This window comes from Dactylosporangium sp. NPDC000244 (assembly GCF_040300725.1).
Lineage (GTDB): Bacteria > Actinomycetota > Actinomycetes > Mycobacteriales > Micromonosporaceae > Dactylosporangium.
Genome location: NZ_JBEPEH010000053.1, coordinates 1 through 56,836 on the forward strand (window position 1 = coordinate 1; position 56,836 = coordinate 56,836).

Annotated in this window: 53 protein-coding genes and 3 pseudogenes (1 of these 56 cut by a window edge); 18 read left to right on the forward strand and 38 right to left on the reverse strand. The window is 69.7% G+C overall.

What is annotated here, in order from left to right; all coding sequences use genetic code 11:
• Positions 1-49: 49 nt before the first annotated feature.
• Both ABT369_RS49930 and ABT369_RS49935 read right to left on the reverse strand, forming a co-directional pair.
• Entirely contained in the window at positions 50-481 is a 432-nt protein-coding gene (locus ABT369_RS49930; RefSeq protein WP_350624340.1) for a hypothetical protein, read from the reverse strand.
• Between the two features lie 246 nt (positions 482-727).
• A complete protein-coding gene (locus ABT369_RS49935; protein WP_350624342.1) occupies positions 728-1,198 on the reverse strand; it encodes a hypothetical protein in 471 nt (156 codons plus the stop codon).
• Between the two features lie 224 nt (positions 1,199-1,422).
• On the opposite strand from ABT369_RS49935, the pseudogene ABT369_RS49940 reads away from it, so the two are divergent.
• Positions 1,423-1,929 (forward strand): annotated as a pseudogene (locus ABT369_RS49940) (MFS transporter); the annotation flags it as partial.
• Between the two features lie 263 nt (positions 1,930-2,192).
• On the forward strand, positions 2,193-3,005 hold the full coding sequence (locus tag ABT369_RS49945) for an alpha/beta hydrolase fold domain-containing protein (RefSeq protein WP_350624344.1): 813 nt from the start codon (positions 2,193-2,195) through the stop codon (positions 3,003-3,005).
• Here ABT369_RS49945 and ABT369_RS49950 read toward each other — a convergent pair.
• The 7 genes from ABT369_RS49950 to ABT369_RS49980 all read right to left on the reverse strand — a co-directional run bounded on the left by ABT369_RS49950 (position 2,989) and on the right by ABT369_RS49980 (position 14,490).
• Positions 2,989-4,578 (reverse strand): glycoside hydrolase family 13 protein, encoded by a 1,590-nt coding sequence (locus ABT369_RS49950; RefSeq protein ID WP_502891928.1) that lies wholly within the window; start codon positions 4,576-4,578, stop codon positions 2,989-2,991. The genes ABT369_RS49945 and ABT369_RS49950 overlap by 17 nt on opposite strands.
• Before the next feature lie 27 nt (positions 4,579-4,605).
• Positions 4,606-7,263, reverse strand: coding sequence for a GH116 family glycosyl hydrolase (locus ABT369_RS49955; protein ID WP_350624346.1), 2,658 nt, complete (start codon positions 7,261-7,263; stop codon positions 4,606-4,608).
• The gene (locus tag ABT369_RS58075) at positions 7,260-7,544 is read right to left on the reverse strand and encodes a hypothetical protein (protein ID WP_502891929.1); all 285 of its coding nucleotides are present in this window, start codon (positions 7,542-7,544) and stop codon (positions 7,260-7,262) included. The genes ABT369_RS49955 and ABT369_RS58075 overlap by 4 nt, the downstream gene beginning before the upstream one ends.
• A gap of 17 nt (positions 7,545-7,561) precedes the next feature.
• The gene (locus tag ABT369_RS49965; RefSeq protein ID WP_350624506.1) at positions 7,562-10,237 is read right to left on the reverse strand and encodes a right-handed parallel beta-helix repeat-containing protein; all 2,676 of its coding nucleotides are present in this window, start codon (positions 10,235-10,237) and stop codon (positions 7,562-7,564) included.
• Between the two features lie 32 nt (positions 10,238-10,269).
• Positions 10,270-12,972, reverse strand: coding sequence for a glycosyl hydrolase family 28-related protein (locus tag ABT369_RS49970; RefSeq protein WP_350624348.1), 2,703 nt, complete (start codon positions 12,970-12,972; stop codon positions 10,270-10,272).
• Between the two features lie 97 nt (positions 12,973-13,069).
• Positions 13,070-13,864 carry an NAD-dependent epimerase/dehydratase family protein gene (locus ABT369_RS49975; protein WP_350624350.1) on the reverse strand — a complete coding sequence of 265 codons (795 nt, stop codon included), beginning with the start codon at positions 13,862-13,864 and terminating at the stop codon, positions 13,070-13,072.
• Positions 13,861-14,490 carry a glycoside hydrolase family 31 family protein gene (locus ABT369_RS49980; protein WP_350624352.1) on the reverse strand — a complete coding sequence of 210 codons (630 nt, stop codon included), beginning with the start codon at positions 14,488-14,490 and terminating at the stop codon, positions 13,861-13,863. The genes ABT369_RS49975 and ABT369_RS49980 overlap by 4 nt, the downstream gene beginning before the upstream one ends.
• Positions 14,491-14,862: 372 nt before the next feature.
• Between ABT369_RS49980 and ABT369_RS49985 the strand changes: the two genes are divergently transcribed.
• Positions 14,863-15,189, forward strand: coding sequence for a hypothetical protein (locus ABT369_RS49985; RefSeq protein WP_350624354.1), 327 nt, complete (start codon positions 14,863-14,865; stop codon positions 15,187-15,189).
• A gap of 146 nt (positions 15,190-15,335) precedes the next feature.
• Here the strand turns inward: ABT369_RS49985 and ABT369_RS49990 are convergent, their stop codons facing one another.
• From ABT369_RS49990 to ABT369_RS50000, 3 genes are all read right to left on the reverse strand, one after another.
• Positions 15,336-16,235, reverse strand: coding sequence for an IS3 family transposase (locus ABT369_RS49990; protein WP_350624356.1), 900 nt, complete (start codon positions 16,233-16,235; stop codon positions 15,336-15,338).
• A 37-nt stretch (positions 16,236-16,272) separates the two neighbouring features.
• Positions 16,273-17,511: an IS110 family RNA-guided transposase gene (locus ABT369_RS49995; RefSeq protein WP_350624358.1), complete on the reverse strand. Its 1,239-nt coding sequence runs from the start codon at positions 17,509-17,511 to the stop codon at positions 16,273-16,275.
• A 211-nt stretch (positions 17,512-17,722) separates the two neighbouring features.
• The gene (locus ABT369_RS50000) at positions 17,723-18,067 is read right to left on the reverse strand and encodes a transposase (RefSeq protein WP_350624360.1); all 345 of its coding nucleotides are present in this window, start codon (positions 18,065-18,067) and stop codon (positions 17,723-17,725) included.
• 1,359 nt (positions 18,068-19,426) lie between these two features.
• Between ABT369_RS50000 and ABT369_RS50005 the strand changes: the two genes are divergently transcribed.
• Together ABT369_RS50005 and ABT369_RS50010 are read left to right on the forward strand one after the other, a co-directional pair.
• Positions 19,427-20,086 (forward strand): hypothetical protein, encoded by a 660-nt coding sequence (locus ABT369_RS50005; protein WP_350624362.1) that lies wholly within the window; start codon positions 19,427-19,429, stop codon positions 20,084-20,086.
• Positions 20,079-21,053 carry a TRM11 family SAM-dependent methyltransferase gene (locus ABT369_RS50010; RefSeq protein WP_350624364.1) on the forward strand — a complete coding sequence of 325 codons (975 nt, stop codon included), beginning with the start codon at positions 20,079-20,081 and terminating at the stop codon, positions 21,051-21,053. Before ABT369_RS50005 ends, ABT369_RS50010 begins: the two co-directional genes overlap by 8 nt.
• A 434-nt stretch (positions 21,054-21,487) precedes the next feature.
• On the opposite strand, the gene ABT369_RS50015 is transcribed toward ABT369_RS50010, so the two are convergent.
• Entirely contained in the window at positions 21,488-22,063 is a 576-nt protein-coding gene (locus ABT369_RS50015) for an AfsR/SARP family transcriptional regulator (protein WP_350624366.1), read from the reverse strand.
• A gap of 113 nt (positions 22,064-22,176) precedes the next feature.
• On the opposite strand from ABT369_RS50015, the gene ABT369_RS50020 reads away from it, so the two are divergent.
• Positions 22,177-22,764, forward strand: a complete 588-nt coding sequence (locus ABT369_RS50020; protein WP_350624368.1) for a hypothetical protein — start codon at positions 22,177-22,179, stop codon at positions 22,762-22,764.
• A gap of 178 nt (positions 22,765-22,942) precedes the next feature.
• On the opposite strand, the gene ABT369_RS50025 is transcribed toward ABT369_RS50020, so the two are convergent.
• The 3 genes from ABT369_RS50025 to ABT369_RS50035 all read right to left on the reverse strand — a co-directional run bounded on the left by ABT369_RS50025 (position 22,943) and on the right by ABT369_RS50035 (position 25,992).
• A complete protein-coding gene (locus tag ABT369_RS50025) occupies positions 22,943-23,848 on the reverse strand; it encodes a hypothetical protein (protein WP_350624370.1) in 906 nt (301 codons plus the stop codon).
• Positions 23,849-24,551: 703 nt separating this feature from the next.
• Positions 24,552-25,004: a hypothetical protein gene (locus ABT369_RS50030; protein WP_350624372.1), complete on the reverse strand. Its 453-nt coding sequence runs from the start codon at positions 25,002-25,004 to the stop codon at positions 24,552-24,554.
• Entirely contained in the window at positions 24,997-25,992 is a 996-nt protein-coding gene (locus tag ABT369_RS50035; RefSeq protein ID WP_350624374.1) for a hypothetical protein, read from the reverse strand. Before ABT369_RS50035 ends, ABT369_RS50030 begins: the two co-directional genes overlap by 8 nt.
• A 199-nt stretch (positions 25,993-26,191) precedes the next feature.
• Here ABT369_RS50035 and ABT369_RS50040 point away from each other — a divergent pair, with 199 nt between their 5' ends.
• The 3 genes from ABT369_RS50040 (at position 26,192) to ABT369_RS50045 (ending at position 27,470) form a co-directional block, all read left to right on the forward strand.
• Entirely contained in the window at positions 26,192-26,425 is a 234-nt protein-coding gene (locus tag ABT369_RS50040; RefSeq protein ID WP_350624376.1) for an MFS transporter, read from the forward strand.
• On the forward strand, positions 26,422-26,850 hold the full coding sequence (locus tag ABT369_RS58080; RefSeq protein WP_502891932.1) for a NucA/NucB deoxyribonuclease domain-containing protein: 429 nt from the start codon (positions 26,422-26,424) through the stop codon (positions 26,848-26,850). Before ABT369_RS50040 ends, ABT369_RS58080 begins: the two co-directional genes overlap by 4 nt.
• 92 nt (positions 26,851-26,942) lie before the next feature.
• Positions 26,943-27,470 (forward strand): hypothetical protein, encoded by a 528-nt coding sequence (locus ABT369_RS50045; protein ID WP_350624378.1) that lies wholly within the window; start codon positions 26,943-26,945, stop codon positions 27,468-27,470.
• Between the two features lie 106 nt (positions 27,471-27,576).
• Here the strand turns inward: ABT369_RS50045 and dmpG are convergent, their stop codons facing one another.
• From dmpG to ABT369_RS50060, 3 genes are read right to left on the reverse strand one after another with little or no spacing between them, the layout of a single operon-like run.
• A complete protein-coding gene (dmpG, locus tag ABT369_RS50050; RefSeq protein ID WP_350624380.1) occupies positions 27,577-28,605 on the reverse strand; it encodes a 4-hydroxy-2-oxovalerate aldolase in 1,029 nt (342 codons plus the stop codon).
• A complete protein-coding gene (locus ABT369_RS50055; RefSeq protein WP_350624382.1) occupies positions 28,602-29,555 on the reverse strand; it encodes an acetaldehyde dehydrogenase (acetylating) in 954 nt (317 codons plus the stop codon). Before ABT369_RS50055 ends, dmpG begins: the two co-directional genes overlap by 4 nt.
• 8 nt (positions 29,556-29,563) lie before the next feature.
• Positions 29,564-30,433: a 2-keto-4-pentenoate hydratase gene (locus ABT369_RS50060; protein ID WP_502891930.1), complete on the reverse strand. Its 870-nt coding sequence runs from the start codon at positions 30,431-30,433 to the stop codon at positions 29,564-29,566.
• Positions 30,434-30,466: 33 nt separating this feature from the next.
• Here ABT369_RS50060 and ABT369_RS50065 point away from each other — a divergent pair, with 33 nt between their 5' ends.
• A complete protein-coding gene (locus ABT369_RS50065; RefSeq protein ID WP_350624384.1) occupies positions 30,467-31,222 on the forward strand; it encodes an IclR family transcriptional regulator in 756 nt (251 codons plus the stop codon).
• A gap of 114 nt (positions 31,223-31,336) precedes the next feature.
• Here ABT369_RS50065 and ABT369_RS50070 read toward each other — a convergent pair.
• The 3 genes and pseudogenes from ABT369_RS50070 to ABT369_RS50080 form a co-directional block, all read right to left on the reverse strand.
• Positions 31,337-31,607, reverse strand: a pseudogene (locus ABT369_RS50070) (hydroxymethylglutaryl-CoA lyase-like TIM-barrel protein); the annotation flags it as partial.
• Positions 31,608-31,806: 199 nt separating this feature from the next.
• Positions 31,807-32,619, reverse strand: coding sequence for an alpha/beta hydrolase (locus tag ABT369_RS50075; RefSeq protein WP_350624386.1), 813 nt, complete (start codon positions 32,617-32,619; stop codon positions 31,807-31,809).
• A 113-nt stretch (positions 32,620-32,732) separates the two neighbouring features.
• Complete coding sequence (locus ABT369_RS50080) at positions 32,733-33,611, reverse strand: alpha/beta fold hydrolase (protein WP_350624388.1); 879 nt, start codon at positions 33,609-33,611, stop codon at positions 32,733-32,735.
• A 99-nt stretch (positions 33,612-33,710) separates the two neighbouring features.
• Between ABT369_RS50080 and ABT369_RS50085 the strand changes: the two genes are divergently transcribed.
• From ABT369_RS50085 to ABT369_RS50100, 4 genes are all read left to right on the forward strand, one after another.
• On the forward strand, positions 33,711-34,922 hold the full coding sequence (locus ABT369_RS50085) for a CaiB/BaiF CoA transferase family protein (protein WP_350624390.1): 1,212 nt from the start codon (positions 33,711-33,713) through the stop codon (positions 34,920-34,922).
• The gene (locus ABT369_RS50090) at positions 34,919-35,899 is read left to right on the forward strand and encodes an NADPH:quinone oxidoreductase family protein (protein ID WP_350624392.1); all 981 of its coding nucleotides are present in this window, start codon (positions 34,919-34,921) and stop codon (positions 35,897-35,899) included. Before ABT369_RS50085 ends, ABT369_RS50090 begins: the two co-directional genes overlap by 4 nt.
• A 41-nt stretch (positions 35,900-35,940) precedes the next feature.
• Complete coding sequence (locus tag ABT369_RS50095; protein WP_350624394.1) at positions 35,941-37,305, forward strand: MFS transporter; 1,365 nt, start codon at positions 35,941-35,943, stop codon at positions 37,303-37,305.
• A gap of 74 nt (positions 37,306-37,379) precedes the next feature.
• Positions 37,380-38,108, forward strand: a complete 729-nt coding sequence (locus ABT369_RS50100) for an IclR family transcriptional regulator (protein ID WP_350624396.1) — start codon at positions 37,380-37,382, stop codon at positions 38,106-38,108.
• On the opposite strand, the gene ABT369_RS50105 is transcribed toward ABT369_RS50100, so the two are convergent.
• The 6 genes from ABT369_RS50105 to ABT369_RS50130 are packed head-to-tail and all read right to left on the reverse strand — an operon-like array spanning position 38,105 to position 44,666.
• Positions 38,105-39,130 (reverse strand): amidohydrolase family protein, encoded by a 1,026-nt coding sequence (locus tag ABT369_RS50105; protein ID WP_350624398.1) that lies wholly within the window; start codon positions 39,128-39,130, stop codon positions 38,105-38,107. The two genes, ABT369_RS50100 and ABT369_RS50105, sit on opposite strands and share 4 nt — an antisense overlap.
• A complete protein-coding gene (locus tag ABT369_RS50110) occupies positions 39,102-40,595 on the reverse strand; it encodes an AMP-binding protein (protein ID WP_350624400.1) in 1,494 nt (497 codons plus the stop codon). The genes ABT369_RS50105 and ABT369_RS50110 overlap by 29 nt, the downstream gene beginning before the upstream one ends.
• On the reverse strand, positions 40,592-41,113 hold the full coding sequence (locus ABT369_RS50115) for a 3-hydroxyanthranilate 3,4-dioxygenase (protein ID WP_350624402.1): 522 nt from the start codon (positions 41,111-41,113) through the stop codon (positions 40,592-40,594). The genes ABT369_RS50110 and ABT369_RS50115 overlap by 4 nt, the downstream gene beginning before the upstream one ends.
• Positions 41,114-41,137: 24 nt before the next feature.
• Positions 41,138-42,760, reverse strand: coding sequence for an amidohydrolase (locus ABT369_RS50120; protein ID WP_350624404.1), 1,623 nt, complete (start codon positions 42,758-42,760; stop codon positions 41,138-41,140).
• A gap of 4 nt (positions 42,761-42,764) precedes the next feature.
• Positions 42,765-43,175: a RidA family protein gene (locus ABT369_RS50125; protein WP_350624406.1), complete on the reverse strand. Its 411-nt coding sequence runs from the start codon at positions 43,173-43,175 to the stop codon at positions 42,765-42,767.
• 54 nt (positions 43,176-43,229) lie between these two features.
• Positions 43,230-44,666, reverse strand: coding sequence for an aldehyde dehydrogenase (locus ABT369_RS50130; protein ID WP_350624408.1), 1,437 nt, complete (start codon positions 44,664-44,666; stop codon positions 43,230-43,232).
• Positions 44,667-44,857: 191 nt separating this feature from the next.
• Between ABT369_RS50130 and ABT369_RS50135 the strand changes: the two genes are divergently transcribed.
• Positions 44,858-45,490, forward strand: a complete 633-nt coding sequence (locus ABT369_RS50135) for a hypothetical protein (protein ID WP_350624410.1) — start codon at positions 44,858-44,860, stop codon at positions 45,488-45,490.
• Complete coding sequence (locus ABT369_RS50140) at positions 45,487-46,272, forward strand: 2-keto-4-pentenoate hydratase (RefSeq protein WP_350624412.1); 786 nt, start codon at positions 45,487-45,489, stop codon at positions 46,270-46,272. Before ABT369_RS50135 ends, ABT369_RS50140 begins: the two co-directional genes overlap by 4 nt.
• A 22-nt stretch (positions 46,273-46,294) precedes the next feature.
• Here the strand turns inward: ABT369_RS50140 and ABT369_RS50145 are convergent, their stop codons facing one another.
• Positions 46,295-47,086: an enoyl-CoA hydratase/isomerase family protein gene (locus tag ABT369_RS50145; RefSeq protein WP_350624414.1), complete on the reverse strand. Its 792-nt coding sequence runs from the start codon at positions 47,084-47,086 to the stop codon at positions 46,295-46,297.
• Positions 47,087-47,244: 158 nt separating this feature from the next.
• Between ABT369_RS50145 and ABT369_RS50150 the strand changes: the two genes are divergently transcribed.
• On the forward strand, positions 47,245-48,012 hold the full coding sequence (locus ABT369_RS50150) for an SDR family NAD(P)-dependent oxidoreductase (protein ID WP_350624416.1): 768 nt from the start codon (positions 47,245-47,247) through the stop codon (positions 48,010-48,012).
• A gap of 7 nt (positions 48,013-48,019) precedes the next feature.
• On the opposite strand, the gene ABT369_RS50155 is transcribed toward ABT369_RS50150, so the two are convergent.
• The gene (locus ABT369_RS50155; protein WP_350624418.1) at positions 48,020-48,223 is read right to left on the reverse strand and encodes a tautomerase family protein; all 204 of its coding nucleotides are present in this window, start codon (positions 48,221-48,223) and stop codon (positions 48,020-48,022) included.
• A 694-nt stretch (positions 48,224-48,917) separates the two neighbouring features.
• Positions 48,918-49,943: pseudogene (locus ABT369_RS58085) on the reverse strand (MFS transporter); the annotation flags it as partial.
• 238 nt (positions 49,944-50,181) lie between these two features.
• Here ABT369_RS58085 and ABT369_RS50165 point away from each other — a divergent pair.
• The gene (locus tag ABT369_RS50165) at positions 50,182-51,153 is read left to right on the forward strand and encodes a phosphotransferase family protein (RefSeq protein ID WP_350624422.1); all 972 of its coding nucleotides are present in this window, start codon (positions 50,182-50,184) and stop codon (positions 51,151-51,153) included.
• 7 nt (positions 51,154-51,160) lie between these two features.
• On the opposite strand, the gene mftD is transcribed toward ABT369_RS50165, so the two are convergent.
• The 7 genes in view from mftD to mftA are tightly spaced (at most 4 nt apart) and all read right to left on the reverse strand, a layout consistent with a single transcriptional unit that may run on beyond the window.
• Positions 51,161-52,333 (reverse strand): pre-mycofactocin synthase MftD, encoded by a 1,173-nt coding sequence (gene mftD / locus ABT369_RS50170; RefSeq protein ID WP_350624424.1) that lies wholly within the window; start codon positions 52,331-52,333, stop codon positions 51,161-51,163.
• On the reverse strand, positions 52,330-53,784 hold the full coding sequence (gene mftF / locus ABT369_RS50175) for a mycofactocin biosynthesis glycosyltransferase MftF (RefSeq protein WP_350624426.1): 1,455 nt from the start codon (positions 53,782-53,784) through the stop codon (positions 52,330-52,332). Before mftF ends, mftD begins: the two co-directional genes overlap by 4 nt.
• On the reverse strand, positions 53,781-54,584 hold the full coding sequence (locus ABT369_RS50180; RefSeq protein ID WP_350624428.1) for a mycofactocin-coupled SDR family oxidoreductase: 804 nt from the start codon (positions 54,582-54,584) through the stop codon (positions 53,781-53,783). The genes mftF and ABT369_RS50180 overlap by 4 nt, the downstream gene beginning before the upstream one ends.
• On the reverse strand, positions 54,563-55,258 hold the full coding sequence (gene mftE, locus ABT369_RS50185; RefSeq protein ID WP_350624430.1) for a mycofactocin biosynthesis peptidyl-dipeptidase MftE: 696 nt from the start codon (positions 55,256-55,258) through the stop codon (positions 54,563-54,565). Before mftE ends, ABT369_RS50180 begins: the two co-directional genes overlap by 22 nt.
• Positions 55,255-56,445, reverse strand: a complete 1,191-nt coding sequence (gene mftC / locus ABT369_RS50190) for a mycofactocin radical SAM maturase (RefSeq protein ID WP_350624432.1) — start codon at positions 56,443-56,445, stop codon at positions 55,255-55,257. Before mftC ends, mftE begins: the two co-directional genes overlap by 4 nt.
• On the reverse strand, positions 56,442-56,738 hold the full coding sequence (gene mftB / locus ABT369_RS50195; protein ID WP_350624434.1) for a mycofactocin biosynthesis chaperone MftB: 297 nt from the start codon (positions 56,736-56,738) through the stop codon (positions 56,442-56,444). The genes mftC and mftB overlap by 4 nt, the downstream gene beginning before the upstream one ends.
• 4 nt (positions 56,739-56,742) lie before the next feature.
• Positions 56,743-56,836 carry the 3' portion of a mycofactocin precursor MftA gene (gene mftA, locus ABT369_RS50200; protein ID WP_350624436.1) on the reverse strand. Its footprint extends 59 nt past the window's final position, so the window shows 94 of its 153 coding nt (coding positions 60-153); its start codon lies off the right edge, out of view; it ends in the stop codon at positions 56,743-56,745.

Consider the following 56,836-nt stretch of genomic DNA (forward strand, 5'->3'; position numbering starts at 1 on the left):
TAAGACCCTCAGCAAGTCCTATCTTCCCAGCTCAGAAGGCACCCGTTCCTCATCCACCCACCATGTGGGAAGCCCTCAATGAAGGGCCGGGGCTAAGCAGACTCTTGTTCTCTGTGTCCTTCTCACCTTCCATCTGCACGAGCTTCATCAGCAGGTCGAGGACATACCGCTGCTGCTCCCATTCCAGGTCTCCGGCGAGCAGGTCTCGGAAGATCTCTCGAGTCTCCCGGCAGGCCCGATGAAACCCCTCCTGACCTTGGGTGTTGGCCGTAAGTGTGGAGAGGTGCTGCCTCTCGAGAACGTTGAGCGCGTCGGTGGCAAGCTCTCTAAAGTTGCCAATCTCCGCTACGCGACGCCGCACAACTTCGACATCGGCGGTTGAGATCGTCGACGCCATGTGCAGCACTTCGTTGCCTTCGTACCCGTCATGTCCGGATTCGAGGTTGGTCGCCTCGACGCCTTCTTCGTCCTCGTGCTCCATGCATCTACTCCGATCTCGACTTATACCGATTCCTCGGCAGATGCGCGGACAGGGCGCTTCGCGGCTGAGTGTAAGCAGAGCAAGCCAGGGCACACGACCTGAGACGCACCATAGATGCAATACCGTTGACATAATGTTGGTGACCTGGCGTCCCAGTGGCTGGGCGTGGCACCACGCAGCGTGAGGTCGTTGCGTTGAGCGCTGCGCGAGATCAGCGGCAAATGAGTATGCGATGAGTGGTAGCCATCAGTTCTCGTCAGCGGCCGGTGGATAGACGTAGTGCTTGTCGGAGCCCTTGACGAACAGTCGCCAGCATTCGATCGGCCCCGACACCGCGGGAAACACCTCGATCCGCAGTTCGTCGGCGGTGGCCAAGTAGAACGCGCCGTCGTCACGAAGGTGCGCCTCACGCACCGGCAGACCGTCGCCGAGCGCTTCCGTCAATATCTGGGCCCTTCGATCAAACTGCGTCTCGTACCGGTCAAACGCAACAGCGCGGTCCGAGTGAGCCTTGAGCGGGTACAGGTAGTCGGTCGAGCCCAGCAGAACCTTCGAGTGCCGCACAAGCCGAAATGGGCACTGCACGTGCAGCCGCACTTCGTCGTCGCCGCGCATGAAGCCGACCTCGACCATATTGAGCGTGCGCCCGACGTTCACGAACCGGGTCCTGCAGAGGTCGGCGATCGCCGCCGCCAGATCAGTCTGTGAAGCCATCACGCTCCCTCGTTCGGCCCGACCATGATCGCACCCATTCGGCTGAGCGCTGTTCCTTGCCAAGATGATCCAACATCCGCAATTCGACAGTTCAGCGCACCGGCTGACGCCGAACGCTCGTCACGCAGCGTGGAGAGTTCGCCGACCTCGCGCTCACGGTCGGCGGCATGAGCGGACGCCAAGATCGCTCAGTGCCGGCTTGTACCGGGTAGCGGGCCGTCAGGTGGCTCAGCCTGATGCTCAGCGAAGGCGTCGCCAACGACTGGAGCGTGCTGGCCATGCGCGACGTGCTCGGCGCGCCGCCCGCGACGGCCGCACTGGCCTACGGTGCGTTCGCCACCGCCATGACGTGCGGCCGCCTTCTCACCGACCGGGTCGCCGCGCGCTTCGGCCCCGTCGCGATCGTCCGCTACGGAGCGGCGCTCGCGACCGTCGCGCTGACGCTGACCGCGCCGTCACCGTCGGTGCCGCTGGCCATCGCCGGATGGGCGCTGTTCGGCATCGGACTGTCCGGCACCATTCCGCAGCTGTTCAGCGCCGCCGGCCACGCCGACAGCAACGCCGCCGGGACCAACGTCTCCCGCGTCGCAGGCCTCGGCTACCTCGGCATGCTCGCCGGGCCCGCGATCATCGGACCCATGACCCACCTCATGCCGCTCAACCTCACGTTCTTCCTCCCCGTCGCCTTCTGCGCCGTCGCAGCGCTCTCCGCGCACATTCTCCGCACCGGCGCAAGCGCCGCGCCCACAGGCACCTGAGCCGGTTGGCAGCAACCGCGCCGCCTGAGCCATGGCCGGGTGGTCGTTCTGTTACCCACCACGCTGAACGAGATGCTTGCCGAAGCCTTCACCCGACACGCCGAATCCGTCGCGCACCTGGTCGATCAGCGAATCGCGACCACCACGAACTGGGCGAGCGCGATCGGGGCCACAATCACGCCGATATCAACTGATCTCTCGGGCCCGTGCAAGGCGCTCATGGCCCATACAGTAGGTGAATGACCGAGCTCCTCCCGCCAACCAGACGCCGCCCGACGGTCACGTACGCTGACTGTGCCTACTCGGTGGTCCCGGGCTTCCGGCCGTTGTGCCTCGACGTGCACCTGCCGGAGGGTGACGGTCCGTTCCCGGTGCTCGTCTACGTTCACGGCGGCGGTTGGCGGGCGGGCAGCCGCGTGTCGCTGCCGAGTTCGATCTCGCCGCATCGGTTCCACGAGCGCTTCCTCGCACACGGGTACGCCGTGGCCGACGTCGACTACCGGCTCAGCGGTGAGGCGCAGTTCCCGGCGCAGCTCGTCGACGTACAGGCTGCCCTGCGATGGCTGCACCACCACGCGGCGCAGCTGAACCTCGACCCGGCCCGGTTCGCCGCGCTGGGCGAGTCCGCGGGCGCGCACCTTGCGTGTCTTGCCGGCCTTCTCGGCAGGGACGATGCGTCGTTGCGAGCGGTCGTGAATTGGTACGGCCCGACGGACCTGCGGCTGTACGCCGGCGCTTCACTGGAAGGGGCGCTGGCCGACCTACTCGGCGGCGAGCTTGTGGAGCGGACCGAGTTCGCCGCGTGGGCAAGCCCGATGAGCCACGTTCACCAGGAGGCGCCGCCGTTCCTCAACGTCTACGGGACGGCTGATGAGGTGGTTTTCCTCAGCGACGGCGTTGCGTTCACCAAGGCGCTGCAAGCGCAGGGCGTACGTGCGGAGCTTGTGGTGGTGGAGGGTGCCGCGCACTGCTTCAACGGACACGACGACATCGGCGGCCTTATCGAGCAGAGCGCGGACTTCCTCGACGACGTTCTCAAAGGGCGGTGCTGACCCAGACCGCGGCGTCGGGAGGCAGCACGCCGTCGATGATGGGTGTGCTCGCGATCAGTACCGTTCCCGCTGGCACGGCTACCGGCCTGGCGGAGAGGTTGACCACGCAGGTGAATCCGTGCGGACGGTCGAAGGCGAGGACGTCATCGGCGCTGTCCTGCCATTCGGACGGCCCGTCGCCGAGTCCGGGCAGGGCACGCCGCAGCCTGAGCGCGCGTCGGTACAGGTTGAGCATCGACTGGTCGTCGGCGATCTGTGTCGCTACCGTTCGCTCGGCCCAATCGTCGGGTTGCGGCAGCCAGCCGGTCCCGCCGAAGCCATAGGGCGGCGCCGAACCCGACCAGGGCAGCGGTACGCGACAGCCGTCGCGCCCTGGATCTGTTCCCGCCGACCGGAGGAAGATCGGGTCCTGGCGGTCCGCCGCCGCGATGTCTTCCACCTCGGGCAGTCCCAGCTCCTCCCCTTGGTACACGTAGACCGAGCCGGGCAGGGCGAGGGTCAACAGTGCCGCGGCCCGGGCTCTGCGTGTACCAAGTGCGAGGTCGGTGGGCAGCTGGTGGCGGGCCTGGCGCAGATCGTGCGAGAAGCCCGTGTCCGTACGACCGTAGCGGGTGACGTGCCGGGTAACGTCGTGGTTGGACAGCACCCACGTGGCTGGGGCGCCGACGGCGGCGTGTGTCGTCAGCGTCTCATCGATACACCGCCGCAGCGCCTTGGCGTCCCAGGGGCAGCCCAGGAAGTCGAAGTTGAAGGCGGTGTGCAGCTCGTCTGGGCGCAGGTACCGGACGAAGCGCTGTGGATCAGGCAGCCACACCTCGCCGATGAGCGCGCGCGACGGATGGTAGGAGTCTGCGATGCGCCGCCAGCCGCGGTAGAGCTCGTGCAGTGCTTCGCGGTCGATCCACGGATGCGGGTCGGGTGGCATCAGCGGATCGAAGTCGGGTAGCGCGGGGTCCTTCGCGACCATGGCCGCCGAGTCGATGCGGATGCCGTCTACGCCGCGGTCGAACCAGAACCGCAGGATGTCGTCGAACTCGGCGCGTACGGCCGGATGGTCCCAGTTCAAGTCGGGCTGGCCGGAGTCGAACAGATGCAGATACCACTGGTCGTCGGCCACCTGCGTCCAGGCCGGCCCGCCGAAGATGGACTCCCAGTTGTTCGGCGGCCGGCCGTCGCGTCCGGCGCGGAAGTAGAACCGGTCGCGCATGGGGCCTCCGGCGAGCGCCTCCGCGAACCACACGTGCGCGGTCGACGTGTGGTTGGGCACGATGTCAACGATCGTCCGGATTCCGACGGCATGCGCCTCGGCGATGAGGGCTTCTGCCTCGGCGAGCGTGCCGAAGACAGGGTCGATGTCACGATAGTCGGCTACGTCGTAGCCCGCGTCCGCCATGGGCGACGGGTACCACGGGCTCAACCAGATCGCGTCGACACCGAGGTCGTGCAGATATTCCAAGTGGGACCGGATGCCGGCGAGGTCGCCGATGCCGTCGCCGTTCATGTCGGCGAAACTGCGCGGGTAGATCTGGTAGATCGCAGCGTGGCGCCACCACTGAGGGTCAACTGTGGACACGTGTGCTCCTTTCATTGGTAATCGGTATCAGCTGCTCGACGGCCGATCCGATCGCTGTGCCGCGCGCTGCGGCGTCGAGGAACGCGCGGGCGATGACCCGTCTCCGGTCAGCCGCAACGTCGCACCGGCGGGGACGCATACTGTCGAGGCGAAGGTGACCGTGCAGCCCGTCTGTTCGGCGGTCACGCCCACTGTCTGCACACGTTCGTCGACGAGGGCGGTCGCCGTCGTCCAGTCCAGCCCTGGCAGTCTGAGCCGGTCGACTTTCAGGTCTCCATAGCGGCATTCGACGGTCAGGCTGCCGTGGGCGTACCGGATGGCTCCCCAGGCCGTGTCCACGATGAACGGGAAACAGGCAGTTCCGTCGCGCTCTGGCGCCAAGGCCGTCGACGGTTCGACGGTGAGGGTCCGGGTGACCGCGTCGAACTGCCGGCCGGTCAAGGCGTCCAGCACGGTCCAGCCGGCCATCGCGCGCACGTAGTGGTCGCCGCATTCGATCTCGTTGTAAGGGTTGCGCCGGCTGCCGTCGTGGCGCGCCCATGTGCCGCGCAGGATGGACATGCCCTCGTCGGTCAGGCCCTCGCGGATGCAGTGCGCGGCGACTTGGTATTCGACGCCGCTCCATACCTCGTCGGCGTACCGGGTCGGGACGTTGGGACGCCCGCCGCGCGGCCAGGTGCACAGCAACAGACCTGTGTCGTCCGCGTCGGCGAACACCCGGAACCCGTGGGCGAAGTCGCGGAGACCCTTGCGCAGGTTGTGGCGCACGATGGAGCGCAGCGCCGTGCGTACGTGGTCGGCCGGCAGGATGTAGCCGAGATCGAGCTGGTGTGCCCACCATTGTCCGATCAGCTGATCGGACAGGCAACCGCCACCCCACTGGAACGTCGTGTCCCCGGCGAGCGCCTGCTCGTAGTATTCGCCGTTCCAGAGCAACTCGTCGTATCCGGTGGCGCCGGAGTCGAAGAGCGAATGGAATTGTTCGGCGGCAGCGGAGTCCGCCATCAGGTACGCCATCTCCTCGGCCGCGCGCAGCGCCGCCAGCCACAGCGTGCCGATGAACGGGTTGGCCCCGTGCAGGTCGATGTCGTGCGTGCTCGGCTGGCGACCGGTGAGAATGCCTGTCGCGTCGGGGTCCCAAGTCGCGCGGATGTACTCCAACAGCCGCAGTACGCGCGGCCAGTAGCGGTCCAGCCAGTCCAGGCCGGCCCCGGACCGCACTTCACGATAGGTTTTGAGGACCGCGCCGAGCATCCCGTCGACCGCCGGATGGCCCGGCGCCCCGACCACGCCGTCCCACAGTTGGGGTAGGTAGGTCGGCACGATCACGCGGTGCGGGAGGTGCCCGTCTGGGGCCTGCATCACGTCGAATTCGGTCTCGCGCATGTCGCGTTCGATTGCCGGGAACAGTTGCGCGGGCGCCTGGGCGTAGTTCCAGACGTGGGTGCAGTTCATCGCGCAGGAGCCGCCGATGTCGCCGGCCCACATTCGGGTGGACGCCCCGAGGACGCCTTCGAATCCGAAGAACTTGCCGTTCGCTGCCCACAGTGTCGTGGGCGTACGCAAGGCGACCGGCTGCGCCGCAAGCCTTTCGGCCACCTCTGTGGGCAGGCTGGAGTTCAGGAGTGTGTCCGTCCACGTCCGCGAGGCCTGGCGCAGCGGCCCCCAGCGTTCGGCGATGTGCTCGGCGACGTCGATCGCGTCGGCGAACCGGGTGCTGTAGCGGGTTCCGAGGACGAACCGGTCCTGCCGTTGCGGACGCGGCGGTCCGAACTGCTGGAAGTCGGCGTACGCGTGCGGGAAATGCCAGGCGACGACCACCCGGACAGCGGCCGTCGCGCCGGGAGCGAGCGCGAAGCCGGCTGCCAGTCCCGCCGCCCATGTCGTGCCGACGGGGCTGGGCGGACAGGGCGCCGCGCGGTGGTGGCGGTCGGTGGCCGGGTGGCGGCCGCGCAGGAACGCCAGGAACTGGTCCGGGTGTGTCCACTGCAGAGCGGCCGGGGCATCCGCCGAGTCGCAGGCCAGCACCATCTGTCCAGCACCGGAGCCGGTCGCGGACGGGTTGTCGAGGACGAGCTGTGTCCATCCTGCAGTACGCCGCAGCCGGTTGACATTGCCGCCGTAGCCGGGAGCGGAACAGCCGTCGGGTGGGATCGTGCCGTCCGAGCCGACCGCGTTCTGCAGCGCGGCGCCCAGCCAGCCATGCACGGCGAGCGGACTGGGATTGGTGATGGTGAAGGTGAACATTGCGGCCGGCAGGCCGCTGGCATCGAGATCCAGTGGTACGAGCGGGGTGAACGCCTCCAGCGACACCGTCACCGGCAGCGCGGGGTCGTGATAGTCGATCTGGGCGAATGGGTAGCAGCCGCGGAAGGTCGTCGCCGTCACCCCGTCGGGCAGTTCGCGCTGCCAGGACGGGATCACGTCGTCGTTGACCAGCGGTGTCACCAGCCCGGGCACGGGTGGCGGGGGAGCCTGCAGGACCCGCAGGACGTCGACGGGCGGCTCCGTCCGCGCCACGCGAAGGGCGAAGAAGCTGTTTGGAAGCGTGCCGAGATGATTGCCGATAGTGGTGAGCTGCCATTGGCGCAGCCCGCCGTCCGCGCCGATCGCGAAGCTGCCCGTCCCGATTCCGCCGAGGGGCAGTGCGATGTGCCTTCCCTGATGGTGCGCGACCGCCCTCATCGGAGGCTGCCCGTGTCCGGCGTGGGATGACCGGCGCGGAAGGCGGCCGCGGCCTCCGAGACCCGCAGCGCCCGCCCGTGAATTCGCAGCACCTGCGCGTCCTGTACGCGAACGTCGGCGTCGGTGGAGATGTCGGACAGCTCGGAGATCGCGGTCTGCACGGTCTCCGAGCGACCCTCGACGACGGGCTCGCCCCATCCGGTGATGCCCTCATCGGTCGACACCGCGAGGAACAGCCATCGTGGCGGCAGCCGGTATGTCGCTACCTTGACGATCTTCATTGGTACGCGTGCTCCTGTTAGCCGATGGTCAGGTTGGCGATCATCGCCTGCTGGTCGGGGTAGATGAGGACGGGACTGCCGCCGACGTTCACCTGGGTGTTGCCGGTGATCGTCAGGGTGTTGAGCTGCGACAACATCTTGCCGATCGGCGATTGCCCGCCGACCCATACGCCGCTGAACGGCGTGTCGGCGATCGTGTTGCCGGTGATGGTGACGAAGCCTTCGGTCATCCCGGCGGACTCGCGGATGCTGTGGATGGAGATCGCGCCGGGGGTCACGCACAATGCTCCGGTGTTGGCAGCCGTGATGGTGTTCTGCGTGATGTCGGCGCTGTACATGGGGAACAGCGGCGAGCGGCCCCACAGGTAGACCCCGGCCTGGCAGGTGTTGCGGATCGTGTTGCCGGTGACGACGACGCTGGTGCCGCTGCTCAGTTGGATGCCCGCGCCTTCGCTGACGCCGTAAACGGTGTTGGCGTCGACCCGGACGAACTGCGCGTCCCGGAAGACCGTTCCGGCGTAGCCGATCTGGATTCCGGCGTCGCGGTTGCCGACTGCTGTGCAGCCGGTGATGCGTACCTGGCGGCTGGCCTCGACGTCGATGCCGTACATGTTCGCGTCTTCGGTGCGTACGCCCCGCACGAGCACGCCGGTCGAGGTGTCCACCAGCAGGTTGCTGCCGCTGGCCCCGGCGAGCTCGACATCGGTGACGGAGAAGTTCTTGACGCCGCTGATGTCCAGCAGTGCCCGGTTGTGCCGCAGATCGGGCCGGCGCGGCAGGGTGATGCGCAGTTTGGATACCGAGCAGCCTTCGCCGGCGATGAAACGGATGCCTTGGTGGTCGGGGCTCGACAGGACGATCTCGCTCTGGCGGCCGACTCCGGCGAGGTGGACGTTGTCGCGTTCGGCGACCGCGAAATGGTGTTCGATCCGGGTGTCGCGGAAGGCGCCGTTCGCCGCGTCCGGTCGCAGCAGGTAACGCCCGGCGGGGATGTGGATGACACCGCCGCCGGCCGGGAGGCTGTCTAGCGCGGCGCGGAATGCCGCGGTGTCATCGTGTACGCCGTCGCCGCGGGCGCCGAACTTGCGGATGTTGGCCAGCTTCAGACCGTGGACGGTCTGCTCGCCCGGTTCGTCCCACGCGGTCTCGGCCGGCTCGGCTTGCCGCGGCCCGTAGGGGTCGCGATGGGACTCGTCGGACAGGGTGAACCCGGTGAAGTCGCCGTCGATCGTGCCGCCGTCGAGGACTGGCAGCGTCGTGACCTCGTTGCCCGACGTCGCGACCTGCGTCGCCGTCCCGGCGACGGAGACGCTCGGCAGACCGCTGTCCAGCACGGTGTTGCCGGTGATCACCAGTCTGCCGACCACCGTTCCGGGCGCGAGGCGTACGCCCGCGGCCTGTGCTCCGAGCAGGTCGTTGCCCGAGATCGTGACGTTGGAACCGGCCACAGGCAGCCAGTTGTCGATGCCCACGGTGATGTCGTTGCTCTGCGATCCGCGTACTCGGTTCCCGGTGACCGCGACCGTCGCGACCTTGTTGATGAAGGCGACCGTGCCGTGGAAGCCCCCGCCGGGGCGCAGGATCCGGTTGTCCGGCCGCATCTCCATCGTCGCGCGGATGAGGTCGTTGTCGTGCACAACGGCGTTCATCAGCGTGGCCGGGTTGGCCGTGGTGGTGATGTCGCTGAAGACGCTCGGCCCCATCGTGCTCTCGATCCAGTTGTACGCGATGGTCTGTCGCGCACCGCCGAGCGTCATCCCCCGGCCGTAGCAGGCGTTGATGATCGTGTTGTGGACGTAGCGGACGTCGGCGATCGCCGTGCTGTCGGGGTAGCGGGTGCTGTCGTGCCAGTTCGCGATGCCGTCGTCGCCGATGAACTCCGCCCAGTTGTACGCGGCCACGCAGTTGTTCGCGCCGCCGTAGTTGAACGCGTCGGAGCCGCTGTTGCGGATCACGTTGCCGACCATCCAGCAGTCCCGGGCGTTGGGCAGGATGATGCCAGGCTGGCAGTGGTCGACGGTGACCCGCAGAATCTGCACCGCCTGCGGCGCGCGGATGATCAGTGCGGTGGCGGTCGCGTTGTGCCGCAACAGGTTCAGCGGCGCCCACTGGATGGCGAGGTCGCGCAGCGAGACGTCGACGGCCGTCTGGAACTGCCAGGCCGCGCCGCTGGGGTACGGCGGCGCCTCCTTGCCGTTCTGGGTCATCACCGGGCGATGGAAGAGCAGGACGCTGGATTCGCCCTCACCGACGAAGTGGACGTTGCGGATGTCGGCCTGGTACCACCAGTTGTTGCTGGGCAGGGCCGGTGCCGGAAACAGGTAGCGGCCGGGCGGGAAGTAGATGACGCCGCCGCCCTGCGCCCGCAGTGCGGCCACGGATGCGTTGAGTGCGGGGACGACGGAGGTGCGGCCGTCACCGACCGCGCCGTAATCGACGACGTTGGCCCGGGGCATGCTCGCGTAGTCGATGCGCGGCATGCCTTCTAGGCCGGGGCGCTCGTAGAAGGAGGCGGGCAGGTTCGTCACCGTCCCGCCGGGGGTCAGGTTCTCCACCGGCTCCATGGCCGCGACCGGATCGGCGAAGGCGGGGTGGCTGCCCAGGGCGGTCAGGCCGGCCAGGCTGACGGCGGTCGCGGCGGTGGCGCCGAGGAGCGTACGCCGCGAAATGTCTCGGGGTATGTCGTACTGCATGTGGTTGCTACCTTCCGCGGGGCATGGCCAGGTCAGATGATCGTGAGGTGGCTGATCTTGGCCTGCTGGTTGGCGTCGATGAGGACGGTGGTGCCGCCGAGGCCGCTGTAGGTGTTGCCGCTGATGGTCAGGGTGTCCAGTTCGGACAGGTAGCGCAGCCCGGTCGGCCACACGACCCGGGTGACGGGGCACTGGCCGCCGACCCAGATGCCGGCCCACGGCGCGGTGGTGATGGTGTTGCCGGTGATGGTGATGGTCGATCCGTCGGTCTGGCCGGACCCCTCGCGGATGCTGTGGATGGCAATCGCGCCTGGGCAGAAGTTCAGCGGTGAGGAGCACGCGTTGGTCACCGTGTTGCCGGTGATGTCGACGCTGTAGATGGGGAACGCGCCGACGCGGCCCACCAGGTAGATTCCGGCCAGCGCGGTGTTGCTGATCTGGTTGTTGCTGACCGTGACGTTGGCGCCGCTGCTGACGCTGATTCCGGCGTGCTCGGCGCTGCCGTCAACCGTGTTGTCGTGGACGCGGACGTATTGCGCCTCGCGGTAGATGACACCGTTCCATCCGATGTGGATGCCGCTGTCGCGGCTGCCGGTGACCGTGCTGCCCGACACCTCCACCTGGCGGCTGGACTCGATCTGGATGCCGTGGTTGCCGGCCGCCTGGCTGTTCATGTTGGTGATCAGAGTCCGGCGGCTGGAGTCGAGCAGGAAGTTCGAGCCGCTGGAGTCGACCAGTGTCGTGTTGGTGATCGAGCAGGTGTCGGTGCCGGAGAAGTTCAGCAGCGCCCGGACGCGGCGCAGCGCCGGCTTGCTGGCCATGCGCAGCTTCACGCGGTCGACCGAACTGTTGGTGCAGTTGACGAAGCGGATGCCGTGGTAGTCGGGGTTGGTGAAGATCAGCTCGCTGGTGTCACCCTGGCCCTTGATGAACAGTTTGTTCCGGTCGAGGATCCCGAAGTGGTGCTGGAGCTTCGTGTTCGGGTATGTCGTGTGGCCGGCGATCGGGTTGATCAGGTATTGGCCGGACGGAATCCAGAGGATGCCGCCGTTGGCCGCGCCGATCGCGTCGAGCGTGGCCTGGAAGGCGGGGCCGTCGTCGGTGACGCCGTCACCGACCGCGCCGTGGTCGCGTACGTTGAAGGATGACAGGCCGGTCGTGGACGGGACGAAAGGTTGGTCCCATGCCGTTTCGTTGCCTGCGGCGCGGATCGTGGCGTAGGTGTCCGCGAAGTCGGGCTGGGTGGCCACGACCGTGAAGCCGGTGAACTGCCCGGAGACCGAGCCCCCGGAGTCGACCACGGCCGCGTTCGTGACGGTATTGTTGCTGGTCCATACGGCTGTGGCCGAGCCGCCGATCTTGACCGCCGGGCCGCCGTTGCCCAGGATCTCGTTGCAGTGAATCTTGAGGTCGTCGATGGTGGAGGTGGGCCGCATGCGGATGCCGGTGCTGCCGGCGTGGCTGAGGACGTTGTCGCCGATGTCGATCTTCGTGGCGGCGATCGTGCTCCAGGAGTCGATGCCGAGCGTGATGTCGAACTCCTGTGAACCGAGGATGGTGTTGTTGAGGATCTTCAGGTCGTCGACGAGGTCGTGCACTGCGATGGCGCCGTGGAAGCCGCTGTTGCCGGTTCGGACCCGGTTGTCCGGGCGCATCTCGAAGTTGCAGCGCATGAGGGTGTTGCCCAGGACGCGTGCCCCGCGCAGAACGGCGTTGGGCCGGGTTGCGATGTTGGTCGTGGAGATGTCGCTGAAGATGCCTGAGGCGAGGGCGGTCTCCACCCAGTTGCCGACGACGGAGTGGTTCGTGCCGCCGAGGGTCATGCCGCGCCCGCCGGCCACGCCGATCACGGTGTTGGACTGGAACAGCACGTTGCTGAAGGCGGCGCTGTTCGGGTTCGTATCGGTGTTCATAAAATTGGCGAAGCCGTCGTCGGTGATGTTCTCGGCCCAGTTGTACGCCGCGACGCAGCCGTTGGCATCGCCGAGGTTGAAGGCGTCCGAGGCGCTGTTGCGGATGACGCTGTCAACGATGTAGCAGTTCGTGCCGTCGGGCATGATGATGCCGGGCTGGCAGTGGTCGACGCTCACCCGAAGCACCTGCACGCTGGTTGGCCGGCGCGTGAGCAACGCGGTCGCGGTGACGCAGTGGCGGGTCATGAGGAACGGCGTCCACTGGAACGCCACGTCGCGGACGGATACGTTGATTGCGTCGTCGAACTCCCAGCCCTGCCCGGAGTCGCGGGGGTTGGTGGTGGAAGCGTTGGCGGGCATGGCGTCGCGCTGGAAGACCAGGACGGAGGCGTCGCCCTCGCCCACGAAGTGGATGTTGTTCAGCTTGGCGGTGCCGCCACGGATCCACCAGCTGGTGGCGCTGCCGGCGGGTGCGGGGAACGTGTAGCGGCCCGGCGGGATGTAGACGATACCGCCGGCGGTGCCCAGCGCGGTGATGGCCGCGTTGAAGGCGGCGACGGTGTTCTGCGGGTGGCTGCTGTCGGCGTATGCGCCGTAGGCCGTCACATCTTTGACAGCCATGGTCGAGTACGGGATGTGCGGCATGTTCTCCAGGCCGGGCCGGTTGTAGAAGCTTGCCGGCAGGTCCTGGATGACGCCGCCGACGAGGTTGCCGAGCGGGGCATCGGCGAAGGCGGGACGAGATCGCGCGGCGGCGGCGATCCCGGCGGCGGCGAGACCGGCCGCGGCGAGGAACGTGCGGCGGCTGAGCCGGTGTGACATCACTGACCTCCAGAAACGAGCGGACGGCGGCACGCTCGGCGTCCGGGCGGACGTCGATCACAAAGGGAGGGCGCGGGATGTGGAAGGGGTGCGATCTCTATGCGGGACTGAAGCGGGCCGCCCAGCCGAGCAGGGCGTGGGCGCGTCCGCAGTCCACCAGGGATGGGTTGGCTCCGCGTCGCGGTATGTCCGGGAACTCGGCCGCGGCACGGATGGTACCGGCGCCGTCCCAGGGGTCGGGCGCCGCGAGGAGGAAGGCGTGGAAGCCTTCGAGATCGGCCGCCAGTGCGGCGTTGACCGCGCTGGTCACGTCACGGAGGTCGATGTATGCGAACAGGTCCGTGCGGCCGGGCCCGGCGGGACGCGTACCGTCCTTGGCACCGGGCTGGATGACGTAGCAGGGGCGCAGGCTAATGACGGTCAGCCCGTGCTGGTGGGCGTACTGGCGGCAGGCTTCCTCGGACAGATGCTTCGACATCTGGTATGCCGAGACCGGCCGGTGCGGGTGGTCGTCGTCCACCGGCAGGTACTCGGGCCGGCCGGGGCCGACGCAGCCGAGCGCGTTGATGCTCGACATGTATACGACCCGGCGTATGCCCGCCTGCACCGCGGCCTGCAGGAGCGTGCAGGTCCCGGCGACGTTGACCGAGAACGTCTCGTCTTCGTGACCGGTCCGGTCACTGGCCAGACCACCGCAGTGCACGACATCGTCGACGTCCTTCAGGGCGTCGAGCAGCCCGTGCAGGTCCCGTACGTCGCAGCGGACATGCGCGGGCAGCGGCCCGGTGGCCGTCATGTCCAGCGTGGTCACGTTGTATCCGGCCGCGGCCAGCGCAAGCGCGGTGGCGGCGCCGATCATCCCGCTGCCGCCCGTGACGAGAACCCGGCTCATGGCACGACCTCGGCGACGGCGGCAATCATCGGGGAGCCCGAGCGCAGGAAGAAGGCGGCCCGCTGCGGCGGAACGTCGATCGTGACCAACTGGCCGCCCTTGTACTTTTGGCCGGTCCACGGGTCGAGCCACGTCTCGTCGCCGGGAAGCCAGACCTCGCACGTACGCGCCTGGTAGTCCAGGATCGGCACGGCAAGGATGTCCGGGCCGAAGAGGAACTCGTCGTCGACCTCCCATGACGGGGCCTGGTCCAGGTAAGCCAGAAACAGCGGCCGCATCAGCGGAATACCCCGCGCCGTCGAGTCGGCCACCGCCATGACGCAGTACTCGGCAATCGCCTGGCCGTGATGCGTGGTGTTCGCGACAACTGCGCCGGGACGCAGGCCGGACAGATCGATTCCCTCGAACCCCGCCCCCGCAACCTGCACCAGCCGCAGGGCCGAGGCGTCGACGGCCGCGACGGCGGGTAGCTTCGAGCCGACGTAGACGTCCGCTCCGGCCAGCCCCTCGGCCAGGACGTCAGGGCGATACGAGCCGACGAAGTCCCAGGAGACGCCCTCGCCCACCGCCGTCGCGAGATCTCGCGACAGCCGAATCCGCATGGGATCGGCCACGACCAGGTGCACCTTCGCGTCCCCTTCCTGTGACCAGCTCCGTACGCTCGCGTTAAAGTCAGATTAAACTGTCTAGCGCGGAGGCGTGTCAAGGGATCAAACGCTGTCGGACTACGCCGCGAAGAGGCCGCAGTGCACTGTTTGATCAGACTATTACTGGGGAGAAGGGCGAAGCGTGCGCGACACCGATGCACCCTCCGGTGACCGGCTGTCCGCGATGGGCCTCCAGCCAAGATCGACGCTTGTGCCTTGACGAGGACCTGATCCTTGATCGGGCGCACTGATCTCGGCAGAAGCGCGCATCGACCCATCGTTGGTCATCGCGGTGGACGCCTACAGAGAGTGACTCAATGACCATGTTCTGACCTCATCACTTCCCCAGCCATGGTCAACAAGTGGTGCTCGTTCTCACGAACGAAATCACGGACGCCGTTCCTGACCCGTGCGGTGACGCGTCAGCAGGGACATCGGCAACGACGCGCCCTCGCCGCCGCGGCCGGCACCAGCTCCTCGGCGACGGCGGCGCCGACCCGGTCGAAAACCGGGGCCGCGCTCCGGCCGTTGCATCCGGGGCCGGTCGTTGCCGAGGGCATTACGTCGAACCGGCCCGCAAGGTGGCAGCCCGGCCGCATAGGCAGCGACGTCGGTGCCCGCGTCGCCGGCCTCAGCAATGATCTCGGCCAAGCGACGTGGATTCCCGACCAGCGGTGAGCGGCCAGTCAGTACGCGCAGGCCAGCGGTAGGGTCACGGGCCGGCCCGCGCGTCGATGCACAACACGCACAGGGCGCGTCGGCGTCGACGCTAACGTGTGGTACCCCAGGCGGGCTGGGCTTCCCCCCGGGATGTGGACACCGGGTTATGCCGCAATCTGTTGCAGGGTAGCGGATGTGAGAGTTCGTTCGTAGTCGGCTGGGCTGTGGTAGCCGAGGGCTGAGTGGCGTCGGCGGTGGTTGTAGAAGGCGATCCAGCGGAATACGTCGCGGCGGGCGTCGGCTTCGCGTGCCCAGGTGCGGCGATCGACGTCGAGTTCGCGTTTCAGGGTGGCGAAGAACGCCTCGGCGAGGGCGTTGTCATACGACGTGCCGGTCCGGCCGGTCGAGCGGCGCACCCCGTGCCGGTCGCAGACCGCGGCGAAGGCGGTGCTGCCGTACTGCGATCCCTTGTCCGTGTGGAAGATGACGCCGTCGACCTGGCCGCCGCGGGCGGCGACCGCGGCCTTGAGGGCGTCGATGACGAGGCTGGTGCGCATGTGGGTGTTGATTGACCAGCCGATGAGCCGGCGGGTGGCGATGTCGATGACCGTGGCCAGGAACAGCCAACCGGTCCCGACGCGCAGGTAGGTGATGTCGCCGCACCAGCGTTGATCCGGGGCGGTGGCGGTGAAGTCTCGGCGCAGCAGATCCGTGACCGGCGCTGCGGCCGGGTCCGGGATCGTCGTGCGCCGGCGGCGCCGTAGATGCTTCCCGGCGATGCCACGCTGGCGCATGACCCGCTCGACCCGCTTGCGGTTGACCCGCACGCCCTGAGCGTGCAGCTCGGCGGTGACCCGCGGCGATCCGTAGGTGCCACCGGACTCGGTGTGCACTGCGGTGATCTGGTCTGCGAGCTCGTCCTCGGCTGCGGCCCGGGCGCGGCGGTCCGGTTCGGCGGCGATCCAGCGGTAGAACCCGGACCGGGACACCGCCAAAAGCCGGCACAGCCGCTTCACGCCGTAGACGACGCGGTGTGTGGAGATGAACTGGAAGCGGCTGGTCACCGATCCATCTGACTCGAAAATATCGCCGACCACCCGCTCAGGCTGCGGCGATAGGGTCCAGGCGAACGGCGTAGCCGAGCTGGTTGAGTTGAGTGACGAGTCGCCGGGTCTGTCTCGTGGTGCCGGCACGTTCGGTGAGGTAGCCGGCGCCCAGGTCGTGGTAGGCGACGTCATGGGTGAGCATGTGCCAGATCGCGATGAGCATGGCGTGCTGCACCGCGACGATCGCGCGTTTCTTGCCGCGCCGGGCCGCCACGCGCTTGTATCGGGCTGCGAGGTAGGTGTCCTTGGTCCGGGTGACCGCCAGCGCGGCTTCGCCGAGCGCTGCTCGCAGCGAGGCGTTGCCGTGGCGGGTTTTCCCGGACAGTTGCTTGCCGGCGGACTCGTTGTTGCCCGGACACACGGCCGCCCAGGAGGCGAGATGGCCAGCAGACGGAAATACCGACATCGTGACACCGATCTCGGCGATCACCACCTCGGCGACGCGGATGCTGATTCCAGGGATCGTGGCGAGCAGGTCGGCTTGACGGCGCATCGGCATGATGTGCTCGCTGATCCGAGCCGAGATCCGCTCCGCGGTGAGGGCCGCGGCGTCGATACGGTCCAGCATCTGCCGGACCAAGAACGCGTGATGGTCGGTGAACCGTCCGGTCAACGCCTCGACCAGTTGCGCCCGTTTGGACTTCATGCGCCGCAGCGCCATGTCGGCCAGCACCTGCGGGTCGCGTTGCCCGGCGATCATCGCTTCCAGCATCGCCCGGGCCGACTTACCGAGCAGATCGGTCACCACCGCGGACAACTTGATTCCCGCGTCCTCAAGGAGTTTCTCCAAGCGTTGGACATCACGCGCCCGTTCCCGCACGACCTCGGTGCGATAGCGGGTCAGGTCCCGCAACTGCCGGATCGGCGCCGGCGGCACGAAACTCGGCCGGACCAGGCCGTGTTGCACCATCCGGCAGATCCATTCCGCGTCGATGACATCGGTCTTGCGTCCCGGCACGTTGTGCAGATGCCGGGCATTGAGCAACTGGGTGTCGAACGCGTCCTCCAACGCGTAGTACACCGGCTTCCAATACGCCCCAGTCGCCTCCATCCCGACGGTCGTGACGCTCTCAGCAGCCAGCCAGTCCCGCAGCCGCAACAGGTCCCCGGTCATCGTGGTGAAGGTGCGCACCTCGACCCGCCAACGGCCGTGCGCGTCCGGAACCCGGATACACGCCTTGACGTCACGCTTCCCAACGTCGATGCCCGCGCACCGCGCGACGATGACCTCCACCAGCACCCTCCGACTCGCGAATCATCCGAGCCGCCCAGGAGCGCCCGACAGGCCGAAGAATCTGACTCACGTGCTCGAAGCAACACTACGGGGAGCCTGTCACGCGGGCACCCAGCGTCATACTCCTTGACGGGCGCGCAGCACCACGATGGAACGACGTCGCCGGGCGGACCACCATTTTCTCCCCACGGGGAGGCGCGCAGCGCCCGGACTACTCCTTGGCGAAATAGGCGGCTGCCTTGCGCAGGATCTCCTTCTCCACCCGCAGCTCAGCGACCTCGGCACGCAGCCGGGCGATCTCGACGTCCTTGTCCGCCACCGACAATCCGGCACCCGCCGGCGCCGCCTCCGGCCGTGCTGGCTGGTCCTGCCGCCGGCCCCAGTTCCGCAACGTCTCGTGGCTCATGCCCAGTTCACGAGCGACCTCGTTGATCGGCCGGCCCGACGAGCGAACCAACTCGACCGCATCACGCCGGAACTCTTCCGTGTACTTCGATGGACGCCCCAACGGGGACACCCCTTCCTCTGGATCAACATCCAGTCTCAGGGTGTCCACACCTCAGGGGGAAGCCCAGGCGGCGGCTCAGCGGGCGTGGACATGCCGACGCCCGGTACCCCAGTCGCAACGAACGCGTGCGCCGCCCTACCCTGGCCCACCGATACGCCGCCCGGGGCAGGAGGCGGACCGCCGCCGGTATCGGTGGCCCGGGGGCTGGTACCGGCGCGGCGGGCATGCGCAACCGGTGCGATACCCGGCGGCCATCCGCAGCGGCACCGGTGGTGCCCGGTGCGGTATCGGTGACCGGTACAGGGCAGTGGATGGGCGCGCCGGCCGGTACCGGCGATCAGTGTCCGGTGCGCTACCGGCGGCCGCCGCCGTGTACCGGCCTCGGGCCGGTCGCGCCAGGCAACGCCGACACCGAGGCCTGACACGCACGGCGACCGTCGTGGTCAACGAAGCGCGGTGCTGGTGCGATGTGTCAGCCAGCTTCGGCCGCCGGTGTGCTGATGTCGGCACGCGGTGTCTGCCCTGGCTACGACGGGGCCGGGACCGCCACGGCAAGGTGACCGGTCTCGCCGGCCGTGGCGATGTGCGTGGCTGCCGCTGACCAGATGCCGCAGCCAAGACGGCGTATTCGTGACTGCCAGTGGTCGCTGTCCCGGTGCGAAGACCTCGGGTTGGCACACGGTTTGATCGCCGACCGGTCCGGTACCACCGGGCGTGACCGGGCCTGCGCCCGGCGCCGGCGGTGGGCACCGCGCGCGATACCGGACGGTGAGGGGGCCGGTCATCGGTGCCGGTTGGCGACTCCCGGCATCGGTGCGACCGGTGACGGGGTGGCGAGCGGTACCGGCGGGCACCGCACCGCTCCTGGCCTGGTACCGGTATGCCGAGGGCGCGCGTCGCCGCAATCCGCCGGGTGCTCGTTGAGGCTGACGGCCCACCGCGGGCGGGCCGACGCCTTCGACCGGACCGCCTCGGGCGCGCCCGGCCGACCGGTGGCCACCCAACTGGACCGGACGCCGTTGGGTGGGCGTCGAGCCCGGGGCTGGCTGGTTGGGTACCCAACCAGCACCCAGTTGGGCACCGGACTGCGTAGGTGGTTCGCGGTCGCCGTTCTCGCCCAACCTCGTTCGGTGTCGGCACCCCGCGTAGTTGGATGCTGCGAGGGTTAGTTGGCTGCCGGTTGGGTGCCTTTCCCGGCCGAGGGCTGCGGGCCGGTGTTCAGTTGTGCCTTGGGTGGGCGTGAACACAAGCCGCCCGGCGCGGGTCCCGCACCCGCCCATCACTGACGACGACGACCGCTTCGACCACGAAGGTCCTGACCCGAACGCCCCGCATCGCCCTGCTACCCCGCCCGGCCGTGCCCCGAATACCGGCGACGGCGCGGGCGCCGTGGGTGATCCGCTTGCGTTGTCCGAACTGATCGCGAGCGGGGACATCGAGGTTGTCCCCGGTGACCCGCCGGTACCGATCGCGGTGTGGCGCGTCGCCGACGTCGACGTCCGCTGGGGCCACCGCCGTGCCGACGCCTTGAGTCCGCGGCTGGCCGCGCTGCTGGTCGGCGTGCACACTCGCACCGGCGACACGATCGTGTCGGTTGGCCACGACCTGGCCCTGGCCGGCGCGGCCGGCGCCGGCGGGCGCAGCTACCGCAGCGTGGCCCACCCGGACCAGCTCGCCGGCCTCGACCAGGCCGCCGGCACGGTCGCGCTGATCGTGCTGCCCTGGCCCCTGGCCGACCAGCCAGGCGGGATGCGCCGGGAGAGCCTGATCGCCATGTTCGGCGCCTGCCGCCGGCTGATGAGCCCGGATGGCTGCACCATCGTCGCACTGGCCGGGCTACCGCCCGACCAGACGTTCGTCGAGCACAGCAGCGCACTCATCCCGGCGGCGCACCAGGCCGGCCTGGGCTGGCTGCAGCACATCGTCGCGATCACCGCCCCGATCGTCGGCCAGCGCATCACCTGGCGGACGGCACCGGCCGACCCGGCGATGCTGCGCACCGCCGCACACCTCACGGTCCACCTCGATCTGTTCGTGTTCGTCGCTCGGGGTGGCCGCCATGGCTGAGCGCACCGACCCGCATGTCGCAGCCCCCGCCACGACCGGTGCCGGCGTGTCGCCCTGCTACGGCAACACGCCACCACCTGGAAGCCCGTCACCGTTGCTGTCGGTGATCCTGGTCGGGCAGCGCAGCCTGGCCCGGCAGCGCCACGGCCGGTTCGTCGCCGGGTCCGGGGCACACCCGGCCCGGATGGCACCGGACCTGGCCGCCACCCTGATCCGCGACTACACCCAGCCCGGCGAACTCGTCTTCGACCCCCTCGCGGGGACCGGCACCACCCTGGTCGAGGCCATCCACGCCGGCCGCAACGCCCTCGGCATGGAGTACGAGCCCGGCTGGGCGGCCCTGGCCCAAGCCAACATCGACCTGGCCCGCCGCCAGGGCGGCACCGGCCACGGCCGGATCCTGCGCGGCGACGCTACCGGCCTGCCCCGCGGCGTGCCCGGCGAACTGCGTGGCCAGATCAGCCTGGTACTCACCTCACCGCCGTACGGCAAGACCATGCACGGACGGGTCGAGCACCGCCGCGGGCCGCTAACCCGCTTCCACAACACCTACAGCAAGTACTCCCCCGGCCTGCACCGTGACGGCAAGACCACCGCACACGAGGAGCCGGACCCGGCCAACCTGGCCCACCGTGGACGCGCCGCCCTCCTCGACGGCATCACCGCCGTCCTGGCCGGTTGCATCCCGCTACTCAAACCCGGCGGAGTCATCGCTGTGGTCGCCCGGCCCTGGCGACGCGACCACTTCCTGGTCGACCTGCCCGGCCAGACCATCCAGGCCGGTCTGGCCGCTGGCCTGGAGCTCATCGCGTGCCGCCGCGCGGTCCACGCCGCAGTCCGCGACGGCCGACTCGTCGCGCACCACTCGTTCTTCCAGCTGCACGTAGCCCGGGCCAGCCGCCGCAAAGGCTCCCCGGTTAGCCTCATCCAGCACGACGACATCGCACTGTTCAAGGCACCTTACTAACCTTCGGCGGCCGGAATGAAAGCGCCGTACCACAGCCGCCGCACCGCGGCACCGCCCGAAAAGCCACGGCGGCCCGCGCCGGTGAGAGGCATAAGCGGCACCGCTCGAAGTCGACCGCGCCACGCGAGTCGCGCTACCATCGCCGCCCGCCCGTGCCGACCGCGGACCAGCCAAGCCCCGGAAGCCATCCGGTGCTGCGGCTGACGCTGACCCAACCGGATGCCAGGCCTGAATGCCGAGCAGCAACGCCGGCAGGCGGTCCAGTCGCTGTTCGCTATGATCTTTGACGGGCTTCAGCGGCAGGCGTAGCACGGCCGACCGGCTTACCAGACGCGAGGCTCGGCCGACGAGGCTTTAGCCCCAGTCGGTTGGGTTCGTTGGGTCTGATTGGGCGTCTTTCAAGCGGTGCATACCAAGTTTGGCGCCCAGTTGGGTCATGGGTAAGCGTGAATAGAGCTCCCGATCGCGACGCCGCAACTACCGACGACGACACGACCGAACCGCGTCAGCACATCGACACTCGTAACGACAGCTCGATATCTCGCCCACGGCATCTCACGCTCATCCCCCCCAGATGAGCCGCCCGTGATCACGCCATCCGCCGCGCGCGCAATGCTCAACATCCTCAGCGCAGCACCCGACCGGGCCCCACGACCGTCGGTACATGGCGATACGTCCTCACCGCCCAATCGTCCGAAGTGCGAGGCGGATTCCTGACGCCGCCCCCACGTAAGCACCTGGCCTGGGGGCGACAACCACAACCGGACCGCGAACGTGAAGCTCGAGCACGAACGGTTTGCGATCCCCGATGGGGGGGCGATCAGCTGGTAGACCGGCACGGTCCGGTTGGCGTTGACGAGCAGGATGGCCAGCAGCGCCCGCTGCTTCGCGGCCCGGATCGGCGCCCACCGCGTCCCGTCGAAGAACTCGAGCGGCCCGAGGAACCGGATCTTGAACTGCGCCGACGCGGCCATCATGGTGTTGTAGCCCGCCGTGCCCGGCGAGCCCACTGTGCAACCGCGCCCGCAGTCGCACACGCGCCCCGGCGGGCGGGGCAGTGACGCCGGACGATCACTGCTAGGTTGGCCTGGCATCGACAGTCGCCGTCACGGGGAGCCAGCCCATGTCTCGCACGTCCCGACTCGGATTCGTCGCCGCCGCGGCAGCGCTCCTGCTCGGCCTCAGTGCCGGCCCCGCCGCCGCACAGAACGGCTGGTTCTACAACCACGTGGACATCGCCGGCGCCGGCGTCCACACCTGCGCGCAGGCCACGTGCCCGGCGCTGACGGTCAACGGGCTGGGCGAGCAGGTCTCCGACTTCTGCTGGCACGTCGGCCAGAGCCTCGGCGGCACGGTCTACTGGGACCTGGTGTACGACTGGAACACGAAGTTCGCCGGCTGGACCAACGAGCACTGGCTCACCGACGAGAGCCAGGCGGCCCGCTGCGGCGACCCGAACCACTACCAGATGGCCACGGCGGACGAGGGGGCGGGCATGCACACCTGCACCAAGCCCATCTGCGCGGTGGTCGGCATGGCCGCCACCCACCGGGTCCAGGTGTACTGCAACATCGACGGCGAGCGGATGACCAACCCGAACGGTGAGCTCAACTCCGACTGGCTCCTGGTCTACGACACCGAGACTGGCCTGGCCGGCTGGACGAACCGCGGCTGGGTGTCCTACCTGCCGCTTCTCCCCGGCCCATGCTGAGCTGTCCGTTGGACATCGACGGTTTCGTGCGCGACGGCTACGTCGTGGTCCGCGGCGCGTTCGACGCCGACACCGCGGCTGCCTGCCGCCGGGCGGCGTGGGCGGTGCTGGCCGGGCACGGCGTGCGCGAGGACGACCGAGCCGGCTCCGTCACGCTGTCGCAGCGCACTGGTGAGTTCTACCTGGGTAGCGCGATGTCGTGCACCACGACCGCAACGTTGAACGGCGACGGAAGCTGCTGCGCTTGAGCTGCGAGGTCTTCGAGCAGTCCCGTAGTGGTGTGCCGCGCAACTTTCGAGCGGTTGTCACCGGCTACCTGCTCGGGCTGGAAGCAGGCGACGAGGTACACGCCGTGGGTATGCCCGGCCGGCTCGAGGTACTGCCTGAAGAGCTGCTTGGTCAACGCGGTCGTGGTGGAGTCGTTCCAGCAGCCCTTGACCTCGATGACGACGCAGATCGTGTCGCCAGCGCTATCGGTCGCGTCCACACGGATGTCGTGCCGCTGGCCGATGCCTGCGGAGTTTCCACCGGTAAGCCACTTGTTGATCGTGTCCAAAGCCTCCAGGACGGCCGCCTGGAGGTCGGCTGCGTCGGTGATCAGGCGTCGCCGTCGGTCCTGCAGTAGTTGGTGCAGGTGGTCGAGAGCCGGCGGGGTCCATGTCTGCTGGCGGGTGACTTCGCCTGCGAAGAGGACGGCACGGTCCAGTGGCAGCTGAGGTTGACGGCGCCGCAGGTGTTCGAGTGCTGCGAGGCTGCTCTCGGTGCCGCGTTGCACCAGAGCGTGGAGCAGCTCGTCTCTCCAGAAGCCGAGCTGTTCCCGCCGTGAAACGAAGTGCGCCTCCCTGTCCGCCCGCTCAGCTCGCGGTGGGAACTGGACGGCGAGCCATTCGTAGAGCTCTTCGATGGCTCGTCGAAGCCCACGACGGTCAGTGGTCGATTCCGGAGGTGTTGGCCGAGTTCGAGCGCGACCTCTCTGCCGACCGCCGGCATGGTCGTCACCAGCCACGGTTCCATCGACGTTCTGACTATTCGTACCCACATCCTTCAGGTCCTCGAAGGCGGCGAAGAAGCATTCATGCGACACTTCCAAAAATACGGCGGCATGCGATCCGAACTGCCGGCCCCCCCCGCCGAGCCGAATAGCACCGGAGCACCGAGCGAATCACCAAACGAGTAGGTCGTAGGCTAAGCGGAAGAGAGGCTGCCAAGCCTGTTGACCGCCGCCGGACGCTGACTGCATCCATGGCATCGCACAGCCATCCGGAGCCACGCCGACGGATCGTCCCTGGTCCCATCGGCGTGGCTACCATCCGAGCAGCCCACTCACGGCGCAGAATTCGGCTGCGGAAGGTGCCATTTGAGCTATTCGGAGCGCGACCCGGGGTGACGGGTTAGCCACTTGAAGAAGCAGTCTTCTGCCGATAGGCTCAACACATGAATCCCTGTTTCGGGCAGGGATGCTATGAGTGGGGGTTGATGTCCCCCCTTCGACACCAGAATCCGGCATGCATGCCGACTTTGAGGGCCGCGTGTTCGAACGCAATCGAGCACGCGGCCGCGGTGTTTCCACCGCACATCCCTGACATGCCGGTCATGGGCCGGTGGTCGCCAGCGCCTTCGGCAAGCTGAATCGGGTGATTCGCCGGATGGCCGTGAGTAAGGCCGGCTCGCACCCTGTGCTGCCGCACGCCGCGCAGTTCATCGCAGACGTCGGCTTCTGATACGAGTACGGCATGGGCATCCACGCCACTGCGTTCTATGGGTAAGCGGGTGAGCTGCCCAAGAGCCTACAGTTGGAAGACGGTGTCAGGGTCGTCCATGGCGCGCCGCAGGTCGGCGAGGTCGCCGATCTGGGCCAGCGGCGAGACCCGGGCCACTTCGACGATCCCGCCGACGAAGGTCTGCATCGCGGCGACGTCACCGGTCTCTCTGGCTTGCCGTAGGCCGTCGAACAGCACCTGGTTCTGCTCGCGCCGTTCGACGAAGATGCGATCAAAGTAGTCGCGCAGCACCCGCTCGGATGCCTTGATCCGCTCGACTTCGGTCTCCCGGTACGCCCGGAGCCTCTCGCGTTTGGTGCGCTCGATCTCGTGGATCTCGATCACCTCGCGGCTCGCTGTGATCAACTGCCTCAGCGCACTCAACGCGTCCGCCGCGCTGATCCCCCGCGACGCGCCGCGGTCGCTTTTCGATTCGGCTGGCAGCGTGGTGCCAATGAGTACCGTCTTGTCGTCAGGCATCCGGTGTCTCCTTGCGTGCGGTGCGGTACTTGAACACGAGTTTCTCGGTCTGGGGATCAAGATCGCCGTTCCGGTCGATGATGGGAGCGCGGCGTACCTCGCCGACGGCGGCGGCTATCTTCAACGCCGCGTGCAGCCGCGTGTCGTGGGTGCCGCGGTCGAACGGTTCGGATTCGAGCAGGTCAAGCGCAACGGTCGCCTGCCCGGTCAGCCAGGTGAGAGTCTCGTCGAGTTCCTGTGCCCGCATGCCTACCCCGCGCAGGACCTCGTCGCACAGGTCAAGATCGGCGATGGCGGTAGTCACCTGGGTGTGGTGCCGGTCGGCGTCGGTGCGGGTCTGGGTAGCCTGCTTCACCGCCGCGACGCTGGCCGCGGCGACGGTCGTCCCAGCGACGATGGCGATCCGAACCTTCGCGCCGAGGTCTCGTCCGCCGCCGCCGAGACTCTTGGGTCCGCCGCCGAGGAACGCGTCCTCCGCGGATTTCTGCGCGGCCCCGTACAGCTCCGAGATCGGTCTGCCGGTGCCGGCACGGGCCAGTTGGGTGACCGCCTGGTGGACGAGGTTCTTGGTGGTGGCGCCGGCCCGAGCCGCGTTGACGAGCCCCTGTACCCAGCCCTCGACGTCCAGGTTGAGCTTCGGCTCCTCCGCGACCCTCACGGGAGGCGGATCCACCCCGTCGAGGAACCGATCGTCGTATGCCTGCGAGTTCAGGTTGATCCGCGTCAGGAAATCTCGCATCCGGTCGGTGACCTCGTGTCGTGACCGTTCCTGCGTCCGTCCGTAGGTGCGCAGGTGCTCGTTCGCTTCGGTGGCCCTGGCCAGGTGACCGTCGTAGCGCAGGTCGTAGCGGGCCCGGTCGTCACGGATCTGCGTCACCGCCCCGATGATCACCCGGCCGGCGTAGGTGAACGCCGCAGCGCCAGCGCCTCCGACGACGGCGGCACCGACGAACCCGACGACAGGTGCAGGCCGCAAGCCCATCGTCACAAACCTCCTCAGGAGACCGTCAGGCGGTACGCGACCTGCCGTTGTTTCGTGTGCGAATGGTAGTCGCCGCCATCCCCGTCGGTCACCCGCCCTGTCAGGCTCGGTCAAGGCGGTGACACCGAGCACCAGGCGGGCCGGCTGAGCGTGGTGGCGTCGGCACCACGAGCCTGGACATGCCGATGGAACGGGAGCCACGCTGTTGCAACGCGACGCCGACCCGGCCGCGGTCGGTGCCGTGCTCGGCGCGGTGATGAGTGCGACGTTCATCGCCGACGCAATCGGCTCGGGCATCGGCGGCGTGCTCGTCGACAGGCTCGGCGCGCGCCCCGTCTTCGTGATCTCTGCCGTGCTGATGGCCGTCTGCGCCCTCACCGGCCGACGCCTCGCCTCGCGCGCTCAGACTGAGTCGATGCGGATGCAGGCTCAGCCCTGAGCCGCGCGCTCCATCAGCCGCCCGATGTCGGCGACCGTGGCGCCGTCCATCAGCTCGTCGTCCAACGCGGTGGACGAGAGCGCGGCACGTTCAGGACTCGTTCACCCACCCGGAGCGCACGTTTCCGAGCTACGTCGGCGAGTCGGTGCCGAACGAGCTGCACCGGCTCGTCGACGACACCGAACAGGACCTCAACCGGGCGTCGCCCATCGCGACCGGCGCGGACGTGTGGGCATCTGGAGCGAGACGAACTGCACTGCGACGAATACCCGTTCGCGGCCACACGCGAGGGGTCGCTCACCCAGTCGGAGTACTACGGCACCACGAACCGCTACTCGGCACGCCTCACCGACGGCCCCGACAACACCACCGCCGGCGGCCGGCTCGGCGGGCAGTACCGGCCAGGCCCGTATCCTCGACGGTGACGCGTTCAAGGTCAGGATCGATCCCTGACCCCGCGGAAGGCGGCCGGTCCAGCCGCCCTTCCAACCTCACGCACACGGAGGACGACCGGCAGATGCCGATCACCGCCCGGCACAAGACGCTCACCATGGCCCGGCACAAGGTGTTCACCGTGCAGGACGGTGACCTGCCCTACGACGAGACCGCGGAGGACGCGCTCCGCCGCGCGGCGGCCACGAGCGTCGTCGCCGCGGACGCGCACCGGGTGTGCGTCGCCGCGGCGCAGACCCTCACCAAGATCGCCGTCAACGTCGAGGTCTGGGACGGCTCGCCGGCCGTCCCGCCCGGCACGTGGGACGCCGTGCACGAGGCGACCTTCGACTGCCCGTCCGGCACCGTCGTCGTCGACAACACGACCAGCGGCCCGATCGAGTTCGGCCCCGGCGGTACCAGCCGGATCGCGGTGCCACCCGGCGCCATCCACGCGACGGTGTACGTCGCCGGCCACGAAGACACCGCCGACGCGGCCATGGAGGCACTCACGGCTCCGGATGACGATCGGGCCACCCGGCTCGCCGAAGGCGCTCGCGGCCGGCACGGCGCCGAACGGCAGGACCGCGATCACCCGGCGGGCGCTGGCTAGGTCCGCGGCCTTGGCCGGCGCCGTTCGCTGGCTCAGACAACCAGGCGTCCTCCAGGCCGGATCACATGAGGCCGGTGTCCGTGGCGTGGCCGGTCGTGGCGGCTCCTCAGCCGCCGTTCGCGGCAGCAGACCCGGCGGCGAGGGTGAGCGCGATGTCGATGATCATGTCTTCCTGGCCGCCGACGAGGGTTCTGGCGCCGCATTCCATGAGGATGTCGCGGACGTCGACGCCGTACTGCCGGGAGGCGTTCTCGGCGTGGCGGAGGAAGGAGGAGTAGACGCCGGCGTAGCCGAGTGTCAGGGTTTCGCGGTCCACTCGTACCGGGCGGTCCTGCAGTGGCCGGACGATGTCGTCGGCGGCGTCCTGTAGCTTGAACAGGTCGCATCCGTGCTTGATGCCGGACAGGTTGGCGACTGCGATGAACGCCTCGATCGGACAGTTGCCCGCGCCCGCGCCGTGCCCGGCGAGGGACGCATCGACCCGGTAGACGCCGTTCTCGACGGCGACGAGCGAGTTCGCGACCGAGAGTGAGAGGTTCTCGTGGGCGTGGATGCCGATTTCTGTGGTTGGTTCGAGCACGTCGCGGTACGCGCGCACGCGCGCGGCGACGTCGTGCATGGTGAGCCTGCCGCCGGAGTCGGTGATGTAGACGCAGTGGGCGCCGTAGGACTCCATCAGTTTCGCCTGTTTGGCCAGCTCCTGCGGCGGCGCCATGTGCGACAGCATGAGGAATCCGGAGACGTCCATCCCGATCTCGCGGGCCGCTGCGATGTGCTGGGCGGAGATGTCGGCTTCGGTGCAGTGGGTGGCCACCCGCACCGAGCGGACACCGAGGTCCCATGCGGTCTTCAGCTCGTGGATGGTGCCGACGCCGGGCAGCAGCAGTGTGGTGAGGCGGGCGTTGCGCAGCACGTCGGCGGCGGCCTCGATCCAGGCCCAGTCGGTGTGGGATCCGGGTCCGTAGTTGATCGAGGAGCCGGCCAGGCCGTCTCCGTGGGCGATCTCGATGGCGTCGACGCCGGCCGCGTCGAGCGCGGTGACGATGCGTCGCACGTCGTCGGTGCCGATGCGGTGGCGTACGGCATGCATGCCATCGCGAAGGGTGACGTCCTGGATGAAGGTCGAGGTGCTCACGCGCTTGCCTCCTGGGCGCGACGGGCGGCGATCTGCTCGGCCACTTGCAGGCCGGCGGACGTCATGATGTCGAGGTTGCCGGCGTAGGCCGGGAGGTAGTGCGCGGCACCCTCGACCTCGAGGAACACCGACACCTGGTGCGTCGGCCGCCGCGCGCCGGGCTCGATGAGGGTTTCGAGCGGCATGTCGTGCGGGATCCCGGAGATCTGCACCTGCTGCTTGAGCCGGTAACCGGGCACATAGGCCGCCACGTCGGCGACCATCTTCTGGACCGAGCGCCGGATCTCGGCGTGAACCTCCTGGTCGGCGGCGTCGACCAGGGCGAAGACCGTGTCCCGCATGATCAGCGGCGGGTCGGCGGGGTTGAGAATGATGATCGCTTTCCCTCGCCGGGCCCCGCCGACCGTCATGACCGCCGCCGCGGTGGTCTCGGTGAACTCGTCGACGTTGGCCCGGGTGCCCGGACCGGCGCTCTTCGACGCGATCGAGGCGACGATCTCGGCGTACGGCACGGGGGCGACTCGGCTGATGGCCGCGACGATCGGGATCGTCGCCTGGCCGCCGCAGGTCACCATGTTGACGTTGGGCGCGTCGAGGTGCTCGGCGAGGTTGACCGCCGGAACGACGTAGGGCCCGATCGCGGCCGGTGTGAGGTCGATGAGTCGCTTACCCAGGGGCTGCAGCTTGCCGGCGTTGTACTTGTGTGCCTTGGCCGACGTCGCGTCGAAGACGATCTCGATGTCGTCGAACTCGGGGAGCTTGACGAGTCCGTCGACGCCCTCGTGTGTCGTGGCGAACCCGAACCGCCTTGCTCTCGCGAGCCCGTCGGAGTCGGGGTCGATGCCGACCATTGCGCCCATCTCGAGGTGCCGGCTGGTCCGCATCACTTTGATCATCAGGTCGGTCCCGATGTTGCCCGATCCGATGATGGCGACCTTCATCTTGCTCATGATTGTCCTCACTGGTTGCCGCGGACGCAGCCCTCATAGCCGAACGTGACCGAGACCTTGCCCAGGCCCGTGATCGTGGCGGTGACGGAGTCGCCGGGCCTGACCGGCCGCATCGGCCCCAGCGCCCCGGACAGGATGACCTGCCCACCGCGCAGCGGCTCGCCGAGCTCGCGAGCCTGACGCGCCAGCCAGACGACCGCAGTGATCGGGTCGCCCAGGCAGGCCGCGCCGTTGCCGGTGGAGACCACGTTCTCGTTGATTACCATCTGCATCTCGACCGATTTCGGCTCGACCTGATCGAGCTTCCTGCGCACCGGGCCGAGCACGAATGCCCCGGCCGAGGCGTTGTCGGCGACGGTGTCGCCGAAGGCGATGTCCCAGTCCTGGATGCGGCTGCCGCAGATCTCGAGCGCGGGTGTGGCGTAGTCGATCGCGCTGCGTACCTGAGCGGCGTCGAGCGGGCCGCCGGCCAGGTCTTCCTTGAGTACGAACGCGATCTCGGCCTCGATGCGAGGTTGCAGGACGGCGCTGTAGGGCACCGTGTCGCCGCCGTCGTAGGCCATGTCGTCGAAGAGCAGGCCGAAGTCCGGGCGGTCGACACCGAGCTGCTTCTGGACCGCTTCGGAGGTGAGCCCGATCTTGCGGCCGACGATGGTCGCGCCGGCGGCAACGCGTTCGGCCGCCAGTCTGCGTTGCACGGCGTAGGCCGCGACGATGTCATCGGATCCGATCAGGTCCCGCACAGGCAGGGTGGGCCGGCATTGCATGGCAGCCGCGCGAAGGCGGTCGGCCGCCGCGGTGACGGCGGCCGAATCGATGCGACTTGCGGGAGACTCGCTCATTTCCGCAAGAGTCAAGGGTTTTGCCGACGGGAGCAATCGGATCGTTCCACTCAGCGATACACTGGCGCCATGCCGGCAGACCTGAGCACCGTGCTGGGCAAGGCGATGGCGATCCTGCACTCGTTCACGGTGCATGACCCGGTACTGCCGCTGGCCGAGCTGGTGCGCAGGACTGGATTGCCGAAAGGCACGGTCCACCGCGTCGCCCGTGACCTTGTGGAGCATCGGCTGCTCGACAAGACCCCGGACGGCTACCGGCTCTCAGGAGGACTGTTCGAGCTCGGCATGCGGGCGTCGGTCGAGCGCAGCCTGCTGGAGGTGGCAATGCCGTTCCTGCAGGATCTCTACGAGCGCACCCACGAGACCGTCCATCTCGGCATCCGCGACGGCGCCGAGGTCGTCTACCTCGTGAAGATCGGCGGCCATCGGCAGGCCGCCTCGCCGTCTCGGACCGGCGGGCGGATGCCGTTGCACTGCACGGCGATCGGCAAGGTGCTGCTCGCCCACGGCGAGCCCGGTTTCCGCGCGGAGGTCCTGACCGGAGCGCTTGAGCGGCACACGCCGCACACCATCGTCGCTCCCGGGCTGCTGCATCGTCAGATGGGCAGGGCGCTGGAGACGGGGGTCGCGTTCGAGCGCGAGGAATCCCGCCTCGGGTTGCTGTGCGTCGCGTCAGCCGTCCTCGACGCCGACGGGACCCCGATAGCGGCCATCAGTGTCGCCGGGCCGGTGGGGCGCTTCCGGCCGGAGGCTCACGCAGTGGCCGTGAAGGCGGCGGCGGCCGGCGTCGGGAGCGTCCTGTCACGCCAGCGCGGACTGACGTGACCGCGAGGAGACCGTGGCGGACCGGCCTGCCGCTGGAGGCCCTGGAGACGGCGCCAACGAGCAGGGTTCTGTCCTATTTGGACCGTGAATAGTCCGAATAGGACAGTGGCCAACGACGCCCGCATAGCCCAGGGTCAGCGTTTCCCGGTCGACGCGTACCGGCCGGTCCTGCAGCGGCCGGACGATGTCGTCGGCCGCGTCCATGAGCGCGAAAGGATCGCAGTTGTGGTCCCAGCCGTTGAGGTCGGCGACCGCCACGAATGCCTCGATCGGGCAGTTGCCCGCGCCGGCCCCCCTGGCCGGCGAGGGACGCGTCGACCCGGTGCGCCCCCTCCTCGACCGCCACGGCCGAGTTGGCCACGCCGAGGCCCAGGTTGAGGTGGGCGCTCGCCGATGCCGCGTCGAACACGACCCGGATGTCGCCGAAGCCAGGGTGGTCGATGAGGACCCGCACCCCGGTCGACACGACCGGCACACGAACATGATCAGGCACAGCCAGCCCGTTCCAGCAGCCGACGATCAATGTCACTCAGATGTAGCGTCCCGCACAATGGCCACCACCCTACGGTTCCAGTGAATGGACATCAGACGGTGACGGCGTCGAGGATGTCGGCGAGCTGCCGCGTTCGGGACGCGAACGCCGCGTGGCCCGACTCGATGGTCTCCTGCGCGAAGCGGGTGTGAGGCGCGAGGTGGTCGGCGTCGCGGATCATCAGATCCTGCAACTCCAGCGGCAGTGCCCGGTCCAGCGTGCACCGCACGTAGGTACGCCGCAACCGGCCCCACCGCTGCGGGGTGGCACCGGCATCGGACGCCAGGAACGACACCGGCTGCTCCGGTGTCAGCGCCGCCGCGCAGGCGAGAAACTGCTCCGGCCCGAGACCCGTGAAGTATGTGGCGTGCAGCTCGTCCAGGTACGCCTCGTCGGTGGACCGCGGGTTGATGCGCACCGCGCCGGTGACCGCCGGGTCGCCCAGGTACAGTCCGGCACCGAGCGCCGACTTGGCCTCCGGCAGCGCGAGATACGCGCCGGCGGCCTTCAACCGCGTCGGCACGAAAGCCGTGACGTACACCAGGTGCTCGAACAGCTCTGGCGCCAGCTCGGCCGCCCGGGTCGCCACGGCACCGCCCATGCTGTGGGCGACCAGGACCGGCTTGCGGGGCAAGTCGCGAGCGGCGGCCACCACGGCTTGCGCCGCCGTCTCGAGCGTGACGTCCACGAGCGGCGATGGTTGCGACTGCAGGCCTGGCTGCCCGGCGGCGAAGTAGCCGACCGGGAAGCGCGCCGACATGCCGTGGCCCGGCAGGTCCAGGGCGAGGACCCGGTGGCCGCGGGCAGCGAGCAGTCGGGCCAGCGGCGCCCAATGTCCGGCCCCGTGCCATGCGCCATGGACCAACAGGTAATCTGCCACAGTTGTCCGCCTCCGGAATCGTTCGGACCCGCTCGGGAACGCGCCAGCGGCAAGCGGGGTGACGCCCAGTATGCCGAGCGCCGTTCGACGGTTCATGATCATGGCAGCTCCGCGATTGTCGTACCGATCAGCGATACCAGCTGTTCGGGCTGCTCCTCGGGGACGTAGTGCCCCGAGTCCTCAATCAGGTGACTCGATACGGCGGGTGCGGCCTCCCGCACCGAGTCCAGCCAGCCCAGGCCGATGCCGTACCGGGCGCCCACGACCGTGACCGGCATGGCCAGCGGAGCGTTGCGGCACAGCGCCCGGTTGTCCTCGATGTCCGCGGGCAGTGAACGGTAGTAGCCCATCGTGGCGCGCACGGCGCCCGGTCCGGCCAACGCGCGGGCATACACATCGAGGTCCGCATCGCCGATCGCCTCGGTGACGAACAAGCCGATCGTGTCACGGCGGAACAGATACTCCAGGTACGGGCGCTCCCGCCCGGCGAGCAGCAACTCCGGCAGGTCGTCGAGCATGTTGAAGCCGAAGTGCCACGAGCCGCCGAGCAGCGGGTTGGCCGCGCGTTCGCTGTGCCCGAGGCCGGGTATTCCGGCCTCGACGAAGATGAGGCTCGACACCGAGGCCGGGTAGCAGGCGGCGAGCGGGTAGGCGATCTGCCCGCCCACGTCGTGACCGACGACGTGGAACGTCGCGAACCCCAGGTGCGACATCAGCGCGTGCAGGATCGCGGCCACGCTCTTCTTGTCGTAGCCGCCAGGCAGTCGCGCGCTCGCGCCGAATCCGGGCAGATCCGGGACGACCACGGTGTAGTGCTGCTCGAGCAGCGGCTGGACGAAGCGCCAGGCGTACCGGGTCTGCGGCCACCCGTGCAGCAGCAGTACCGCTGGGCCGGCGCCGGTGACCGAGCAGTTGAGCACCGCGCCGGGCAACCGGTGCCGGCGCGGTTCGGCCGCGGCCGGCAGGTGTGCGTTCATGGCGCTCAGCGTGCGCCGCAGCCGGATCGGTGGGGAGAGCTGGTTTCCGCTCAACGGGAATTCGGGTTGGGTGCCGCCTCGGACCGGCTCCTACGGTGCTTGCAGCCATCCCTCGAACGGTCATCGGAGCCTTACATGATCGACGGTATGCGGGTCCTCAGCTTCTCCCACTTCGTCCAGGGGCCTTCCGCCTCGCAGTACCTGGCTGATCTCGGCGCCGACGTCGTCAAGGTCGAGCCCCCGTCCGGGTCGTGGGAACGCCGGGTCGGCAGCGCGGGAATCCGCCTCGACGGTAGGAGCGTCACGTTCCTGGCGGTCAACCGGAACAAGAGGTCCGTCGTCGTCGACCTCAAACACCCGGACGCCATGACCGTCCTGCGCCCCCTGATCGAGTGGGCCGACGTGCTCATCGAGAACTACCGCGGTGGCGCACTGGAGAAGCTGGGCCTCGGCTATGACGCGGTCAGGGCGATCAGGCCGGACATCATCTACGCGTCCGCGACCGGATGGGGGTCACGTGGTCCGATGTCCGGCCGGCCGGGTGTCGACCTGCTGGTACAGGCGCGCAGCGGCCTCATCTCGGTGACCGGGGACGCGGCAGGGACGCCGGTCGTCGACCAGCACGGGGCTGCCTTGCTCGCGATGGGCGTGCTGGCGGCCTACGCACGGAAGCTGACCACCGGAAAAGGGACGCGGGTCGAGTCGAGCCTGCTCGCCGCCGGGCTCGATCTTCAGGCGGAGTCGCTGGCGCTGTACTTCTCCGGGCGCAAGTCACAAGCTGACATCACGCGGGCGTCGGAGCTGGCGTGCTGGTCGATCGACGCGCCGTACGGTGTGTACCGGTTGAAGGACGCATGCGTCGCCATTGCCGTGAGCGGAACGATGGACGACTTTGGGGCCGCCCTGGGCTCGGAGGAACTGGCCGCCTTCGACCAGGACGAGCGGCGGCGCCGGCGCGACGAGTACGCCGGGATCCTCGGGCGGGTGCTTGCCGGTTGGACGTACCAGCAGCTCGCGGATGTCCTCGAGCCGCGCGGTTTCTGGATCGAGCGGGTGGCGACGTACGACGACGTGCGGAGCGATCCGCAGGTGCGCGACGAGCAGTTGCTGATGGAGTTGCCGGCCGGCGCGGCGCGCGCGACCGTGCTCGCCCACCCGGTCCGCTACGATGGTGAGCTGCCGGCGCTGCGTGCCGCGCCGCCGGAGCTCGGCGAGCACACGCGCGGCACGCTGTGCGAGGTCGGCTTCTCCGCCGCGGACGTCGACGCATTCGCCGCGTCCGGTGTGGTCCGTGTCGGCGAGCACCGGTGAAGGCGCTGATCTGCCCGCGGCTCGGGACCCCGGACGTCCTCGACGTGGTGGAGCTGCCGGAGCCGGTCGCGGGGCCGGGTGAGGTCCTGGTGGCCGTCAGCCATGTCGGGCTGAACTTCCATGACACCCTCGTGATCGCCGGCACGCACGTGGTCCGGCCGGAGCCCCCGTTCTCACCCGGCAGCGAGTACGCCGGCGTGGTGGTGGCGCTCGGCCCCGGTGTGGAATCGGTGGGGGTGGGCGACCGGGTCGTGGGCAACGAGGAGTACGGCTGCGCCCGGCAACTGATCGCCGTCCGCGCCGACCGGGTCACGATACTGCCCGAGCACGTGGCCGAGCGTGATGCCGCCGCCCTGCTCGTGGCTTCGGCCACGGCCTGTCATGCGCTGGTCCAGCGTGCCGGGCTGCGGGCCGGGGACACGCTGGTCGTGCTCGGCGCCGCCGGAGGTACCGGCTCCGCTGCCGTCACGATCGGACAGCTGCTGGGGGCCCGGGTGATTGCGGCCGCGTCGACGCCCGAACGGGCCGAGGCCGCGCTGGCCTACGGCGCCGAGGCAGCTTTCGCCTACGGCGACGACCGCGCTGCGGTCAAGGACGCGATCCGGTCGCTGACCGGTGGCGAGGGCGCGGACGTGATCTTCGACCCCGTCGGCGGCACAGTCGCCGAGTCCGCCGTCCGCGCGCTGCGCTGGGGCGGACGGCACCTGGTCGTTGGGTTCGCCTCCGGGGACATTCCGCGGTTGGCGTTCAACCTCCCGCTCGTCAAGGGCGCCGCCGTGGTGGGCGTCTTCCTCGGCGAGTTCGTCCGCCGGGAGCGCCCGGTCCACGAACAGAACCTGCGGCGGATCTTCGACTGGGTCGCCGAAGGGCGGCTCAAGCCGCGGCTGCACGATGTCGTACCGATCGAGGAGGGCGCACGGGCACTGGCCGTGCTCGCGTCCGGTCAGGTCGCCGGGAAACTCGTGCTGACGTGCTGAGTCGATCGCCGGTGCGGGTCAGGGTGGGATTCGCGGCGTTGATGACGGGCACGCTGCTGGCCCCACTGAACTCGTCGATGATCGTGGTGGCGCTGCCTGCGGTGCAGCAGCACTACCGGGCCTCCCTGACGACGGTGAGCTGGGTGGTCAGCGTCTTCTACCTCACCGCCTGTGTCACGCAGCCAGTGCTGGGCCGGCTCGCGGACGCGTTCGGGCCGCGCCGGGTCTTCGTCGCGGGCATGCTGACCGCGACGGTCGCGGCCGCAGTCGCCCCGTTCTGCCCGGATGTCGGTCTCCTCGTGGGGTGCCGCGCGCTGCAAGCGGTCGGTGTGTCGGCCGCGTACCCATGCGCGTTGCTTTTCCTGCGCCGGGTGGGTGCCACCGACCGGCTCGCGCACGTCGCGAGCGTGAACACCGCGAGCGGCGCCATCGGCCCGGTGCTCGGTGGCCTGCTCACCAGCACCGTCGGCTGGCCGGCCATCTTCTGGGTGAACCTGCCCCTGACCGTCGCCGCCATGGTCACCGGCCTGGCGGTACTGGGCCCCGACCAGGACCAGGCGATGCCGAACCTACGAGCAACCGTGGCAAGGATGGACGTGCCCGGCATCCTCGCCTTCGCGTTCGGTGTGGCGGCGCTGCTCGACCTGACACTCGGCCATGTCATCCGGGGCGGCATCGGGCTGGCCCTCGGCGCGATCGCATTCGTATGGCGGGAACGCCGAGCGGCCCACCCGTTCATTGACGCCGCCGCGTTGCGGGCGGTCAAGGGCCTGCCCGCGGTCCTGTTCGCCTTCCTGCTGTTCAACCTGGCGTACTACGGCGCCTTCTACGGCCTGCCGCAATGGTTCCAGGCGCGGGAGTTCAGCGCCGGCGAGGCAGGCCTGCTCATGCTGCCCATCGCCGCGACCGGAGCCCTGGCGACGGTCACGGCCTCGCGTGTGGTGATGCGGGTGAGCGCCCGGCTGACCGTGGTGTCGAGCGCGATCCTGCTCGTGGTCGGCCTTGCCGGTATCGCGGCCTTCGGGCCGGCGACGCCGGTTTGGCTGATCGCGCTCGACGGCGTCGTGCTCGGCCTGCCGTACGGTCTGGGCAACCTCGGGCTGCAGCGACTGATGTACGAGCGCTCGCCGCGGCACATGACCGGAGTCGTGGGAGGGTTGTTCCAGTCCTGCCGGTATACCGGGGCCATTCTGGCGATCGGGGTCGTCGGATCCTTGCTGGGCGCGCCGCCCGGTGCGGTCCCGGACCTGAGCGTCTTCGCGGGCGCGATGGCTGCGGTAGCGGTCGTGATGCTGGTCGTGACGGTCCGTGACCTGGGCGTTCGCCCACCCGCGGGACTTCCGGACGAAGCGGCCCGGCGCGTAAGATCACTGCCGGTGGGTCCCGTCGACCTGCCCGGGAGGTGACGACCGGCGTGTTCCAGCCGGCGACAACGACACCAAAATCCACGGCCACACCGGCACGATCAGTGTCCAGCCGGGTGTTCTCCTTGCTGAACGCGTTCACCCCGGACACGCCGTGCCTGCGGCTCGTCGACCTCGCGGCCGCGACCGGCCTTCCGGTGTCCACTGTGCACCGCATGGCAACGGAGCTCGTCGCGCTCAACGCGCTGGCCAAGGGCGCCGACGGCGGCTACCGGATCGGTCTTCGGATGTGGGAGCTCGGCGCGCTCTGTCCGCAGCCGCGCACACTTCGCGACGTCTCGCTGCCGTTCATGCACGACCTGCACGACGCCACCGGCGAGAACGTCCACCTCGCCGTCCTCGCCGGTGACGACGTGCTGTACGTGCAGCGGTTGTGGGGGCGGCGGTCGGTGGGCGTCGTGTCGCACATCGGCGGGCGGTACCCGCTGCACGCCACCGGGGTCGGCAAGGTCCTGCTCAGCCATTCGGCCCGAGAGTTCCAGGAGCGGGTCCTGCAGGCCGGCCTGAAGCGCTACACGCCGTACACGATCGTCATGCCGGGCATGCTGATGCGCTCGCTGCAGGACGTGCGCCGCACCGGCATCGCCCGGTGCGTGGAGGAGCTCAAGCTCGGCACGGTCTCGGTCGCGACACCGGTCTTCGACCACGACCAGCGGGTGGTCGCCGCGCTGTCGGTCGTGATGCACTCCAACTCTCGCTCGTCGTCGTCGATCGAACCCGCGCTGCGGATGGCGGCCCGATCAATCTCCCGCGAGCTGGCCAAGGGCTATGAGGCTGTGGGCTAGCCTCGTAGCCCCGGGATCAGCGTGGTCACGGTGGCACCCTCGATAGCGCGGCGCTGGTCGTCGTCGAGACCCAGTGCCGCGACGGTGCCTCTCGGGTCGAGGTCGGCGAGGTCGAACGGGTAGTCCGTGCCGACCAGGACATGGCTGGCGCCGAAGTCCTCGACCAGGCGCCGCAACAGCGTCGTGGAGAAGGTCGCCGTGTCGTAGTACAGCCGCCGCAGGTAGTCGCTCGGCGGCCGCGGCGTGGTCCGGGCGACCTGCTTACGGCGCCACCCGAGGTCCAGGCGGCCTTGCAATGCCGGCAGGCAGCCGCCGCCGTGCGCCAGGCACAGCGTGAGGTCGTGGCGCTCCAGGACACCGCCCAGCACGAGCCGGCTCACGGCGAGTGCGGTCTCCATCGGGAAGCCGGCCAGTTGGGGAAGCCAGTAGGCGTCCAGGCGGCTTTCGCCCGGCGTCGCGTTGGGATGCAGGAACGCGAACGTACCCCGGTGGGCCAACAGGTCCCAGAGTGGTTCGTGGACCGGATCATCCAACTCGGCGCCGAGTCCCTGTGTCCCGATCGCCAGGCCGGCACAGGACAGCTCGTCGAGGCAACGAACCGCTTCGGCGACCGCACCCGCCGTGCCGAGCGGGACGAATCCGAGCGCGGCGAAGTGGTCCTCGTGGCCGGTCAGCATCTCGACGAGGGCGTCGTTGCCGCGCCGGGCGACCTGGAGCACCTCACGCTCGTCGTTGCCGGCCGCGCAGGTGACGAACGGCGGCAGCGACACGAGTTGCCGGTCGACGCCGCTGGCCTGCAGGTCGGCGAGCCGAAGATCGACGTCGTACTGCTGCGGCGGCAGCGGAATCGGCACGCCGGCGGCGAGCCCGGACACCGCAGGAGCGATACGCACAACGCCATCGTCCAACTGGTCGAGGTCGGCGAGCCCGTTACCGGACAACCAGCGCAAGAGGGGCATCGGCATCGCATGGCTGTGCACGTCGATGACCTGGTCACTCATGCCCGCCTCCGGACCCGCCACCGGGGGCCATACGCAGGGCGGCACGGTCGACCCGGCCCATGGCATCCATGGGAAGGCGGTCCACGCCGGTGACACCGGCCATGCGGACCCGGCTACCCGCGAGGGCGTCCCGTGCCTGTCGCAGCACCGCGTCGCCCGGCGCACCCGCCACGAACACCGTCACAGCGTCCGGACCGACCTTGACCACCGCGGCGGGATGACCCACCGTGGACCGCACGAGGTCTTCCAGGTCTGCGGGGCACACCAGCTCGGCCCCGACCGTGAGCACGTCTTCGAGCCGGTTCCGGTAGTGCAGGTAACCGTCCTCGTCCATCCGGCACACGTCACCCGTGCGCAGCCATCCGTGCCGGAACGGGTCGGCGACCGCGGCGGTCGTGGCGTACCCGGTCATGAGCGTCGGTCCGCGCACGCACAGCTCGCCCGCGACGCCGCGGGCGACCGCGCGGCCTTGACCGTCCTGAATCTCCACTGACATGCCGGGATAGGGCAGTCCGAGGGAGGTGCGCCGCCGCGGGTCGGTGGACAGGTGGTCCGACGGTGTCGCCATCGCGATCGTCTTCGGCGCCTCGACCTGGCCGAAGATGCCGCATAGCACGGGCCCGAAGACGTCGTGGGCACGGTCGATCTCGTCGGGCCGGAGCACGGCTCCGCTGTAGCAGACCAGGCGAAGACTCGACCAGTCCGCTTCGCGCGCGTCGGGATGGGACAGGAGCGCGCGAAGCGACGGCGGCATCAGCAGCAGGACGTCCGGTCGCTCGCGGCGCACGACGTCGAGCAGCGCGCCGACGTCGAACCGTTCGAGCATGATGAACGTCCCGCCGCGGACCAGCGTCGGCACGACCATGTTGCCGAAACCGCCCGACACCTGCTCAGGGCACAGCACGCGTGGCGCCGGCGGCCAGTCGAGCTGGGCGAGCGTCAGGGTGGACACCGCGCACAGCGCGCCGCTCGACAGTTCCACGGGCTTGACCCCCCGGGAGGTGTAGGCCAACCGCACGACCGACTCCGCCGGGGCGCTCATCGGCACGCGCGCCTCGACCCGGCGGTCCAGCTCCGCGTGCAGGTCGCGCCAGCCGGGGACGTCGCCGTCGCACCACCATCGCACGGACGGGTCCGCGTCACGGGCCTCGGCGAGCTGCGCCGTCAGCGCGGCGCCGACGAGCACGGCCGCGGGCCGGGCTGCGCGCAGCCTGGCCGTGTCCGGCGGTAGCGAGGTGGACCGGAACCCCGCGACGAAGCAGGCGGCGGCGACCAGCCACTGCAACGGGTCGTTGCACCGGACCTGGACCACCGTGTCACCTGCGTGGACGCCGTTGTCCCGGAGCAGGCCGATGACCCGTGCGATCAGCGACTCCGCTTCGGCGTAGCTGAGCTCCTGCGACCCGCAGACGAACGCCCGCCGGTCGGGATACCTGCGCAGTGCCGTTCGGATGACGTCGCCGATCGGGCCGAAGCCCCCGGTCACAACCGCTCGTCCGGCATCACGGTGCCGCACGATGCGCAGGTACGTGCCTCGAGGTTGCCGAAGAACCGCTGGTAGGCGCCGGCGACCGGGTCGAGCCGGTAGTCGCTGATGTGGACGCTCTCCTCGTGCAGGAAGGTGTCGCATCCCGGGCAGTACCAGCGGAACCGGTCCAGCTCACCGGGCCGCCGCAGCCGCTCGAGCACCAGAACGAACGCGTCGGGCGCGAACCGCGGTGAGTGCGGGATCCCGGTCGGGGTGAAGATCGACGACCCCTCCGGGATGACGGCGACGCCCTCGGTGTGGTCCGCGTTGCGGTAGTGCAGGTTCATCGACCCGCGGATCATGAGCATGACCTCGTCGCTCGGGTTGATGTGGAACTCGCTGCGGTACTCGCGGCCGCGGGCGACGAACGCCAGCGACTCGCTCTCCTGCCACAGTACTTTGACCCGCTTGCCGCTGGCTTCGAGTTCGGCGGCCGCCGTGGCCAGGCCGACGATGGGCATCTGGCTCCCAATCATGCGCGTGCTCCCTTCCTGGGTGGTCTAGCTGAGCTCGTGGCCGACGTCGAAGACGACCCGGCCACCGGCGATCGTGACCAGCGGCCGGGTCTTGAGCAGGGCCGCGTCGTCGGCCGTCAGCGGGTCGGTGTCGAGCACGACGAGGTCGGCGAGGCGTCCCGGCGTGATCGCCCCTTTGCGTCTCTGCTCCCCGGTGTGCGCCGCACCCGACACGGTGTACAGGCGCAGCGCCTCGGATCGGCTGACCGCCTGTTCCGCGCCCGTCGATCCGCCATGGAGATCCCGGCGGGTGGTCATGGCGTACAGGTTCTGGAACGGGTTCAGGCCGTTGATCGGGTAATCTGTTCCGACCGCGACGCCATCCATGCCGAGCGCATCGACCAGGGTGCGCAACGGTACCGCGCGCTCGGCGCGCTGCCGGCCGAGGTGCCCGGCGATGACGCCGGAGTTCTTCCACAGAAACGGTGTCTGGGCCGCCACCATCACCCCGAGCGCGGCTGCCCGCTTCGCCTGATCGGGCTGGATCAGGCTGGCGTGGATCAGGACGGCCGGCTGGGCGGCGGCCGGGATCCGCTCGAACGTGTCGAGCGCCAGGTCGATGGCGGCGTCACCGACGGCGTGGACGCCGACCGGCCAGTCATGCCCGTGCGCGATGCGGACCAGGTCGGTGAACCGCCGCGGATCCGCGATCAGCTCGCCGCGGTAGTCCGGCCGGCCGTCGTAGGCCTCGCGCGTGGCGGCCGTCCCGAGGGTCATGCCACCGTCGAGTTGCAGCTTGACCCCGCGCTCGATCAGCCAGTCCGACGCCGAGGCGCGCTTGCGCCCGTGCAACAGGGCAGACCACTCGTCGAGGTCGACCGACGGGTTCAGCTCGCCGGTCGGCATCAGCATGGCCGCGACGCGCACCGACGACCGGCCGTGTCGGGCCAGTTCCGCCAACAGGTCGACGTCGCGTGGCGTCATCGCGCCGCCGACCACCGACGTGATGCCCCAGGAGTTGAGCACGGCCATGGCGTCGAGAAGCTGGCGCGACCGCTGCTCGTCCGTCCAGGGCGGCACGACCCGCGCCACAAGCGCCACGCCGTCCTCGATCAGCAGGCCACTGGGGTGTCCCGACGGCTCCCGCGCGACGATGTCCTCGCCGTGCCGGCTGTGCTCGTCGAGCCCGGCGCGCGCCAGTGCCGCGGTGCTCACGGCGGCGCTGTGTCCCATCGGCAGGAAGACCGGCCGGCCCGAGGCGGCGACATCGAGCTCCTGCCGGGTCGGCGCGCGCCGCTCGGCGAGCTGCAGTACCGGGTTCCAGATCTGGCCGCGGACCCAGGCGCCGGGCCCGAGCGCGCTTGCCTTGGCCGCGATGCGGCGCAGCGCCTCGGCCATCGTCGTGACACCGTCGAAGGGGACGGTGTCACGGTCCGTCCCGGCGTCCTCGAAGTGGCAGTGCGAGTCGATGAGGCCGGGGATCACCGTCCGGCCGGCGAGGTCGACGATCCGGGTGGCCGGGCCGGCGAGCGCCGCGAGGTCCTCGCTCGACCCGACCGCCCGGATCGTGGCACCGCTGACCGCCACGGCCTGCGCGACCGTGCCGGCCCGGTCGAGCGTGACCACGCGGCCGCCGGTCAGCAGCAGGTCAGCCGGCTGGTTGCTCACGCCGTCACCGTTCCACCGCAGCGATGCACTCAACCTCGACCAGGACACCGGCGCGGTGCGGGCTGGCGATCACCGTGGTACGGGCGGGAAAGTGCGGATTGTCCGCGAAGAACTGCCGGTAGGCGGCGTTGAACGACTCGAAGTGCTCGACGTGGCGCAGGTAGCAGGTGCATTTCAGGATGCTCGCCCTGGTCCCGCCGGCGGCCTCGACGACCGCCACCAGGTTGGTCAGCGTCTGCGCGACCTGCTCTGCGAAGTCGTCGGAGACGATCGTTCGGGTCTCGGGGTCCAGCGGTCCGGTGCCGGAGCAGTAGATGGTGTCGCCGTGCACCACCGCCTGCGACAGTGGCGCCGCGGTCGTCGCCGAGAAGCCCACGGTCGGCGCCTTGCGGGTCTGCACCGCACGGATGGTCATATCGTCTCCTGATCCGTTCCTGGCTGGCTGGAACTGCTCGAACGTAATCTTGGCTCAGGCGTCGGCGATCTCCATGACGACCGCCTTCGGCTCGGTGAAGAAGTCGCGGCTGAAGACGCCGCCCTCGCGGCCGACACCGGAGTTCTTCGCGCCGCCGAACGGTGCCCGCAGGTCGCGCACGAAGAAGCAGTTGGTCCACACCGTTCCGACCCGCAGGGCCCGGGAGACCCGGTGGGCCCGGGACAGGTCCCGCGTGAACAGCATCGCGTTCAGGCCGTACGGCGTGTCGTTGGCGGCGGCGACCGCCTCCTGCTCGTCGTCGAAGGGCAGGACGACGACCACCGGCCCGAACACCTCCTCCTGGGTGATGCGGGCGCGCTGGCCTGCGCCGACCACGATCGTCGGGCGGATCGTCCAGCCGTCACCGACGCCGCCGGTGTGCACCCGGGCTCCGTCGGCGGCGGCGATGTCGAGGTAGCCGGCGACCTTCCGGAAGTGCTCTTCCGACGACAAGGGGCCGAGCTCGGTCGAGCGCTCCTTGGGGTTGCCGATCACCAGGCGTTGCGCTGCTTCGGTGAAGCGCCGCAGGAAGGTGTCCAGCACGCCACGCTGCACGTAGAGCCGGCTACCGGCGAGGCACACCTGGCCGCTGTTGCTGAAGATCGCTCTGATCGACCAGTGCACCGCACGGTCGATATCGCAGTCGTCGAACACGATGTTCGCACCCTTGCCGCCGAGCTCCAGGCTGACCGGAGTCAGGTTCTCGGCGGCGGCACGGGAGATGGCGCGCCCGGTAGTGGTCTCGCCGGTGAACGTGATCCGGTCGACCTGGGGCGACTCGGTGAGGGCCTGACCGACCGACCCGGGACCGTAGCCGTGGACGACATTGAGCACGCCCGGCGGCAGCCCGGCGGCGAGGGCCAGCCGGGCCAGCAGGGTCGCTGAGGCCGGCGACTGCTCGGCCGGCTTGAGCACCACGGTGTTGCCCCACGCGAGCGCCGGCGCGACCTTCCACGTCGCCATCATGAGTGGAAAGTTCCACGGCACGATCGCCGCCACGACACCGGCCGGGTCGTACTGCGTGTAGGCATGATGACCGGTGGCCATCGGGAAGCTCTCAGCGGCCGTCACCGTCGAGTGGTCCGCGAAGAATCTGAGGTTCTGCGCGGCACGCGGAACGTCATGGCCGAGCGTCTCCCTGATCGGCTTGCCCATGTCCGTCGTGTCGGCCGTGGCCAGCTCGACCGCGTTCGCCTCGACCAGATCGGCGAGCCGATGCAGGATCCGCCCGCGCTCGGCGAGGCTCAGCCGAGGCCACGGCCCGTTGTCGAACGCCGCACGCGCCGCGGCGACCGCACGGTCCGCGTCCGCCGGGGAGCCGAGCGCCACCGTGGCCCATCCGGTCCGCTCCCACGGATCGACCGACTCGAACGTCGCGCCGTCCCGCGACTCGACCTCCTCGCCGCCGATGACATGGCCAAACGACTCCATGGTCGTGTCTCCTCCGTTGACAGCTCGCCTCGTTGAATGACGCAACCTTCGGCGACCCGTCGGCGCCGCAGCAACCGTCGGCTTCCATTGACCGGAAACGGGCAGAGGTTCCCGGTCAGTGGAAGCCAGGCGTAGCCGAGCGGCGGAGCAGGACCGCAGCATGCGACCATGCGTCGCTCAGGAAGCCAACGATGAACGAAGCCCTCGATCAGGTGCCGGTCCGCTCCGCGGCGGGCTATCTCGTCGACGGTAGGACCGTGCCGAGCCGCCTCGCCGGGTCCGCGTTCCACCCGGAATGGTCCCAGGTGAGTGTCGACGGGTACGGCACGCCAACAGTCGCACCGTACCTCGCCCTGGTGCTGGGTCGGCGTCTGGCCGGTCCGGACACCCACGTCGCCGACGTCGCCGCCGCGGTCGCCTTCGGGCTGCCTGCGCTCGTGGTGCTCGACGCCCGGCCCGCCACGGCCGGCCCGGCCGCGGACGGCGGCCCCGCGGTGGTTCTCGGTTCGCGCCTGGTGCCGCTGCGCTCCTGGGACACCCGGCTGGAAGGCGCCGTGATGTATCTGGGCGGGCGTCTCACCGGCACGGGCGTGGCGGCGGCCGTCGGCCCGCCGCTGGCACTGGTCGCCCAGCTCGCCCGCGAGCTGAGCCGCGGGGGCGGTGCGCTCGAACCCGGCGTGGTCGCACTGGTCGGTCCCCTGACGCCGCCTGCGGCCGTCGCCGGCCGTGCCACGGTGACCGCGTCGTTCACCACGCTGGGCAGTCTTACGACGACGTTGACCAGCCGGGTGGGTACCCGCAACAGAGCGGAAGGATCAGCATGACCGTCAGGTGGACCGTGCCCAGCGCGGCACAGGCCCTCATCGACGCCGAGAACCGGCGCGAGGAGCTCGACCGCTTCAGCAAGGTGTGGCCGGAGCTGGACCTCGAGATCGCCTATCAGGTCCAGGACAAGACGCTGGCGATCCGTCAGATGCGTGGCGAGCACATCTGCGGCATCAAGCTGGGTCTCACCTCGAAGGCCAAGCAGGAACGGATGGGCGTGCGTTCACCCCTCACCGCCTGGCTCACCGATGCCATGGCGCTGCCGCAGGACACCCCGGTCGTCCTCGGCGACATGATCCACCCCAGGGTCGAGCCGGAGATCGTCTTCATCCTGGACTCGGCGGTCGAAGCGCCGGGCGCCACGGCCGCGACCGCGCTCGCGGCGGTCCGCTCGGTCCACGCCGGCATCGAGGTGATCGACAGCCGCTTCCGGAACTTCGACTTCCGCCTCGGCGACGTCGTGGCGGACAACGCGTCGTCCGGAAGGCTCGTCACCGGCGCGCTCGGCATCCCGCCGTCGGCGCTCGACCTCGCCGTAGAGCCGTGCGTCCTGCACGTCAACGGAGAGATCGTGCATACCGCCACCGGCGCCGCCGTACAGGGCCACCCGGCCGAGGCGCTCGCGTTCGCCGCCAACGCCTTGGCCGAGCGTGGCATCGCGCTGCAGCCGGGCTGGCTGGTCTACACCGGTGGTCTCACCGACGCCGTCGAGTTGCACGCCGGCGACCACGTGGTGGCCGAGTTCGGCCGGCTGGGATCGGTCACCCTCACCGCCGCCTGACCGGATCGCCTGATTCGCCTGGTCACCGGCGGCGGATCTGCTCGGACCAGGCGCGCCACCGGCGGTCGAACTCCTCGTGGCGGAGGGCGAGGATCTGCTCGTCGATCTCGAGGTCGATAGCCTCGTCCAGGCTGCGGCCCCGGGCTGCGCGGATGAGCCGCTTGGTCGCCCTGCAAACGTGCGGCGGGGCGGCCGCGAGCAGCTCGCCCTTCGCGACCGCGGCGGCCACGGGGTCGTCGACGATCGAATCGAGCAGTCCGATGCGCAGCGCCTCCGCGGCGAGGATCGTCCGTCCGGTCAGGGCGATCTCGGCCGCGCGCCCGGCGCCCACCGCCTGCGCCAGCAACCACGAGACCCCGAAGTCGGGGACGAGCGCCATCTTGACGAAGGGGCTGGAGAAGCGGGTGGTCCCGCTGCCCAGCCGCACGTCACAGGCCAGGGCGAGGCCCATCCCGGCGCCCACCGCGGCACCCTCGATCGCGGCGATCGTCGGCTTGTCCGACGACGCGAGCACGCTCGTCGAGGAGAACTCACGCGCCATGCGCTGCCTGGCCTGCTGTGGTGACTCCCCGACCAGGTCGCCGATGACGTCCAGGTCGCCGCCCGCACAGAACGAGCCTCCCGCGCCGGTGAGCACGATCACCCGGACCTCGTCGTCGGCGTCCAGCCGGCGCAGTACGAGTGGCAGCCCGTCGAGCATCGCGCGGTCCAGGGCGTTGCGGCGCGCCGGCCGGTCCAGCTCGATCATCGCCACGCCCGCCGCCGGAACCGACACGCGCAGGCCTGCCACTCCGGGGTCGATGGACCGGTCCATGCTGGTTCCTCCCTCATCGGTCACGCCTCACCGTGCCACCGTCGTCCGGGGTGCGACCATCGCTCGTTCTCGGACAATGGGAACCGATCCTGTCCTCTTGGTCACCGCGGCCGCATGCTGCGTTCGTGCACACTGCACTCGCAGCGATGGGAGCAACCATGAGCAGTCAGCAACTTGCGGGCAAGACGGCGATCGTGACCGGGGCCGCCTCCGGTATCGGCCGGGAGACCGCGTTGGTGTTCGCCGCCCGCGGCGCCGCTGTGCTCGCCGTCGACCTCGACGGTGCCGGGCTGGCGTCGTTGCGCGCCGAGGCGGGATCGCGCGACCTGGACATCCGGGTGTTCGCGCAGGACCTGACCGTCTCGGGTGCGGCGGAGCGGGTGTTCGCGCACTGCGCCGGCGAGCTCGGGACGCCCAGCGTGCTCGCCAACGTCGCCGGCAAGGCCGGTGACGCGTCGGCGACCGCGACCACCGACGACGACTTCGAGTTCTTCCTGCGGATGAACCTGACGACGACGTTCACGATGAGCCGGCAGGCGATGTCGGTGTTCGGCGACGCGGGCGGCTCGATCGTCAACACCTCCTCGACATTCGCTCTGGTCGGCGTGCGGGGCTCGGCGCCGTACTCGGCGGCGAAGGGTGCCGTGAGCAGTCTGACCCGGCAGATGGCGGCGGACGGCGGCCGGCACAACGTCAGGGTGAACGCGGTGGCGCCGGGCCTGATCGCCACACCGGCGACCCAGGGCAAGATCACCGACGGTCTCTTCGACGATCTGGTGACGAGGTCGCGACCACTGCCACGCGTTGGTGTGCCCGCCGACGTGGCGCATGTGATCGCGTTCCTCGCCTCCGACGACGCCGCGTTCGTCACCGGCGTCACGATCCCGGTCTGCGGCGGCTGGAGCACCACGCGGTTCCGGGACTGAGCCCCGGTCACTGACCTGGGTTCGCCCGCCGCTCGGCGATGGTCGTACCGCCGGATCCCCACATCCGCGGGTCGACCTCGCGCACCAGGATGCGGACCGACTCGGGCGGGACCGCCAGCGTGTCCACGACCGCGTCGTGCAGTGCTTGGATGAGCTGCCGAAGCTGCGCGTCCGAGCGGCCGCGCAGCAACGACACGTCGATGATCGGCACCGGACCCCCGTCAGTGCCGGGTTACCGGTACGTTGCCGGCCCGATCGGGCTCGTCCAGCTTGACCTCGCTGAGCGCGACACCCTTGGTCTCGGGCAGCGTGAACAGCAGGATCACCAGGCCGATGCCCATGGCGACCACCGGGTACCACAGCGCGGTGGTGAGACTGCCGGACTGCGAGCCGATCGCCACCATCGTCGCCGGCAGCAGGCCGCCGAAGACACCGACGCCGAGCTGGTACGGGACCGCCAGAGCGGTTGCGCGAATCCGGGTCGGGAACACCTCGGCCATCGCGACGGACGCGGGTCCCTGCGCCAACTGCGCACAGGCGACCAGGACCAGCAGCAGGAGGGACACCTTGACCACGGGCCAGCTGAAGTAGTCGAGCACGCTGCTGACCTTGATCGTGGTGGCCGAACCGTCGATCGGATAGCCGGCCGCGCCGATCGCCTTGACGAGGTCTTTCTCCAGCGTCGGGCCGCCCGCCACCTCGGTCTGGTCGACGAGCACGCTGGTCGGCCCGTCGACGTCGGCGCGGCTGAACTCCACCGAGTACGCCTGCAGCACCTTGCGGGCGCGGTCGCAGTCGCTGGTGAACTTCGTCGTGCCGGTCGGGTCGAACTGGAACGAGCAGTCCTGCGGGTTGGCGTGGATCACGACCGTGACGTTGCTCCGGGCGTGCTCGAGCGCCGGGTTGGTGGCACCGGTGATCGCGCTGGTGATGGGGAACACCGTCAGCGCGGCCAGGCCGAGCCCCGCGAACAGGACGGGGCGGCGGCCGACCCGGTCAGACAGCCAGCTGGCAAACACGCAGAGGAAGAAGCCGAACAGCATGGCGCCCATGAAGATGCAGTTCACTGTGAACGAGTCGACCTTCAGGTTGACCTTCATCGTGGTGAGCAGGTACACCGTCGAGAGGTAGCCGATGAATGACTGGGCCGACGCCATCACGAACACGATCGCGATCATCCGGACCCGTTGCCATGAGCCGAAGGCCTCGCGCAGGGGCGCCTTGGAGCGCGTGCCGTCCGCCTTCATCTGCATGAACAACGGGCTCTCGTCCAACTTCGAGCGGATCCACACCGACAGCGCCAGCGGGACGACGGAGATGAGGAACGGCACCCGCCAGCCCCATTCGCTGTACGCCGCGGAGCCGACGATCGCCTCGACGCCGATCTGCACCGCGAGAGACAAGCTCAAGGCCAGCGCGGTCGTCCCGGTCAGCCAGCCGACGAAGAACCCACGCTGGTTCCTCGGCGCGTACTCCGATACGTAGGTGACAGCCGCGCCGAACTCGCCACTGACGGCGAGGCCCTGCAGGATCCGGCACGTCAGCAGCAGGATCGGCGCGAGGACGCCGATCTGCTCCGACGTGGGCAGCAGGCCGACCAGCAGCGTCGACACTCCCATCAGTACGAGCGTGATCATGAAGACGACCTTGCGGCCGATGAGGTCGGTGAGCCGGGCGAAGATGAGCGCGCCAACAGGTCGGAAGACAAACCCGACGGCGAACGTTAGCAGCGCGAACACGGTCTGCGCCGCGGTGCCGTACTGCCCGAAGAACTTCGCACCGATGATCGGTACGAGTGCCCCGTACAAGAAGAAGTCGTACCACTCGAAGGCCGTGCCGACGGCCGAGGCGCCGAGAATCTTGAGTTCTTGTCGCTTCACGTTGGGCTCTCCACTTCTCCAGGACCGCGCCCCCCAAAGCCGGTCGATCATGCGTCTCGAGCGGGGCCCGTCCGAGATGCCTGTGGCAGACGGTAGGCCCGGCTGTGAGGGAAGCCACGCAACGATTCCCGCTCGGTGGAAACGGCAGGGCAGGCCGTGCCAGCAGGACCAATTCGGCTCTGACGCAAAGACGGTGGCTGGTCGGTGGGATCGAAGTTCGCCGATTGTGATGCGACAGGGTGTCGCCGGTGCGGATCGATCTGATCAAAACCGAAGTAGTGTTATCCGTGTGCAGGTCCCGTGGTTGCAGGCTGCCGACGCGGAGGCGATCCTGCGGCCGGTCCTGCCGGGCTGCCGCGTGGCCGAGGTGGTGGCGCGGCCCGGCGGGGAGGTGATCCGGGTCTTCGAGGTGCGCCTGGACGGGCAGGTCCGCCCGGTCATCGTCAAGGTCTACGCGGAGCGGTGGCGGTGGAAGCTCGCCAAGGAGGTGTACGTCTACCGGCAGCTGGCCCGGCGCGGCGTCACCGGCATTCCCCGGGTGCTGCATGCGGAACCGGCCGGCGTCCCGGCGCTGCCGATGCCGTTCGTCGTGCTGACCCTGCTCGACGGTGAGCCGCTCTCCGCGGTTGCCGGGCGGCTGTCTGGGGCCGCCATCGGCCGTGTCTACGAGCAGATGGGTGCGCTGCTGGCGGTCCTGCACCGGGTCCGGTGCGGCCGTTGGGGGTACATCGTGACCGGCATTTACGATCCGAAGCCGACGAATGTCGCCTACGTGGAGGCCGAGTTCGCCGAGAAGCTGCAGCGTTTCGCCGACCTCGGCGGTGATCCTGCGCTGCGCGAGGCGGTCGCCGCGTATGCGCTGCGGCATGTGGACGTGCTGGCGGCGTGCCGAGCTCCGGTGTTGTGTCATAACGATTTCCACGAGGGCAACGTGCTCGTGTCGGCAGTGGGCGGTCGGTGCACGCTCACGGGCTGCATCGACGTGGAGAATGCGGTCGCCGCGGACCCGCTGCTCGATCTTGCGAAGACCGAGTACTACGCGGTCCGCGACGACGACAGCCGTCGCGACGCACTACTGCGCGGCTACGGGCCGTTGCCGGCCGGTTGGGCCGAGCGCGTCGCGGTGTACCGCATCCTGCACGCCGTCGACTTCTGGAACCACTGCTCGGCGTCGGGCCGCCGGGGCCAACTATCGGCCGTGGCCGCCGACATCGACAGGATGCTGCGCGGCGAGCCCCTCGGTCCGTGGCCGTCGGGTTAGCCTGCGATCAGGCGCCGAGCGTCCGCGTGAAGTCCGGCGGGATGACGAGGTCCTCGGGCCGTAGCTCGCTGATCGAGGCGCGGCCGAGGCCCATCAGGCCGGAGTCGAGGCCGCTGCGCAGGATGTCCAGGACGTTCTGCACGCCTTTCTGGCCGTTGGCGGCCAGGCCCCACAGGTAGGCGCGGCCGATCATCACCGCACGGGCGCCAAGGGCTAGGGCCTTGAGCACGTCGCTGCCGCGGCGTATGCCGCCGTCGAGCAGGATCTCGATCTGGTCGCCGACGGCGGCGGCGATCGAGGGAAGGACGCGGATCGTCGCCGGTGTGCCGTCGAGGTTGTTGCCGCCGTGGTTGGACACCGAGATCGCGGTGACGCCGGCGTCGACGGCGCGCCGGGCGTCGTCGACGCGGGTGACGCCCTTGAGCATGAACGGGCCGCCCCACTGTTCCCGCAGCCAGGCCACGTCCTCCCAGCTCGGCGGCGCGGACTGCATCCACTCGAAGTACGCGCCGAAGAAGGTCGGTGGCTGCTTGCCCTCGTCGGCCATGTTCGGCACGCGCAGGTCCGGGACGTGTCCGGTCTTGACGAATGCGGCGAGCCACCGGGGGTGGGTCAGCGCCTCAGGCGCGAAGCGTAGTGCCTCGCGGAAGGTGAGCTGCTCCGGGATGTGCGGGCTCCCCCAGTCGCGGCCGTTGGAGAAGGACCAGTCGAGCGTGGCGATGAGGCCGACCGCGCCGGCCCGTCGCGCCCGGTCCATGCGCGCGGCCATCTGCTCGCGGGTGCCGACCCAGTACATCTGGAAGAACGTCTGCGGGTTGGCTTTGACGACCTCCTCGATCGGCTTGCTCGCGAACGAGCTGAGGCCGATCGCGGTGCCGCGCGCGGCGGCGGCGCGGGCCACGGCGACCTCGCCGTCGGGGTGCACGGCCTGGACACCGGTGGGCGAGATAATCACGGGAAGGGAGATCGACTGGCCCATGACGGTGGTGGCGAGGTCGCGCTTGGCGGGCAGGCCGGCGACATGGGGTGCGAGGCCCAGCGCGTCGAACGCGGTCTGGTTGTCCTCCAGTGTCAGGCCCTTCTCGGAGCCGGCGACCAGCGCGTCATACACCGACTTTGGCAGGTGCTTGCGGGCCCGGCGCTGAGCGACGGCCACCGTCTCGAACCATCCGCTGCTCATGTTGTACTCCGATCGGAAGGACGGCCGCCCACAATGACCGGACGGATTGCGGAAAGCGTGCGGTGGCGAACGGAGCCGAACCACACGCCGCTGCCGTAAGCGATGTCGTCGGCGATCGACGCCGCCGTGAAGCGGGCCGGGTCCAGCCGGGGACGGTGCCGGCACCAGCCGGCGAGGCCGGGGCCGAGCAGCAGCGAGGCGGCGGCGAGCCGTCGGGTCCACGGGCGCCGCTCGTGGGGGACCGCGGGCGCGAGGACCGCTGCAAGCAGTAGCGGCGAGGCGAACTGCACGCTGTAGCGGCCGAGGTTGAGCCAGGTCCGATAGGTGGCGCCGAGCATGGCGGGCACGGCGTCGCGGACCGGATCGCCGGGCACGTGAGCCCGGTGCAGTGTCCGAGCAGCCGAGGCGACCGTGGCGGTGAACGCGGCGCCGGCGGCCAGCGGCCGGCGGGCGAGCAGAGCGGCGACGGTCGCCGCCGGCAGCGGCGACACGATCAGCGGTGGCATCTCGGCGGGGTGCCGCTGGGCCAGGTGCGGGGCGGAGGTGCCGTATCGGAATCGCCGGGATAGCAGTGCCGGCCAGGTCTTTGGCTCGTCGTGCTGCACCTGTACCGCGGGGTCGTACCGGACCCGCCAGCCCGCGTGGTGCAGCCGCCAGATCAGGTCGACGTCCTCGCCGACGGGCATCGCCGGGTCGAACACGTCGCCGCCGCGGGCCACGTGGAGCAGCGCGGCCCGCCGCACCACCAGCGCGGCCGTCGGGACGTAGGCGACCCGGGTCAGCGGCACAACCCGGGCCTCGCGCTCGCCGAGGTCCAGGCTGCCGCACGCCCGGTTATATCGGCCGATGGCAGTCGCCGGCGCGGCGGTGGGCAGCGGGACGATGCGCGGCGCGGCGACCGCGACCAGCGGGTCGGCGAGGTGCGCGGCGAGCCGCTCGATCCAGCCGGGCACGGGGATGCAGTCGCTGTCAACCATGACAACGATTTCGGTGCTGACGTGCCGCACGCCGGTGTTGCGGGCGGCACCCGCGCCGCCGTTGTGCGGCCTGTGTACGACCGTGGCGCCGTGCCGGGCGGCGACCGCGGCGACCGCGCGTGGGTCCCGGGAGCCGTCGTCGACGACGATCACCGGGTAGTCGCGGCCGAGCCCGGCGAGGCAACGGTCAAGCTGTGGCACACGGTCGCGGACCGGGATGACCACGGTCGCGTCGGGCCGCTCGCGCAGCGCCGGCGGCCGCGGATGCAGCAGGCCGGCGTCGGTGAGCTTGCGGGCGAGGGCGCCGCCGACGGCAGTGCTAACCGGACCGCACTGCAGCTCGCGTAGGGCGCGGCGCCCGGCCGGTGCCAGCCGCAGGATGCGCGGCGGCGCACCGCCCGACAGCGTCGCATCGTCCAGCAGCCGTGCGCCGGCATCGAATCCCACCCCGAACCCGATTGGCAGCGGTGTCACAATGCCAGCCCTCCGTCGACCGGGACGACCGCGCCGGTCATGCCGCTGCCGCCCGGGCCGGCGAGGAACGCCAGCACGGCGGCGACCTCAGCCGGGTCGAGCAGGCGGCGCATCGGCTGCTGCGCGGCGAACATTTCGGCGTCGGCGAGGCCGTAGAGTCGGGCGCTCTCGTCGAGGATCGGCGTCGCGGTGGAGCCGGGGCTCACCGCGTTGGCCGTCACCCCGGTGTCGCCGAGCTCGACGGCAAGCGCGCGGATCAGTCCGGTGACGCCGGCCTTCGCGGCGCAGTACGCGGCGAGCATCGGCAGGCCGCGGGTCGCGGCGGCGGAGGCGACCGCGAGGAACCGGCCGGACCGGGGCTCGGGCCGACGCAACAGCGCGGGCACGGCGGCGCGGGCCAGCGACACGACACCGCCGAGGTCGACGTCCAGGACCGCCCGCTGGTGGGCCGCCGGCACCTGCCACAGCGGCGCGCCGCCGGCGATCACCCCAGCGACCGCGAGCGCGGCGTCCAGGCCGCCCCAGATGCGTTCTGCCGCGAGTACCGCCGCATCCACCGCCGCCGGATCACGCACGTCCGCGACGAACGCGCGGACCCGGCCCGCGCTTCCGGCCCGCCGGTTGCCCTCGGCGACCACCGCCTCCAGCTCGTCCCGCGTGCCCATCGGGTACGGCAGGTCGGGGTTGTCCGCCGCGACGTCCACCGCGAGCACCGACCAGCCGTCGTCGGCCAGTGCCAGCACTGTGGCCGCGCCGATCCCGCGGGCGGCGCCGGTTACTAGCGCCACCCGGCCCGCCATGCCGCCACCTCCTCGATCAGGCTCGATGCGAGCGTGTCGAGCAGCCGCGATCCCTCCGCCGAGGTCGCGCCGGCGGGATCGCCGAGGACCCCGACCGGGCTGACCGACCGGACGCCGCCGGCCCGCAGCAGCGGCATGAGTTCGCCGATCGGTCGCGTGTCCCCGGCCACCGCGTCGGCCATCGACACGCGTTGCGGTGTCAGGGACAGCAGCATGGCCGTCTCGGTGCGCCCGGCATGGGGTTCGCCTTCCCAATGTGGCATGTGTACCAGCACGTCGTGCGACTCCGCGCGCAGCCGGTCGACCGCACGCGTTACCGCCTCGGCGTTGCCCCCATGGGCGGAGACGAGCAGGACCCGGCCGAACGTCTCGCAGGCGGAGCGGACGAGCCGGGTCACCAGACGTTCCAGCACGTTCTGCCCAATTGAGAGCGTTCCGGCGAAACCGGCGTGCTCGTCGCTGGCGCCGTACGGCACGGGCGGTGCGATCAGGATGTCGTCGCGGGCCGCGGCGAGCCGGCGGCACAGTGCGACGGCGACGTCGGTGTCGGTGGACAGCGGCAGGTGCGGGCCGTGCTGCTCGGTCGAGCCGAGCGGGACGGCGAGGATCGCCCCGGCGGCGGCACGCTCCCGCACGACCGGCCACGGCAGGTCGGCCACCCAGACCTCGCTCACGGTGCCGCCGAGGCAAATCCCGCCAGCGGGTTCTCGTCGCACGCCCGATCGGGGCGCCGCCGGTTCAGCGTGATCGGGACGGGACGGCCGCGATGTGAGTGGTCGCCCGACGGCCGGGGCGCGCCGCCGGGTGCGGTCGCGTCCAGCGCGGCCTCGCCGTGTCCCTTGACGCACTCCGGATCCGGACCGTCCAGCGGCAGACCGGTGAAGAACTTGGCGGCCATGCAGCCGCCCCGGCAGGCGTCGAACGCCGAGCACGACTGGCACGCGCCGCCGGTCTGCGGGCGGCGCAGATCGGCGAAGAGGGCGGATTCGCGCCAGACGCGGGTGAACCCGCCATCGGCGCGGACGTTGCCGGCGAGGAAGTTGTCGTGGATCGCGAACGGGCAGGCGTAGACGTCGCCGACCGGGTCGATCAGGCAGACGACCCGGCCTGCCCCGCACAGGTTGAGCCCGGGCAGCGCCTCGCCGTACCCCGACAGGTGGAAGAACGAGTCGCCGGTCAGCACTCCTTCGCCCTTGGCGACCAGCCAGTCGTACAGCACCCGCTGCTGGGCGGCGGTCGGATGCAGCTCGTCCCAGACGTCGGCGCCGCGGCCAGACGGGCGAAGCCGGGTGATCCGCAGCTGGGCACCGAAGCGATCGGCGATCGCCTTGAACGCGTCGAGTTGGTCGACGTTGTGCCGGGTCGTCACCACGGAGATCTTGAACCCGCGGAACCCGGCGTCGGCGAGGTATTGCATGGCGCGCATCGCCGTGTCGTAGGAGCCGGCGCCGCGCACCGCGTCGTTGACCTCGGCCGTTGCTCCGTCCAGAGAGATCTGCACGTCGACGTAGTCGCTGGCGGCGAGGCGCCGAGCCACCTCGGGCGTGATCTTCACGCCGTTGGTGGAGAACTTCACGCCCACATGGTGGGCGGTCGCGTAGTCGACCAGCTCCCAAAAGTCGGCCCTGACCGTCGGCTCGCCACCGCCGATGTTGACGTAGAAGACCTGCATCCGCTCGAGCTCGTCGATCACGGCCTTGCACTCGGCGGTACTCAGCTCGCGCGGGTCGCGCCGCCCCGAGCTGGACAGGCAGTGCACGCACGACAGGTTGCAGGCGTAGGTCAGCTCCCAGGTCAGGCAGATCGGCGCGTCAAGCCCGAACTGGAACTGCTCGACCAACGGCAGCGCGGTGACACTCATGCGTCCTCACCCCTCTCACAGATCATGTGTGACCCCGCGAGCGTCGCCAGGGCCCGGCGGTACGCGGGCAGCTCCTCCGGGCAGACCCCCGCCGATCGGCAGGCGTCGTCGGCCGTCGGGGCGTCCGCCAGCCCCTTGACCACCGTGAGCAGCGTCGGGCTCTTCAGGAACGACAGACGGCGAGTGCCGAAGTGGTACAGCAGCGCGCCGAAGCGTTCGGGCCGGACGGAGACCTGGGGGTGCAGGCGCCATGGGGCACGCGGATCGAAGCCGGCCGGAATCGGCGCCGCCACGGGCTCAGTAGACACCGCACATGCCGTCGATCGACACCTCCTCGACGAGGAAGTCCTCCTCGACGAGCGCCTCGACGAGCTCCGAACCGTCCTCGCCC

Bases quoted from the DNA above. Each gene is read 5' to 3' on its own strand.
- ABT369_RS50010 (WP_350624364.1), top strand. From the start codon at position 20,079: ATGGCTGAGCGCACCGACCCGCATGTCGCAGCCCCCGCCACGACCGGT.
- ABT369_RS50145 (WP_350624414.1), bottom strand. From the start codon at position 47,086: ATGGACCGGTCCATCGACCCCGGAGTGGCAGGCCTGCGCGTGTCGGTT.
- ABT369_RS49955 (WP_350624346.1), bottom strand. From the start codon at position 7,263: ATGAGGGCGGTCGCGCACCATCAGGGAAGGCACATCGCACTGCCCCTC.
- ABT369_RS50150 (WP_350624416.1), top strand. From the start codon at position 47,245: ATGAGCAGTCAGCAACTTGCGGGCAAGACGGCGATCGTGACCGGGGCC.
- ABT369_RS50030 (WP_350624372.1), bottom strand. From the start codon at position 25,004: ATGCCTGACGACAAGACGGTACTCATTGGCACCACGCTGCCAGCCGAA.
- ABT369_RS49970 (WP_350624348.1), bottom strand. From the start codon at position 12,972: ATGTCACACCGGCTCAGCCGCCGCACGTTCCTCGCCGCGGCCGGTCTC.
- ABT369_RS50180 (WP_350624428.1), bottom strand. From the start codon at position 54,584: ATGGCGGGCCGGGTGGCGCTAGTAACCGGCGCCGCCCGCGGGATCGGC.
- ABT369_RS50080 (WP_350624388.1), bottom strand. From the start codon at position 33,611: ATGAACGCACACCTGCCGGCCGCGGCCGAACCGCGCCGGCACCGGTTG.
- ABT369_RS50055 (WP_350624382.1), bottom strand. From the start codon at position 29,555: ATGAGCAAGATGAAGGTCGCCATCATCGGATCGGGCAACATCGGGACC.
- mftC (WP_350624432.1), bottom strand. From the start codon at position 56,445: ATGAGTGTCACCGCGCTGCCGTTGGTCGAGCAGTTCCAGTTCGGGCTT.
- ABT369_RS50125 (WP_350624406.1), bottom strand. From the start codon at position 43,175: ATGACCATCCGTGCGGTGCAGACCCGCAAGGCGCCGACCGTGGGCTTC.
- ABT369_RS49965 (WP_350624506.1), bottom strand. From the start codon at position 10,237: ATGCAGTACGACATACCCCGAGACATTTCGCGGCGTACGCTCCTCGGC.
- ABT369_RS49930 (WP_350624340.1), bottom strand. From the start codon at position 481: ATGGAGCACGAGGACGAAGAAGGCGTCGAGGCGACCAACCTCGAATCC.
- ABT369_RS50065 (WP_350624384.1), top strand. From the start codon at position 30,467: ATGCCGGCAGACCTGAGCACCGTGCTGGGCAAGGCGATGGCGATCCTG.
- ABT369_RS49985 (WP_350624354.1), top strand. From the start codon at position 14,863: ATGGTCAACAAGTGGTGCTCGTTCTCACGAACGAAATCACGGACGCCG.
- ABT369_RS58075 (WP_502891929.1), bottom strand. From the start codon at position 7,544: ATGAAGATCGTCAAGGTAGCGACATACCGGCTGCCGCCACGATGGCTG.
- ABT369_RS49945 (WP_350624344.1), top strand. From the start codon at position 2,193: ATGACCGAGCTCCTCCCGCCAACCAGACGCCGCCCGACGGTCACGTAC.
- ABT369_RS50115 (WP_350624402.1), bottom strand. From the start codon at position 41,113: ATGATTGGGAGCCAGATGCCCATCGTCGGCCTGGCCACGGCGGCCGCC.
- ABT369_RS50045 (WP_350624378.1), top strand. From the start codon at position 26,943: ATGCCGATCACCGCCCGGCACAAGACGCTCACCATGGCCCGGCACAAG.
- ABT369_RS50140 (WP_350624412.1), top strand. From the start codon at position 45,487: ATGACCGTCAGGTGGACCGTGCCCAGCGCGGCACAGGCCCTCATCGAC.
- ABT369_RS50135 (WP_350624410.1), top strand. From the start codon at position 44,858: ATGAACGAAGCCCTCGATCAGGTGCCGGTCCGCTCCGCGGCGGGCTAT.
- ABT369_RS50130 (WP_350624408.1), bottom strand. From the start codon at position 44,666: ATGGAGTCGTTTGGCCATGTCATCGGCGGCGAGGAGGTCGAGTCGCGG.
- ABT369_RS49975 (WP_350624350.1), bottom strand. From the start codon at position 13,864: ATGAGCCGGGTTCTCGTCACGGGCGGCAGCGGGATGATCGGCGCCGCC.
- mftD (WP_350624424.1), bottom strand. From the start codon at position 52,333: ATGAGCAGCGGATGGTTCGAGACGGTGGCCGTCGCTCAGCGCCGGGCC.
- ABT369_RS50095 (WP_350624394.1), top strand. From the start codon at position 35,941: ATGACGGGCACGCTGCTGGCCCCACTGAACTCGTCGATGATCGTGGTG.
- ABT369_RS50020 (WP_350624368.1), top strand. From the start codon at position 22,177: ATGTCTCGCACGTCCCGACTCGGATTCGTCGCCGCCGCGGCAGCGCTC.